The sequence below is a fragment of the Mesorhizobium sp. M1428 genome, assembly GCF_040317515.1.
GTDB lineage: Bacteria > Pseudomonadota > Alphaproteobacteria > Rhizobiales > Rhizobiaceae > Mesorhizobium.
Genome location: NZ_JAMYKT010000001.1, coordinates 563457 through 618217, shown reverse-complemented (window position 1 = coordinate 618217; position 54761 = coordinate 563457). Strand labels below are relative to the sequence as shown.

At 62.9% G+C, this 54761-nt stretch carries 58 protein-coding genes, 2 tRNA genes and 2 pseudogenes (2 of these 62 cut by a window edge); 22 read left to right on the top strand and 40 right to left on the bottom strand.

The genetic code is table 11. The annotated features are described in order from the left end of the window. The 12 genes from NKG60_RS03060 to NKG60_RS03005 all read right to left on the bottom strand — a co-directional run. Positions 1-79: the start of a protein-L-isoaspartate(D-aspartate) O-methyltransferase gene (locus tag NKG60_RS03060; protein WP_352490590.1), read on the bottom strand. The gene continues 587 nt to the left of window position 1, outside the view; the window shows 79 of its 666 coding nt (coding positions 1-79); its start codon is at positions 77-79; the stop codon falls past the left edge of the window. Then, entirely contained in the window at positions 76-834 is a 759-nt protein-coding gene (surE, locus tag NKG60_RS03055; protein ID WP_352869111.1) for a 5'/3'-nucleotidase SurE, read from the bottom strand. Before surE ends, NKG60_RS03060 begins: the two co-directional genes overlap by 4 nt. Continuing rightward, positions 834-2138 carry a serine--tRNA ligase gene (gene serS / locus NKG60_RS03050; RefSeq protein ID WP_352869113.1) on the bottom strand — a complete coding sequence of 435 codons (1305 nt, stop codon included), beginning with the start codon at positions 2136-2138 and terminating at the stop codon, positions 834-836. The genes surE and serS overlap by 1 nt, the downstream gene beginning before the upstream one ends. A gap of 476 nt (positions 2139-2614) precedes the next feature. Then, positions 2615-3478, bottom strand: a complete 864-nt coding sequence (gene tatC / locus NKG60_RS03045) for a twin-arginine translocase subunit TatC (protein ID WP_352869116.1) — start codon at positions 3476-3478, stop codon at positions 2615-2617. Beyond that, positions 3475-4158, bottom strand: a complete 684-nt coding sequence (tatB, locus tag NKG60_RS03040; protein WP_352666054.1) for a Sec-independent protein translocase protein TatB — start codon at positions 4156-4158, stop codon at positions 3475-3477. The genes tatC and tatB overlap by 4 nt, the downstream gene beginning before the upstream one ends. A gap of 29 nt (positions 4159-4187) precedes the next feature. Beyond that, the gene (locus tag NKG60_RS03035; RefSeq protein WP_352490594.1) at positions 4188-4409 is read right to left on the bottom strand and encodes a twin-arginine translocase TatA/TatE family subunit; all 222 of its coding nucleotides are present in this window, start codon (positions 4407-4409) and stop codon (positions 4188-4190) included. A gap of 178 nt (positions 4410-4587) precedes the next feature. Next, on the bottom strand, positions 4588-5367 hold the full coding sequence (gene scpB, locus NKG60_RS03030; RefSeq protein ID WP_352451389.1) for an SMC-Scp complex subunit ScpB: 780 nt from the start codon (positions 5365-5367) through the stop codon (positions 4588-4590). Further along, positions 5364-6164, bottom strand: a complete 801-nt coding sequence (locus NKG60_RS03025; RefSeq protein WP_023678931.1) for a segregation and condensation protein A — start codon at positions 6162-6164, stop codon at positions 5364-5366. The genes scpB and NKG60_RS03025 overlap by 4 nt, the downstream gene beginning before the upstream one ends. Before the next feature lie 58 nt (positions 6165-6222). Beyond that, the gene (gene nagZ / locus NKG60_RS03020; RefSeq protein ID WP_352666052.1) at positions 6223-7242 is read right to left on the bottom strand and encodes a beta-N-acetylhexosaminidase; all 1020 of its coding nucleotides are present in this window, start codon (positions 7240-7242) and stop codon (positions 6223-6225) included. A gap of 121 nt (positions 7243-7363) precedes the next feature. After that, positions 7364-11011, bottom strand: coding sequence for an SPOR domain-containing protein (locus tag NKG60_RS03015; protein WP_352974039.1), 3648 nt, complete (start codon positions 11009-11011; stop codon positions 7364-7366). 103 nt (positions 11012-11114) lie between these two features. Then, entirely contained in the window at positions 11115-12872 is a 1758-nt protein-coding gene (gene argS / locus NKG60_RS03010) for an arginine--tRNA ligase (protein WP_352974037.1), read from the bottom strand. A 61-nt stretch (positions 12873-12933) separates the two neighbouring features. Beyond that, on the bottom strand, positions 12934-14148 hold the full coding sequence (locus tag NKG60_RS03005) for a deoxyguanosinetriphosphate triphosphohydrolase (protein WP_352869124.1): 1215 nt from the start codon (positions 14146-14148) through the stop codon (positions 12934-12936). Positions 14149-14221: 73 nt separating this feature from the next. Here NKG60_RS03005 and erpA point away from each other — a divergent pair, with 73 nt between their 5' ends. The 4 genes from erpA (at position 14222) to NKG60_RS02985 (ending at position 16181) form a co-directional block, all read left to right on the top strand. Further along, positions 14222-14569 (top strand): iron-sulfur cluster insertion protein ErpA, encoded by a 348-nt coding sequence (erpA, locus tag NKG60_RS03000; RefSeq protein ID WP_254818314.1) that lies wholly within the window; start codon positions 14222-14224, stop codon positions 14567-14569. Between the two features lie 2 nt (positions 14570-14571). Beyond that, the gene (locus NKG60_RS02995) at positions 14572-14961 is read left to right on the top strand and encodes a VOC family protein (protein ID WP_352869128.1); all 390 of its coding nucleotides are present in this window, start codon (positions 14572-14574) and stop codon (positions 14959-14961) included. A gap of 30 nt (positions 14962-14991) precedes the next feature. After that, positions 14992-15786: an exodeoxyribonuclease III gene (gene xth / locus NKG60_RS02990; RefSeq protein WP_352454506.1), complete on the top strand. Its 795-nt coding sequence runs from the start codon at positions 14992-14994 to the stop codon at positions 15784-15786. Between the two features lie 77 nt (positions 15787-15863). Next, positions 15864-16181, top strand: a complete 318-nt coding sequence (locus NKG60_RS02985; protein WP_352869131.1) for a hypothetical protein — start codon at positions 15864-15866, stop codon at positions 16179-16181. 24 nt (positions 16182-16205) lie between these two features. Here the strand turns inward: NKG60_RS02985 and NKG60_RS02980 are convergent, their stop codons facing one another. From NKG60_RS02980 to NKG60_RS02970, 3 genes are all read right to left on the bottom strand, one after another. After that, positions 16206-17042, bottom strand: a complete 837-nt coding sequence (locus tag NKG60_RS02980; RefSeq protein ID WP_292663816.1) for a tetratricopeptide repeat protein — start codon at positions 17040-17042, stop codon at positions 16206-16208. Further along, positions 17029-18753, bottom strand: a complete 1725-nt coding sequence (gene ilvD / locus NKG60_RS02975; protein WP_352869134.1) for a dihydroxy-acid dehydratase — start codon at positions 18751-18753, stop codon at positions 17029-17031. The genes NKG60_RS02980 and ilvD overlap by 14 nt, the downstream gene beginning before the upstream one ends. Before the next feature lie 279 nt (positions 18754-19032). After that, positions 19033-20253, bottom strand: coding sequence for an OmpP1/FadL family transporter (locus tag NKG60_RS02970; protein ID WP_352869137.1), 1221 nt, complete (start codon positions 20251-20253; stop codon positions 19033-19035). A gap of 142 nt (positions 20254-20395) precedes the next feature. Between NKG60_RS02970 and NKG60_RS02965 the strand changes: the two genes are divergently transcribed. After that, positions 20396-20635 (top strand): hypothetical protein, encoded by a 240-nt coding sequence (locus tag NKG60_RS02965; RefSeq protein WP_352869140.1) that lies wholly within the window; start codon positions 20396-20398, stop codon positions 20633-20635. Here NKG60_RS02965 and NKG60_RS02960 read toward each other — a convergent pair whose 3' ends face one another. From NKG60_RS02960 to NKG60_RS02940, 5 genes are all read right to left on the bottom strand, one after another. Next, positions 20636-23419, bottom strand: a complete 2784-nt coding sequence (locus tag NKG60_RS02960; protein WP_352869143.1) for a valine--tRNA ligase — start codon at positions 23417-23419, stop codon at positions 20636-20638. A gap of 503 nt (positions 23420-23922) precedes the next feature. Continuing rightward, complete coding sequence (locus NKG60_RS02955; protein ID WP_352869146.1) at positions 23923-24771, bottom strand: PopZ family protein; 849 nt, start codon at positions 24769-24771, stop codon at positions 23923-23925. Between the two features lie 198 nt (positions 24772-24969). After that, positions 24970-26361 carry a TolC family outer membrane protein gene (locus NKG60_RS02950; protein ID WP_352666042.1) on the bottom strand — a complete coding sequence of 464 codons (1392 nt, stop codon included), beginning with the start codon at positions 26359-26361 and terminating at the stop codon, positions 24970-24972. A gap of 185 nt (positions 26362-26546) precedes the next feature. Next, positions 26547-27215, bottom strand: a complete 669-nt coding sequence (locus tag NKG60_RS02945; protein WP_352869152.1) for a protein-L-isoaspartate O-methyltransferase family protein — start codon at positions 27213-27215, stop codon at positions 26547-26549. An 88-nt stretch (positions 27216-27303) separates the two neighbouring features. Then, positions 27304-27377, bottom strand: a tRNA-Cys gene (locus NKG60_RS02940). Between the two features lie 215 nt (positions 27378-27592). Between NKG60_RS02940 and NKG60_RS02935 the strand changes: the two genes are divergently transcribed. Next, entirely contained in the window at positions 27593-27793 is a 201-nt protein-coding gene (locus NKG60_RS02935) for a hypothetical protein (RefSeq protein ID WP_352869155.1), read from the top strand. Positions 27794-27856: 63 nt separating this feature from the next. Here the strand turns inward: NKG60_RS02935 and NKG60_RS02930 are convergent, their stop codons facing one another. Then, on the bottom strand, positions 27857-28117 hold the full coding sequence (locus NKG60_RS02930; RefSeq protein ID WP_023676401.1) for a hypothetical protein: 261 nt from the start codon (positions 28115-28117) through the stop codon (positions 27857-27859). Between the two features lie 208 nt (positions 28118-28325). Between NKG60_RS02930 and NKG60_RS02925 the strand changes: the two genes are divergently transcribed. Next, positions 28326-28400 (top strand) — tRNA-Asn (locus tag NKG60_RS02925). 283 nt (positions 28401-28683) lie between these two features. Here NKG60_RS02925 and NKG60_RS02920 read toward each other — a convergent pair. Beyond that, positions 28684-28965 carry a hypothetical protein gene (locus tag NKG60_RS02920; RefSeq protein WP_352666039.1) on the bottom strand — a complete coding sequence of 94 codons (282 nt, stop codon included), beginning with the start codon at positions 28963-28965 and terminating at the stop codon, positions 28684-28686. A 722-nt stretch (positions 28966-29687) separates the two neighbouring features. Between NKG60_RS02920 and NKG60_RS02915 the strand changes: the two genes are divergently transcribed. After that, entirely contained in the window at positions 29688-30245 is a 558-nt protein-coding gene (locus tag NKG60_RS02915) for an OsmC family protein (RefSeq protein WP_292664767.1), read from the top strand. 59 nt (positions 30246-30304) lie between these two features. After that, on the top strand, positions 30305-31537 hold the full coding sequence (locus NKG60_RS02910; RefSeq protein WP_352869946.1) for an NAD(P)-binding domain-containing protein: 1233 nt from the start codon (positions 30305-30307) through the stop codon (positions 31535-31537). 50 nt (positions 31538-31587) lie between these two features. Here NKG60_RS02910 and NKG60_RS02905 read toward each other — a convergent pair whose 3' ends face one another. The 11 genes and pseudogenes from NKG60_RS02905 to NKG60_RS02855 all read right to left on the bottom strand — a co-directional run bounded on the left by NKG60_RS02905 (position 31588) and on the right by NKG60_RS02855 (position 37760). Then, entirely contained in the window at positions 31588-32037 is a 450-nt protein-coding gene (locus NKG60_RS02905; RefSeq protein ID WP_352666082.1) for a CoA-binding protein, read from the bottom strand. A gap of 5 nt (positions 32038-32042) precedes the next feature. After that, positions 32043-32414: a 2Fe-2S iron-sulfur cluster-binding protein gene (locus NKG60_RS02900; RefSeq protein WP_352974032.1), complete on the bottom strand. Its 372-nt coding sequence runs from the start codon at positions 32412-32414 to the stop codon at positions 32043-32045. Continuing rightward, positions 32411-33766 (bottom strand): selenium-binding family protein, encoded by a 1356-nt coding sequence (locus NKG60_RS02895; protein ID WP_352666036.1) that lies wholly within the window; start codon positions 33764-33766, stop codon positions 32411-32413. Before NKG60_RS02895 ends, NKG60_RS02900 begins: the two co-directional genes overlap by 4 nt. A 480-nt stretch (positions 33767-34246) precedes the next feature. Further along, positions 34247-34453: a type IV toxin-antitoxin system AbiEi family antitoxin domain-containing protein gene (locus NKG60_RS02890; protein ID WP_352865459.1), complete on the bottom strand. Its 207-nt coding sequence runs from the start codon at positions 34451-34453 to the stop codon at positions 34247-34249. Positions 34454-34661: 208 nt separating this feature from the next. Next, positions 34662-34841, bottom strand: a pseudogene (locus tag NKG60_RS02885) (TetR/AcrR family transcriptional regulator); the annotation flags it as partial. Positions 34842-34904: 63 nt separating this feature from the next. Beyond that, entirely contained in the window at positions 34905-35150 is a 246-nt protein-coding gene (locus tag NKG60_RS02880; protein WP_352468751.1) for a DUF982 domain-containing protein, read from the bottom strand. Positions 35151-35315: 165 nt separating this feature from the next. Further along, positions 35316-35558, bottom strand: coding sequence for a DUF982 domain-containing protein (locus NKG60_RS02875; RefSeq protein WP_352666034.1), 243 nt, complete (start codon positions 35556-35558; stop codon positions 35316-35318). Beyond that, positions 35479-35739: a hypothetical protein gene (locus NKG60_RS02870; protein ID WP_352666086.1), complete on the bottom strand. Its 261-nt coding sequence runs from the start codon at positions 35737-35739 to the stop codon at positions 35479-35481. The genes NKG60_RS02875 and NKG60_RS02870 overlap by 80 nt, the downstream gene beginning before the upstream one ends. Before the next feature lie 172 nt (positions 35740-35911). Beyond that, entirely contained in the window at positions 35912-36361 is a 450-nt protein-coding gene (locus NKG60_RS02865; protein ID WP_352666033.1) for a hypothetical protein, read from the bottom strand. A 220-nt stretch (positions 36362-36581) separates the two neighbouring features. Further along, positions 36582-36860: pseudogene (locus NKG60_RS02860) on the bottom strand (AtaL-like protein); the annotation flags it as partial. A 36-nt stretch (positions 36861-36896) separates the two neighbouring features. Continuing rightward, positions 36897-37760: an SDR family oxidoreductase gene (locus tag NKG60_RS02855; RefSeq protein ID WP_352974027.1), complete on the bottom strand. Its 864-nt coding sequence runs from the start codon at positions 37758-37760 to the stop codon at positions 36897-36899. Positions 37761-37864: 104 nt separating this feature from the next. On the opposite strand from NKG60_RS02855, the gene NKG60_RS02850 reads away from it, so the two are divergent. From NKG60_RS02850 to NKG60_RS02835, 4 genes are all read left to right on the top strand, one after another. Then, entirely contained in the window at positions 37865-38755 is an 891-nt protein-coding gene (locus NKG60_RS02850) for a LysR family transcriptional regulator (protein WP_352865455.1), read from the top strand. 231 nt (positions 38756-38986) lie between these two features. Beyond that, entirely contained in the window at positions 38987-39472 is a 486-nt protein-coding gene (locus tag NKG60_RS02845) for a (2Fe-2S)-binding protein (RefSeq protein ID WP_352865479.1), read from the top strand. Further along, positions 39469-40458 carry an FAD binding domain-containing protein gene (locus NKG60_RS02840; RefSeq protein WP_352865453.1) on the top strand — a complete coding sequence of 330 codons (990 nt, stop codon included), beginning with the start codon at positions 39469-39471 and terminating at the stop codon, positions 40456-40458. Before NKG60_RS02845 ends, NKG60_RS02840 begins: the two co-directional genes overlap by 4 nt. Continuing rightward, a complete protein-coding gene (locus NKG60_RS02835; RefSeq protein WP_352865451.1) occupies positions 40455-42677 on the top strand; it encodes a xanthine dehydrogenase family protein molybdopterin-binding subunit in 2223 nt (740 codons plus the stop codon). The genes NKG60_RS02840 and NKG60_RS02835 overlap by 4 nt, the downstream gene beginning before the upstream one ends. On the opposite strand, the gene NKG60_RS02830 is transcribed toward NKG60_RS02835, so the two are convergent. Further along, positions 42655-43857: an amidohydrolase gene (locus NKG60_RS02830; RefSeq protein ID WP_352974024.1), complete on the bottom strand. Its 1203-nt coding sequence runs from the start codon at positions 43855-43857 to the stop codon at positions 42655-42657. The two genes, NKG60_RS02835 and NKG60_RS02830, sit on opposite strands and share 23 nt — an antisense overlap. Positions 43858-43944: 87 nt before the next feature. Between NKG60_RS02830 and NKG60_RS02825 the strand changes: the two genes are divergently transcribed. Both NKG60_RS02825 and NKG60_RS02820 read left to right on the top strand, forming a co-directional pair. Further along, a complete protein-coding gene (locus NKG60_RS02825; RefSeq protein ID WP_352865447.1) occupies positions 43945-44775 on the top strand; it encodes an AraC family transcriptional regulator in 831 nt (276 codons plus the stop codon). 68 nt (positions 44776-44843) lie between these two features. Next, a complete protein-coding gene (locus tag NKG60_RS02820) occupies positions 44844-45275 on the top strand; it encodes a cupin domain-containing protein (RefSeq protein ID WP_352666025.1) in 432 nt (143 codons plus the stop codon). 55 nt (positions 45276-45330) lie between these two features. Here NKG60_RS02820 and NKG60_RS02815 read toward each other — a convergent pair whose 3' ends face one another. The 4 genes from NKG60_RS02815 to NKG60_RS02800 form a co-directional block, all read right to left on the bottom strand. Further along, a complete protein-coding gene (locus NKG60_RS02815; protein ID WP_352865445.1) occupies positions 45331-45777 on the bottom strand; it encodes a nuclear transport factor 2 family protein in 447 nt (148 codons plus the stop codon). 130 nt (positions 45778-45907) lie between these two features. After that, positions 45908-46327: a nuclear transport factor 2 family protein gene (locus NKG60_RS02810; RefSeq protein WP_352865442.1), complete on the bottom strand. Its 420-nt coding sequence runs from the start codon at positions 46325-46327 to the stop codon at positions 45908-45910. After that, on the bottom strand, positions 46293-47441 hold the full coding sequence (locus NKG60_RS02805) for an alpha/beta hydrolase (RefSeq protein WP_352865440.1): 1149 nt from the start codon (positions 47439-47441) through the stop codon (positions 46293-46295). Before NKG60_RS02805 ends, NKG60_RS02810 begins: the two co-directional genes overlap by 35 nt. A gap of 59 nt (positions 47442-47500) precedes the next feature. Beyond that, positions 47501-48004, bottom strand: coding sequence for a nuclear transport factor 2 family protein (locus NKG60_RS02800; RefSeq protein ID WP_352865438.1), 504 nt, complete (start codon positions 48002-48004; stop codon positions 47501-47503). Positions 48005-48132: 128 nt separating this feature from the next. Between NKG60_RS02800 and NKG60_RS02795 the strand changes: the two genes are divergently transcribed. Further along, positions 48133-49041, top strand: coding sequence for a LysR family transcriptional regulator (locus NKG60_RS02795; RefSeq protein WP_352865435.1), 909 nt, complete (start codon positions 48133-48135; stop codon positions 49039-49041). Between the two features lie 28 nt (positions 49042-49069). On the opposite strand, the gene NKG60_RS02790 is transcribed toward NKG60_RS02795, so the two are convergent. Continuing rightward, a complete protein-coding gene (locus tag NKG60_RS02790) occupies positions 49070-49525 on the bottom strand; it encodes a carboxymuconolactone decarboxylase family protein (RefSeq protein ID WP_292662971.1) in 456 nt (151 codons plus the stop codon). A gap of 239 nt (positions 49526-49764) precedes the next feature. Between NKG60_RS02790 and NKG60_RS02785 the strand changes: the two genes are divergently transcribed. Next, positions 49765-50523, top strand: coding sequence for a copper homeostasis protein CutC (locus NKG60_RS02785; RefSeq protein WP_352974020.1), 759 nt, complete (start codon positions 49765-49767; stop codon positions 50521-50523). 22 nt (positions 50524-50545) lie between these two features. After that, complete coding sequence (locus NKG60_RS02780; protein WP_352865429.1) at positions 50546-51043, top strand: GNAT family N-acetyltransferase; 498 nt, start codon at positions 50546-50548, stop codon at positions 51041-51043. A gap of 19 nt (positions 51044-51062) precedes the next feature. Here the strand turns inward: NKG60_RS02780 and NKG60_RS02775 are convergent, their stop codons facing one another. Next, the gene (locus NKG60_RS02775; protein WP_352865426.1) at positions 51063-52085 is read right to left on the bottom strand and encodes an acyltransferase family protein; all 1023 of its coding nucleotides are present in this window, start codon (positions 52083-52085) and stop codon (positions 51063-51065) included. 370 nt (positions 52086-52455) lie between these two features. Between NKG60_RS02775 and NKG60_RS02770 the strand changes: the two genes are divergently transcribed. The 4 genes in view from NKG60_RS02770 to NKG60_RS02755 are tightly spaced (at most 60 nt apart) and all read left to right on the top strand, a layout consistent with a single transcriptional unit that may run on beyond the window. Next, complete coding sequence (locus NKG60_RS02770) at positions 52456-53166, top strand: fumarylacetoacetate hydrolase family protein (protein ID WP_352865423.1); 711 nt, start codon at positions 52456-52458, stop codon at positions 53164-53166. After that, complete coding sequence (gene maiA / locus NKG60_RS02765) at positions 53163-53813, top strand: maleylacetoacetate isomerase (protein WP_352865420.1); 651 nt, start codon at positions 53163-53165, stop codon at positions 53811-53813. Before NKG60_RS02770 ends, maiA begins: the two co-directional genes overlap by 4 nt. Further along, complete coding sequence (locus NKG60_RS02760; protein WP_352865417.1) at positions 53803-54279, top strand: DUF4262 domain-containing protein; 477 nt, start codon at positions 53803-53805, stop codon at positions 54277-54279. The genes maiA and NKG60_RS02760 overlap by 11 nt, the downstream gene beginning before the upstream one ends. A 60-nt stretch (positions 54280-54339) precedes the next feature. Continuing rightward, positions 54340-54761 carry the 5' portion of a zinc-dependent alcohol dehydrogenase family protein gene (locus tag NKG60_RS02755; protein WP_352865414.1) on the top strand. Its footprint extends 619 nt past the window's final position, so 422 of the gene's 1041 nt are visible here — the first part of the coding sequence; the start codon lies at positions 54340-54342; its stop codon lies off the right edge, out of view.

Below are 54761 nucleotides of genomic sequence, written 5' to 3'. Positions count from 1 at the left end.
TGCCCCTGCCGCGCAGGCGAAGCAGGAAGGCAGCGAAACCTTCGCGCTCGTCGACCGTTGCAGCGTGGTTCAAGCTCATGCGAGCGCCTCGGCCAGTTGATCGCGGATTTCATGCGCGGTGAGATCGAGCTGCAGCGGCGTCACCGACACCAGCCGATTGCGCAAGGCATGGAGGTCGGTGCCTTGCTTGCCCTCGACCGGCTCGCGGCCGAAGCGCAGCCAGTAGTATGGCAGGCCGCGCCCATCGCGCCGCTCGTCGACCCACAGGCTGTGGACCAGCTTGCCCTGCGAAGTGACCACAGTTCCGGCGATCTCTTCCGGCGCACAATTCGGAAAATTGACGTTGAGCAGCACGCCGTCCGGCAACGGCATGGCGACGAGCTTTTCGAGCAGCGCCGGCGCCAGCGCTTCGGTGGTCTCGTAGGGAACGACGCGGTCCTCGCCGACATAGGAATAGGCCTGGCTGATGGCGATCGAGCGCACGCCGAGCAGCGCGCCTTCCATGGCTCCGGCGACGGTGCCCGAATAGGTGACGTCGTCGGCGATGTTGGCGCCAGAATTGACGCCGGACAGGATCAGGTCGGGCGCTTCGGGCAGGATCTTTTTCACGCCCATGATGACGCAGTCGGTCGGCGTGCCGCGCACGGCAAAGTGCTTTTCGCCGATTTTCCTGAGCCGCAGCGGCTCCGAGATCGACAGCGAATGCGCATAGCCGGACTGGTCCTGTTCCGGCGCCACCACCCAGACGTCGTCCGACAGCGTGCGGGCGATGCGTTCGAGTGATGCAAGGCCCTCGGCATGGATGCCGTCGTCGTTGGTCAGAAGGATGCGCATTATTTCGATTCGATCTTTTCCAGACCGCCCATGTAAGGGCGAAGCGCTTCAGGAATGGTTACGCTGCCGTCCTCGTTCTGGTAATTTTCGATGACGGCAATGAGAGCGCGGCCGACGGCGGTGCCCGAACCGTTCAGCGTGTGGACGAAGCGGTTGCCCTTGCCGTCCTTGTCCTTGTAGCGGGCGTCCATGCGCCGCGCCTGGAAATCGCCGCACACCGAGCACGACGATATCTCGCGATAGGCATTCTGGCCGGGCAGCCAGACCTCGATGTCGTAGGTCTTGCGCGCGCCAAAGCCCATGTCGCCGGTGCACAGCGTCATGGTGCGGAACGGCAGGCCGAGCCGCTTCAGCACCTCCTCGGCGCATTCGGTCATGCGCTCATGCTCGGCAACCGAAGTCTCCTGGTCGGTGATCGACACCAGCTCGACCTTGTAGAACTGGTGCTGCCGCAGCATGCCGCGCGTGTCACGCCCGGCCGACCCCGCCTCCGAGCGGAAGCACGGCGTCAGCGCCGTATAGCGCAGCGGCAGTTTTTCGTGCGGCGTGATTTCGTCGCGAACCAGATTGGTGAGCGGGATTTCGGCGGTTGGGATTAGGCCAAGCCTGCCGTCCCCATGCCGAACGAAGAATAAATCCTCCTCGAATTTCGGAAGTTGCCCGGTTCCGAAAAGCACCTCGTCGCGCACCATCAGCGGCGGCTGGATCTCCACATAGCCGTGCTCGGTGGTGTGCAGATCCAGCATGAACTGGCCGAGCGCGCGTTCCATCCGCGCCAGGCCGCTTTTGAGCACGGTGAAGCGCGAGCCGGAAAGCCGTGCTGCCCGCTCGAAATCCATCATGCCGAGCGTTTCGCCGATCTCGAAATGCTCCTTCACCCAGTTCGGCCGCGTCGGCAGCTTGCCGACGACGCGCTTGACGACGTTGTCGTGCTCGTCCTTGCCGACCGGCACGTCGTCGAACGGCACGTTGGGCAGCACCGCCAATGCATCGTTCAGGGCCTTGTCGAGCTCGCGCTCGCGCGCCTCGCCATTCTGGATGAAGGTCTTGATCTCGCCGACCTCGGCCTTCAGCCTTTCGGCAAGGGCGGCATCGCCCGAGCGCATGGCATTGCCGATCTCCTTCGAGGCGGCGTTGCGGCGTTCCTGCCTGGTCTGCAGCTCGGTCAGATGCTCGCGCCGGGCCTCATCCGCGGCGATCAGGTCGTCGACTGTAGACTGCGCCGCCTCAGCCGACCACGAGCGCTTCTTCAGCGCCTCGACAAGGGCCTTCGGGTTCTCGCGAATCCATTTGATGTCAAGCATGGTCTGTTCGTCCTCAGGGGGCATGTCGCCCAGAAGTGCGCAGTGGTTTTGGGACCACGACATGCCCAAAACAAAGACCAGAGGGCGTAAACCGCATCTTTCATTGATGCAAGATGTCAGGCCGAGTTCCTTCGCGCCCCCCTCTGTCCTGCCGGACATCTCCCCCACAAGGAGGGAGATTGGCAGCTTCGCCGGCGGCTTGCTTTTTCAGCGCCGGAGATTGGCGAAAGCGGCAAGGACAGCCGATCTCCCCACCTGTGGGGGAGATGTCCGGCAGGACAGAGGGGGGCGCAGTCCCGCCGACATTGACGTCCGACAACACCGCAGTTTTCGCCCTGGAAACAAAAAACCCGCCTCGGGAGGCGGGTTTTTGGGGCCAATTGGCACCATACCCAAATTAGTAGCATAGCTGCCGGCACAAAGCAAGAACAAAGTTGCTGCGGCCGGCAAAAAGATGCTGCCCGCCTCAACCGAACCTACGTCGAAGACGCATCCGCCGGCTTTTCGGCCACCTCTTCGGTGGCGTCCTGCTTTTCCCGGGCCACACGGTCGCGCTCCTTGCTGCGCTCGATCAGCCGGGCCGACCAGATCGAGACCTCGTAGAGCAGGATCGTCGGAATCGCTAGGCCGATCTGGCTCATCGGGTCGGGCGGCGTCAGCACCGCCGCCACCACGAAGGCGATGACGATCGCCCATTTGCGCTTTTCGGCCAGGGCCGTGGACGACAGCATGCCGACCCGCGTCATCAGGCTGGTCACCACCGGCAGCTGGAACACCAGGCCGAAGGAAAAGATCAGCGTCATGATCAGGCTGAGATATTCGGACACTTTCGGCAGCAGCGAAATCTGCACCTGGTCATTGGTGCCAGTCTGCTGCATGGCGAGGAAGAACCACATCACCATCGGCGTGAAGAAGAAATAGACCAGCGACGCGCCCATCAGGAACAGGATCGGAGAGGCGATCAGGAACGGCAGGAAGGCGTTGCGCTCGTTCTTGTAGAGGCCGGGCGCGATGAATTTGTAGATCTGCGTGGCGATCAGCGGAAAGGCGATGACCATGCCGCCGAACATGGCGAGCTTGACCTGGGTGAAGAAGAATTCCTGTGGCGCCGTATAGATCAGCTCGACCTTGTGCGGGTCGAGCCCGGCCCATTGGGTCGCCCATCTGAACGGGATGACCAGAAGGTTGAACAGCCGCTTGGCGAAAAAGAAGCAGACCAGAAAGGCGACGAAAAAACCGCCGATCGACCAGATCAGCCGCCGGCGCAACTCGATCAGGTGCTCCATCAGCGGAGCCGACGATTTTTCGATCTCGTCCTGTTCCTTGTCCGAAACGCTCACTTGGCGGCTCCCGCCGTTTTCCTGGCGGCCGGCTTCTTCGCTCCTGACGCCGGCTTCTTCGCTGCCGATTGAACTTTCGGCTCAGCTTTTGCGGCGGCCTTCGGCGCAGCGGTCTTTGCCGGCTTCGCCGGCGCGGCGGCCGCGGCTTTCGCGGGCGCCGGCTTCTTCCTTGCCGCAGGTGCTTTTTGCGGCACGGCCGCTGCAGCCGTTTGCGCCTGCACTGCCGGCGCCACGACGGACTCGTCCGTCATCGCCGGAAAGATCGGCGTGGCGGGCGTCGGCTCCGGCGGGCTGACGCCCGGCATCGTCGTTGCGCCGTTCTTCAGCGGCTCGGCTGCCTGCTCCGTCGAAGCGGTGGCATCGACGGCCGGCTTGGGTTTCATCACGGCATCGACGCCGGAACGGACGTCGGCGGCGGCCTGCTCGAATGGATTGAGCTGCTTCCTGATCTCGGCTGCCGGATTGAGGCTTCTCAGCGAATCGACCGACTTCTTGACGTCATCGAGTTCGGCTTCCTTCAGCGCATCATTGAACTGCCGCTGGAAATCGGACGCCATGGCGCGCAGCTTCGCCGTCGTGCGGCCGAAGGTGCGCAGCATGTTGGGCAAATCCTTGGGTCCGACGACCACGATCATGACGATCGCGATCACCAGCATCTCGGTCCAGCCGACTTCGAACATGGCTATACGTTCCGACTAAAGTTTTGGGCTCAGCTTTTGCTGGCCTTTTCCTTCGGCACCGAAACGGTTTCGTCGGCACGGTGTTCGACGGTACGCTTGTCCTCAGCAGTCTCGTCGTCGGCCATGCCCTTCTTGAAGCTCTTGATGCCCTTGGCCATGTCGCCCATCAGCTCGGGGATCTTGCCGCGGCCGAAGACCAGCAGCACGATCACCAGAACGATCATCCAGTGCCAAATCGAAAATGAACCCATAGCAAATCTCTCTCGAACGGTTTCCCAGACGCTGATCTATGCGCTTTCGGGTTCGGATTCAAACAGAACTGCGACAGAGTTCATGAATGAGTGGCCGAAGTCACGCACTTTCGGCACGGCGGCCCGCTACCAATCGGCGCAGTTCCATCCTGCCTGTGGCTTTAAGATGGCGCTCGGCTCAATCTTCCGTGACGCGCGGCGTCAAAAGGCCGAGTTCTTCGAGGTCGATGTCGGTCAGCGGATCCTCGTCGTCGGTGAGCGCATCGGGGTCGGCCGGCGGCAGCGGCACCGAGAAATTCGACGGCATGCGGCCGGACAGCAGCCCCGCACCCTTCAATTCCTCCATGCCGGGGAGATCGCGTATCTCCTCGAGCGCGAAATGGTCGAGGAAAATATCGGTCGTGCCGTAGGTGACGGGACGGCCGGGCGTGCGGCGCCGGCCGCGCATTCTCACCCATTCGGTCTCCATCAGCGTATCGAGTGTCCCCTTTGACGTCTCGACGCCGCGGATATCCTCGATCTCGGCGCGTGTTACCGGCTGGTGGTAGGCGATGATCGCCAGCACTTCGAGGGCAGCGCGGGACAGTTTGCGCTGCTGCACCGTGTCACGGCTCATCAGGAAGGCGAGGTCGCCGGCGGTGCGAAAAGCCCAGGCATCGCCGACGCGCACCAGATTGACGCCGCGCCGCGCATAGATCTGCTGCAGTTCGGCCATCGCCGCGGCAATGTTGATGCCGTCGGGCAGTCGCGAAGTGAGCTGTTTTTCGCTGACCGGCTCGGCGCTGGCGAATACGATCGCCTCTGCCATCCGTACGGCCTCCGCCATGTGCAGCCGCTCGCCAGGATTCCGCGACAAATTCTGCCCCTGATTTTGTGCCGGGTTCTCGGCGACCGCGCCTTGCTCGGCGTCGTCGTCGACCTTGAACGGAATGACCGAAGCGTTGGCGCGTTCGCTCATGGTGTCACCTCGACTATCTTGATGGCCTGGGCGCGGCCGCGCAGATAAAGCGGCGCGAACACCTGGTCCTGCCGCATCTCCATCTTGCCTTCGCGCACCAGTTCCAGCGTCGCGGCAAACGAGCTGGCAACCGCGGTGCGCCGCTCTTCCGGACCGGCCAGGTACTCGACCAGGAAACTGTCGAGCGCCGTCCAATCGCGCAGCGACCCGATCAGCCTGGTCAGCACGTCGCGCGCATCCTTGAGCGACCACACGCCGCGCCTGGCGATCGTCACATTGGTGATCGCCTGCTTCTGGCGCTGCTGGGCATAGGCGGTCAACAGGTCATAGAGCGAGGCCGAATAGGCATTGCGCTTCTCGACGATCACCATTTCCGGCATGCCGCGCGCAAAGACGTCGCGTCCGAGCCGGTTGCGGTTGACCAGCCGTGCCGCCGCGTCGCGCATCGCCTCCAGCCGCTTCAGCCGGAACTGCAGCACCGCCGCCAGTTCCTCGCCGCTTTCGCCTTCGTCGCCAGGCTGCTTGGGGATCAGGAGTTTCGACTTGAGAAACGCCAGCCACGCCGCCATCACCAGATAGTCGGCGGCAAGCTCCAGTCTCAGCGCCCTCACCTTCTCGACGAAGGCCAGGTACTGTTCGGCCAGCGCCAGGATCGAGATGCGCGACAGGTCGACCTTCTGATTGCGGGCAAGATGCAGCAGAAGATCAAGCGGACCTTCGAAACCGGCGACATCGACGACCAACGCCGGATCGCCGGTCAGCCGGGAATCGTCGTTCTCGGCCCACAAGCGGTCCATCGGTGCGGCCTTGCCGGCCTTCAGGTCCAATGTTTCCGCCACTTCGCTTCCTTTGATGCTAGGCCACCGCGTTGAAATAACTGGCAAATTCGGCCCGAACCTCGGTTTCATCAGCCCGATCACGGTTCCTGATATAGGTCAGCGCCCGCTCCGCGCGCTCAAACGACTTGCCCTCAAGCCCGGTCGTGCGCGATGCAATGCCGGCCATCTCCTCGAACACGCCGTTGCAGTGAAGGACCAGATCGCAGCCCGCCGCAAGGATAGCGGCCGCCTTTGACGGGAAATCCCCAGAAAGTGCCTTCATCGAGGTGTCGTCGCTCATCAACAGCCCGTCGAAGCCGATTTCGCCGCGGATGATCTTTTCGATGACCTTGCCGGATGTGGTGGCCGGGTTCTTCGGGTCGATCGCGCTATAGACGACATGCGCCGTCATCGCCATCGGCAAATGGTTGAGCTCCCTGAACGGGGCAAAATCATGCCGCTGCAGGTCGCCGATCGAGGCGTCGACGGTCGGCAGTTCGAAATGCGTATCGGCGAAGGCCCTTCCATGACCGGGAATATGCTTCATCACCGGCAGCACGCCGCCCGCCATCAGCCCTTCCGCCGCGGCGCGACCCAATTCGATGACGGCGCGCGGCTCCTTGCCATAGGCGCGCGCGCCGATGACGTCGCTGGCGCCCTCGATCGGCACGTCGAGCACCGGCAGGCAATCCGCCGTGATGCCGTAGCGCAGCAGATCGAAGGCATGCAGCCGCGCCATCAGCCAGGCGGCACGGGTGCCGGCATCATGGTCGTCGCGCCACAAGGCGCCAAGCGCGCCGGCGGCCGGATAGTTCGGCGCCAGCGGCGGCCGCAGGCGCTGCACCCGGCCGCCCTCCTGGTCGATGAACACCGGCGCATCCGCACGCCCGACGCAGTCGCGCATCGCGGCGACCAGATCGCGGATCTGCTCGGTCTCGCCGATGTTGCGCGCAAACAGGATGAAGCCCCACGGGCATTCGTTGCGGTAGAAACGGATCTCGTCGCGGGTCAGTGATTTCCCGGCGCAGCCGAGAATCATGGATTTTGATTCGGTCATGCGGAACAGTTTAGAGCTTCGCGCCGACAAAGGGAATCGCCCGCAATTGCCTCCAGAGCTTTCCGTTCACGCAAAAAAGCCGGCGCGGACGCCGGCTTTTTTTCGAGGGGCTTTGGTGCCGCTAGTGGGACACGAAGCAATTGCCGCCGGCAGCCTTGTAGCTGGTGCACAGTTTGATCGCCTCGTTGCGAGACTGCGCCGGAACGCGGACGCGGTAGAAGGTGCCCTTGCCGGCGATCTCGGCCTTGACGATGTTGGCGGTGCGGCCGGAAAGCACGCTGCCGTAGCGGCGCTGCAGATCCTGGTAAGTCGCCTGGGCGCTTTCGACTGTCGGCTGCGAAGCGATCTGTATCGACCACGAACCAGCGCCGGCCGCGGCCGGATCGATGGAAGCGACCTGATCGGGCTTGACCTCGCCGACCACGTCGACCGGCTGGTCGGACGGGCGCTGCGGCGCCACCGGAACCGTGTCCGGGGTGTTGGCGGACTGCTTGCTGGCTGACGGCTTGGCTTCGGCCTTTGTGTCGGGCTTGGGCGCCGGCTGCAGCTTGGTTGTTTCGGCCTGATCGCCACTCGCCTGGTCGCCGTTCGGCTGGTCGCCAATCTTCGGATCACTTGTCATTTGGTCGATCAGGGGCACGGTGCCGGTCTGCGCGGCGGCGTCGGCCTGGGCCGACGGAGCCACGTGCTGCGGCGCCGGATCGGCCGGCTCGGCAGCAGCCATTTGCGGGGCGGCAGGCGCCGGATCCTCGCGCGCCACCAGCGAACCGTCAGGTTTCACGACCATGGTTCGTACCTTGCGCGGCGCAACGGCGACGATCTCGGGGTTGGCACCCTTCTCGGCCTCCTGCAGAACCTGCGCGATGCGATCCTCGGACTTGGGCGCCGGTGCGGCGGCGGTTTCGGTAGCGCCAGCCGCATTGGCGCCAAGCGCATTGGGGTCAGGCGCGTTGGTGTCAGGCGGGTTGGTGCCAGACGCGTCGGTGTCGGACGCCACGGTGCCGGGCGCGTCGATATCGTCGGCGGCATCGGGGTCATTGGGCGAAAGATCGACGACACGGCTCTCCGGTTCGTTGGCCTTCAGGTCCACGGGCTCTTCGGTGTTGGTGACCAGCTTCTGCTGAACCGGCTCGGCGGGCTTGGCGCCCTTGACCACAGCGTCATAGACCTTGTTGTCCTGGTTCGGCACGACAGTGCCGCCTGGATTTTCCGGCTTGATCTTGATCGGCCTGTTGTCGGCCTTGACGATAACCGGCGCATCGCCGCCGCTCTTGCCGCCGAGGGTCAACGCAAAGGCACCAAGGCCTCCGGCGATCGCCACCGCGCCGACTACCGCTCCTATCAGCAGCCCGCGCCTGCGCGGCTGCCTTTCGGCCCCGCGTTCGGCAAGGCCCGGAACCGACATCTCGTCGTCCAGTTCGGGGTCGTAGTCGAGCTCATCGAAGGTGAAATCGTCGGCCTGCGAAACCGGCTGGCCACCGGGCAATGGGCCCAGATCGAAACCGTCCGCTGCATCGGCATAGGAAGCGGCCGCCGCGCTGACAGGGGCTTCCGCGGGCTTGGCGCCATAGGCGCGCGTCTCGCTACGATCTTGCTTATAGCCAGCCGCGAAGCCGGCATCGTATTCATCGTCATAGCCAGCACTGCGCACCGGGGCAGGCGCTATATCCGTGGCATTCATTTCGGTGAGAAGGCTGGCAAAATCGGCATCAAGATCGTCGTAGGCGGGCGCCACCGGCTCGTCATCGTCGAAGTTGAGCTCCGGAATGTCGAGATCGTCCGCCAGCGCCACGACGCGCTCGGGCACGTCGACCGTCTCGACATCGGGCATCTCGTCATAGGCGGAAGCCTGTTGATGCGAGGTTGGTGCGGCTTCCGTGTAGGCGGGCCGATCTTCATAGGACGGCCTCTCGTCGACCGGTGCGGCCGGATAGGACGGCGTTGCAGCCGGCTGCGGCGGTGGTGCCGGACGCGCCGAAGCCACCGGCTGGCTTGCAAAAGCAGGCTGAGGCTGTGCGACCGGTGTCACGCGGCTCCACGACCGGGCCGGCTCGGCCGGTGTGGCGCGTGTCGTCAGCCAGTTCAGCGCATCGAGCGGGTCTTCTTCGGCAGCAGCTGCCGCACTCTTGTCGGCCGAGTCATGATCCAGGCCGATGTTCCTGGCGAAGTCGGCATCGAGCGCATCGTTGTCTAAATCATCCGTGGTTCCGGCAGCGGCTTCGACACCGAAATCCTCGCCTTCAAGCTCATCAAGCAGGACACTGCCAAGATCGGCGTCATCGGCGGCACTGGACTGCTCCGGCTCAGCGGGCTCGTGCTCGTCGAGTTCCCAATCCAGCTCGTCGACAGCATGCATCGGTTCGTTAGCGACGTCTTTGACCGCCGCCATTGGCTGTTCAGCGGCCACTGCTGGCTTCTGAATTACCGGCGCGATGGGCTGCTGAACAGTCATCACGGGCTTCTGGGCAGGCTGCTGGGCAGACTGCTGGCTTGTCTGAGGTTCGTTGACCGCTTGTGCCGGCCGTGTGCTCATCGCGCCGAGCAGCGCGTTCAGTTCGTCTTCCAGGCTGCGTTCCTCGGCCACTGGAGCCGTCGGGACGACAGCGGCCGGCGCCGCTGGTTCGGCCGCAACCTGCGCCACGGGCTCTTCAGCGTCCTCGGCAGGCGCATCGTCGAAGCTCAGATCGAAATCGTCGTCGAACGCCGCTTCAGCGGCCGTGCCGGAAAGTCGAGCGGCCTCTGGCTCTTCGATCGACAGCTCTTCGATGAACTCTGGTTCTTCGATTTCGGCAGGCTCGTTCGGGCGAACGTCGAAATCCATGTCGACATCGGCCATGGCATCATCGAAATGGCCGGCAAGATCCTCGTCGGCCGAAACCGCTTCAACCGGCGATGCCGGAGCGGCGACGTTTTCCTCCGGCTCATGCTCGTCGAATATCAGCTCGTCTTCGAGCGAGCTTGCAACGGCATCGTCGAACTCGTCATCGAACGCAGGCGCGGTGGCGTGCACGACGGTGTCAACGGCGACCGCCTGCTCCATCGGCTCATGCTCTTCGAGCATCAGCTCGTCTTCGAGCGAACTTGCCACGGCGTTGTCGAACTCATCGTCCAAGGCGGGGTCGAAGGCGGGCTCGTCGACCGGCTCGATCGCCTGGGCTGCGGCCCTGGGTTCATCCTCGCCGGTCACCGCGATCTTGGCCGTTACATCGTCGTCGAGCCGAAAATCCTGGTCGACAGAGGTGGCAAGTTCGTCGTCACTCGACAGGTCGTCCTCGAACGGCGACACGTCTTCGAGCGAGCCGGCGACGGCGTTATCGAACTCGTCGTCGAACTCCGGCTCGACAGCGGGAGCGAACGCCCTTTCGGGGGCGGAGGCAATTTCGTCGGGTGCAACAGGAGCGGCCGTAACGGGGGCAGCATCGTCCGCCGCACTGTCGTCGAACGCGAAATCCTGTTCGAACGAGGCGGCAAGCGCGTCCTCCATCTCGTCGGCGGCGTCCGGTTCGAGTGTCGGCTCGCGAAGCTCGGCAGGGGGAGCATTGTCATTGGCGTCGGCGCCGAACTCGCCCATCAACTCCTTCTCGAGATCGATGTCGAAATCGGCCTCATCCACCGACGGTTCGGCGGCAGCGGCTTTCGGCTGGGCCGGCGTTTGCGGTTTGACCGGCTGGCGCGGGTCGAACCCCATGATCCTGGTCAGTTCCGCGAACGGATCATCGTTGGCGATGTCGTTTTGGTCGGCTGCTCTCAGCTGGGTTCTGTCTGCCATTATTGTTCCCGAACTCGCACTCATTCGGACGCCATGGACGTCGCGTAGGGTTGGCCCTTACCAGCGCAATGTGGGCAAAAGGTGACAGGTTTTTTACTCAAACCTAACGCATTTCGGTGGGCGCATTGGCTCCGATCAGCGTCAGGCCGGACGTCAAAACGTCCGAAACAGCCTGCACCAGCCCTAGTCTGGCATGCGTCAATTGTCGGTCGTTAACCTTAACAAAACGTAAGTCGGGATTATCGGTGCCCCGGTTCCAGTGTCCGTGGAAGCTGGAAGCGAGTTCGTAGAGGTAAAATGCCAGCCGGTGGGGCTCGAGCGCGAGCGCCGCGGCTTCGATCAGCCGCGGATATTCGGCGAGTTTCCTGATCAGGCCGATCTCCCCCTCATCTGTCAGCAAAGCCACTTCGGCGGCCAGCTGGTTGCGGTCGAACATCGCCTCGCCCAATTGCTCGCTTGCCTGCCGGAACACCGAATGGCAGCGCGCCGAGGCGTACTGCACGTAGAACACCGGATTGTCCTTCGACTGCTCGGTCACCTTGGCGAAGTCGAAGTCGAGCGGCGCGTCGTTCTTGCGGAAGAGCATCATGAAGCGGATCGGGTCGCGGCCGACCTCCTCGACCACTTCGCGCAAGGTCACGAACTCGCCCGACCGCTTCGACATGCGCACCGGCTCGCCGGCGCGAAACAGCCTCACCAGCTGGCAAAGCAGCACGGTAAGCTTGACCTCGTCGCCGGCAATCGCCCGGGCAAGCGCTTCTAGCCGTTTCACATAGCCGCCATGATCGGCGCCAAGCACATAGATCAGGTCGACGAAGCCGCGATCGACCTTGTCCTTGAGGTAGGCGACATCGGCGGCGAAATAGGTGAAGGTGCCGTCCGACTTGACCAGCGCCCGGTCCATGTCGTCGCCGACCGCGGTCGAGCGGAACAGCGTCTGCTCGCGGTCCTCCCAGTCGTCCGGCTTCTCGCCCTTGGGCGGCGGCAGCTTGCCCTTGTAGATGTGGCCCTTCAGCGTCAGGTCGCTGATCGCCGAGCGGATCTTCTTCGCATTGTTGGCGTGCAGCGTCCGCTCGGAGAAGAAGACGTCATGATGCACGTTGAGCAACGCCAGATCCTCGCGGATCATCGTCATCATCGCATCGATCGTCCTGTCCTTGACGATGGCAAGCGCCTCTTCGTCCGGCATCTGCAGCAGGGAGCGGCCGAATTCGCTGGCCAGCGCCTGACCAACGGGGATCAGATAGTCGCCTGGATAAAGCCCGGGCGGAATCTCGCCGATCTCATCGCCGAGTGCCTCGCGGTAGCGCAGCATGACCGAGCGTCCGAGCACGTCGATCTGCGAACCGGCATCGTTGATGACGTATTCCTTGGTCACGTCGTAACCGGCGAAGGCCATCAGATTGGCCAGCGCGTCGCCGACCACGGCACCCCGGCAATGGCCGACATGCATCGGCCCGGTCGGGTTGGCCGAGACATATTCGACATTGGTTTTCTTGCCGCCGCCAACCGTCGAGCGGCCGTAATTGCGGCCTTCGCCGAGCAGCGCCGTCAGATGCGCCTGCCAGAAGCCGTCCTTGAGCCTGAGATTGACGAAGCCCGGGCCGGCGATCTCGGCGGCCGCGATATCCTCGTCGGCGCGCAGCGCCTCGGCCAGCCTTTCGGCCAGCGCACGCGGGCTCTGGCCGGTCGGCTTGGCCAACACCATGGCAGCGTTGGTCGCGAGGTCGCCGTGGCTGGCATCGCGCGGCGGCTCGACGGCGATGCGCGACAGGTCCGGCGACACGCCATCCTTGTCTTTCAAATCAAGCGCTTCGACGGCCTTTATGATTCGCGCGTTGAAATCGGCGAAGATGTTCATTGCTATGGCTCTGACGGTTTTGCATGGATCCGGCGCGTTGGCCGGCAAAATCGAGCCCGCCCTAGCTCAAATCCGGCGTATGGTCAAACAAACGCCTGTGTTCCTTGAGCGCATAAGTGTCCGTCATGCCGGCCAGGAAATCGGCAACACTGCGCGCCTTGACGCGGTCCTCTGCCCGGTCGAGCCCTTCGCGCCAGCCATCCGGCATGGCGCGCGGATCGGCGAAATAGACGTCGAACAGGTCCCTAACGATCTGATCGGCATCGGCGCGCACCCGCATGACCTCCGCGTGTCGGTAGAGGTGCTTGTAAAGAAAGGCCTTCAGCTCCTTTTCCCATGCGGCCGTCTCGGCGGAGAAGCTCACCATCGTCTCGCCGGCCGCCCTTACCGCTTCGGCGCTGCCGGGCTTGATGCGCGCCAGATTGGCCGTCGTCGAGACGATCACGTCCTCGACCATGATGGTGATCTGCCGGCGCATCAGCTCGTGGCCGGTCCGTACGTCATCGAGCGCCGGATAGCGCTCACGAACGCCCTTGAGGATTGACCCCGGCAGCGAGACGCCCTCCAGCATATCCAGCGTCAACAGCCCTGCCCTCAAGCCGTCATCGATGTCGTGGGTGTTGTAGGCGATATCGTCGGCAATCGCCGCGCACTGCGCCTCGATACCGGCGAAGCGGTCGAGCTCGAGGTCGTGCAGTTCGGAATAGTCGCGGATCGCCTGCGGCACCGGCCCCTTCAGCCCTTTCCCCTTGGCATCGGTCAATGGCCCGTTATGCTTGACCAGCCCCTCCAGCGTTTCCCAGGTGAGGTTCAGCCCGTCGAACTCGGCATAGCGCCGCTCCAGCCGCGTCACCACGCGCAGCGACTGCGCATTGTGGTCGAAGCCGCCCCAGGCGGCCATCTTCTCGTTCAGCGCGTCCTCGCCGGTATGGCCGAAGGGCGTGTGGCCGAAGTCGTGCACCAGGGCCACCGCCTCGGCCAGGTCCTCGTCACCGCGCAACGCCCGCGCCAGAGCGCGTGCGATTTGCGCCACCTCGATCGAATGCGTCAGCCTTGTGCGGTAATGGTCGCCTTCGTGTGCGACGAACACTTGCGTCTTGTGCTTCAGCCGGCGGAACGCCGTCGAATGGATGATGCGGTCGCGGTCGCGCTGGAACGGCGTGCGCGTCGGGCTTTCCACCTCGTCGAACAGTCGCCCGCGCGACTTCGCCGGGTCGCTGGCATAGGCCGCGCGCGGCCGATAGCCGAATCCGATGTCGCCCAACTCGTTGGTCATAGCGTATGCCGCAGTTGACTTGCCCCGTCGCGCTTCATACCTATCATACAAAACCGAAAGCAAGGTGACGCCCATGGGCGCTGATGCCAAGACTGCCATGAAAGTCGAGATGACCGATGCCGCCGCCAGGCGGATCGCCAAGATTGTGGCGAGCGAAGCCGGTAAGACGGCCCTGCGCGTTTCGGTCGAGGGCGGCGGCTGTTCCGGCTTCTCCTACAAGTTCGACCTGGTCGACAGGCGCAATGACGACGACGTCGCCATCGAAAAGGACGGCGCCACCGTGCTGATCGACGACCTGTCGCTGGTCTATATGGGCGGCTCGGTGATCGATTTCGTCGACGACCTAATGGGCCAGTCGTTCCAGATCAGAAACCCCAATGCGGTCGCCTCCTGCGGCTGCGGCACCAGCTTCTCGATCTAGAAATGCCCGACATCGGCGCGGTCCGTCAGGTCGCGCTTTCCGCCGGGCGCGACCTCGACGCAACGCTGGCGTTCTGGCGCGAGGTGCTCGGCATGAGCCTGCACGCGCGTTTCGATCCGCCGGGCATCGCCTTCATCCTGGCCGGTGACGTGCGCCTGCTTTTCACCGACGGTCTGCCGGCCGGCACCGTCTATCTCGACATATCCGGCCTCCAAGAGTTCCACGCTTCGGCAAAGGCCGCCGGCGTTCCCTTCACCGCGCCGCCGGCGCTCGTCCATCGCGACACCGAAGGCCTGTTCGGCCAGGCCGGGGAAAGCGAATGGATGGCCTTCCTAAAGGACCCGGCAGGCAATACGATCGGCCTTGTCGAACGTCATCCACCGGATCGCTAGTCTCCGGACCACCAGCCTATCGAGGCCACCATGAAAATCGTCACCTGGAACATCAATGGCGTTCGCGCCCGCATCGGCAATTTGACCCATTGGCTGACGGAAAGCGCGCCCGACATCGCCTGCCTGCAGGAGATCAAGACGGTCGACGAGCAGTTTCCCCGGGCCGAGATCGAGGCGCTCGGCTACAATGTCGAGACCTACGGCCAAAAAGGCTTCAACGGCGTCGCCATCCTGTCGAAGCTGCGTTTCGACGAGGTCAATCGCGGCTTGCCGGGCGACGATGCCGACGAACAGGCGCGTTTTATCGAAGGCGTGTTCTCGACCGACAAGGGCGCCTTGCGCGTTGCCTCGATCTATCTGCCGAACGGCAACCCGATCGACGACGAGAAGAAGTTCTCCTATAAGCTTTCGTGGATGGCACGGCTGGAGCGCTGGGCCGAGGAGCGGCTTGCACTGGAAGAGCCGCTGGTGCTGGCCGGCGACTACAATGTCATCCCCGAGCCGATCGACGCCAAATATCCAGAAAACTGGCTAAGCGATGCACTGTTCCAGCCCGCGACGCGGCAGGCGTTCCGGCGGCTGAAGAATCTCGGCTTCACCGAAGCCGTGCGTGCTGTCACCGACGCCCCGGACGTCTTTACCTTCTGGGACTATCAGGCCGGCGCCTGGCAGAAGAACAACGGCATCCGCATCGACCATTTGCTTCTGTCGCCCGAAGCCGCGAACTGGTTTTCCTCGGCTTCGATCGAAAAGCAGGTGCGCGCCTGGGAAAAGCCCTCCGACCACGTGCCGGTGGCGATCGATCTGGCGCTGCAGCCGGCCTGACCGGAGCTGCTGTCCGGCGGCACATTGATAAGTTGACCTCTTATCGCCACAAATCGCGCGCTTGATGAGAAATCATCATGGTGGCTGGGGTTCCCATGACTACTCGATTTGTACTCTGCCCGATCGGCTGCGCGCTTGCGATGGCGGTGGCGACGCCTGCTTTTGCCGATGCAGAGTGCCTGGCTAACGGCAAATCATTCCAGATCGGCCGGGTCGCCTGCCTGACGCTTGCCGGCCAAAGCTACCTCGCCCGTTGCGAGATGGTGCTCAACAACACGTCCTGGACAAAGCAGCGGGATGGCTGCCCGGAGAACACGCTCGCCCCACATCTGCAGGGCACGCCGATCTCAACGCCGGCGCCCGGCGGCATGCCGGCGGAACCGACCGACAATTGATCTAAAAACGGAAATTCTGCCGACCTACTGGTCGCCGCCACCCTTGGTGAGGATGTCGTCGGCCAGCGAGATCGCGGTGCGGCGGTCGGCTTCGCCGGCGGCTGCAAACGCTTCCTCCTGCATGCCGCGGATCCATGGCTGGTCGGCAGGTGAGGCCCGTTCGAGCGCCGCGGTCATCATCGCCAGCCCCCGCACGATCTTGCCGCTTTGGAAAAGCAGGTTGCCGAGCGTCGCCTGCGCGCCCGCATGGCCCTTTTCGGCCGCCAGCTGGAACCAGCGGCCGGCCTGCTTGACGCTGGCCTTGACGCCGCCCTCACCCTTGAGGAACATTTGGCCCATCTCGAACTGGGCGTTCGGATTGCGATAGTTGGCGGCGGCACGCATGTAATATTCCTGGGCCGCCACCTCGTTCTCCTCGATGGGGCTGCCGGGAATGCCTTTCCTCAGATAGTCGCCAAGCGCCACCAGCGCGTCCGAAACATAGCTTTCCTCGGGCGAACCGGGCTCGACATCCTGGTCGACGATCTCGCTGAAGAACTTGAATGCCGCGTAGTCGTCTCGCGCCACGCCATCGCCTTCGGCATACATGCGCGCAAGCTTCCAGGTGGCGCCGATCTGGCCGTTCTCGGCGGCATATTTATAGGCTTCCGCGGCCTGCTCCTTATGGCCGTTCTTGTAGGCGGAAAAGCCGAACTGGAACACCGCCCACGGGCTCGACTGCGGCTTCACACCGGTCTTGTCGTCGAACACCTTGTCGTCGAAGGCCATGGCCTGGCCGACGGCGCCCAAGGTCGCGCCAAACGTGGCGAGCGCAACCAGTGCCGAAAGGACAGACGACCTCAACAACTCAGATGTCCGCATAGCAGTGTGTTTCTTTGGCACCGCCGGGATGGGTGACCGCGCCGTCGCGGGCAGATCCGACCGTCTGTGCGTATTTCCAGATCGCGCCCGACTGATAGTCGGTCGTGCGCGCCTTCCATCCTTTTGCCCTCGCCGCCAGTTCGGCTTTGGACAATGCAACCTCGATCGTGCCGTTCACCGCATCGATCGAGATCAAGTCGCCATCCCTAAGCAGCCCGATCGGGCCGCCCACTGCCGCTTCCGGCCCGACATGGCCGATGCAGAAACCGCGCGTCGCGCCCGAAAAACGCCCGTCGGTGATGAGCGCCACCTTGCCGCCCATGCCCTGGCCGTAGAGAGCCGCCGTCGTCGACAGCATTTCGCGCATGCCCGGGCCGCCGCGCGGACCCTCGTAACGGATGACGAGAACCTCGCCTTCGCTATAGTTGCGATGCGTAACCGCTTCGAAACATTCCTCTTCCGAATCGAAGCAGCGCGCCGGACCCGAGAATTTCAGCTCCGTCATGCCGGCGACCTTCACGATCGCGCCTTCGGGGGCAAGGTTACCCTTCAAGCCCACGACCCCGCCGGTCTGGGTAATCGGCCTGTTGGCGGGACGGACCACATCCTGGCTGTCATTCCAGGAAACATGTTCCATATTTTCGGCCAAAGTGCGGCCGGTCACCGTCAGGCAATCGCCATGAAGATAGCCATGGTCGAGCAGCGTCTTCATCAAGAGCGGAATGCCGCCGGCCTCGAACATGTCCTTGGCGACGTATTTGCCGCCCGGCTTGAGGTCGGCGATATAGGGTGTTTTCTCGAATATCCTGGCCACGTCGAAAAGATCGAACTTTATCCCGGCCTCGTGCGCGATCGCCGGCAGATGCAGCGCCGCGTTGGTCGAGCCGCCAGTGGCCGAGACCACGGTCGCGGCATTTTCCAACGCTTTTATAGTAACGATGTCGCGCGGGCGGATGTTCCTTGCGATCAGCTCCATGATCTTTTCGCCGGAAGCGAAATTGAAGCGGTCGCGCATCTCGTAGGGTGCCGGCGCGCCGCAGGAATAGGGCAGCGCCAGGCCGATCGCCTCAGCGACGGTGGCCATGGTATTGGCGGTGAACTGGGCGCCGCAGGAGCCGGCCGACGGACAGGCGGCTTGCTCGATCTCGAGCAGCTCGGCGTCGCCGATGGTGCCGACCGAATGCTGGCCGACCGCCTCGAACACGTCCTGCACGGTGATCTGCCGGCCACGGTAGCTGCCGGGCAGGATCGAGCCGCCATAGATGAAGATCGACGGCACGTTGAGGCGCACCATGGCCATCATCATGCCAGGCAGCGACTTGTCGCAACCGGCCAATCCAACCAGCGCATCGTAGCAATGGCCGCGCATGGTGAGCTCGACCGAGTCGGCGATGACCTCGCGCGACACCAGCGACGACTTCATACCCTGATGGCCCATGGCGATGCCGTCGGTAACGGTGATGGTGCAGAATTCGCGTGGCGTGCCGTTGGCGGATGCCACGCCCTTCTTGACGACTTGCGCCTGGCGCATCAGCGAGATGTTGCAGGGTGCGGCCTCGTTCCAGCAGCTGGCGACACCGACCAGAGGCTGCGCGATCTCGGCCGCCGACAGCCCCATCGCATAGAGGTAGGAGCGATGCGGCGCCCGCTCGGGACCAACGGTCACGTGGCGGCTCGGCAGCTTGGCCTTGGAGATCCCTCTGGCGTCCATACTCGTCCTTACCGCGGGCGGTGCGGCCTGCCTCTTCGCCTAGCCTTTTGGCGCGTGTCCCGAGACAAGTTTGAGGTGCGCCGGGTTTATGGCGGGAAATGGGCAATGTTCCCAGGCGGCCGGGTGGCGCGAGGGTTGTTCAGAAACTGTTGCCAAAACGTCACAATTACAGGAGCGAACATCATGGGGACAATTGTTGCGCCGGCCGAATGCCGGACGCCACGCACCCAACAAACGGCCGGGCAGTGCCCGGCCGTTTTGTCGTTTAAAAATTAATAGTTAGAACTTGATCTTGACGGAAGCCGAACCGGCGAGAAGCAGGTCGTTGCCGTAGCTATAGGTGACGGCATTTGCCACGTCGCCGACACCGCTGAAAGTCGATGACCCGCTCGTCAGCACACCGATCGAGCCGCCGAGCCTGACCTCGACCTGATCGTTCGGCGAATAGGAGACGCCGCTGGCCACGGCCCAGGTATCCGACTGATAGCCGGAGGTCGTCGAGGTGCCGCGATCCCAGGTCAGCGAAACCACGCCCGACAATTGATCGGTGAACTTGTGACCGATACCGCCCGTGACCGTCCAGCCGTCGCGATAAAGCAGGTCGAATGAAACGGGCGAGGGAGCACCGGTTACCGGACTGCGCACGCCATTGATGGCAATGACGCCAAGCTTGCTCCACTCCTGCCAGCGGATGGAACCAAAGGCCAGCCAGCCAGGGGCTATACCGCTCTGCAGCTTGAATTCCAGAGCTTGAGGTATCTCAGCCGACGCCGAGACCGGGTACACCCCGGTAGAGCCGGGAACCAGGTCCGCCGGAAAGGCGCCCCTGAAGCCGGTCGTGTCGACGGTTCCCGACAGCCCGTCATATTTGTAGCTCGAAGAGTACATCAGGCTGGCGCGCAGGGCGATCTCGGGGATCTCATAGGCTGCGCCCGCACGCCAACCCCATGCCTCGTCGGATAGCTTGAAGACGCCGAGGCCGGTATTGCCGAAGGCGAGCAGTGTCTGGCGGGAAAGAAACGCGTCTACCTGCTGGTATGAGACACCGCCGATGAATCGTATGGCGCCCTTGCCGACGTTCACCTTATAGGAGCAGGTAAGACCGAAATCGTTTGTGTCGACGGCGTATTTGACCGCTGTCGGCGAATAGGCGTTGTTGGCGCCGAACTTTGCATCCGCACCATACGGTTCCGTATAGGTCGCAAGACAGTCTACGGGCTCAAAGATGTTGGCTTTGATGCCGACATGCGGCACCGCATAGTCGCCGCCAACATCCACCGCCGACGTCGACAATCCCGAGCCATCCAGGCGCTGCACATTCTTCAGTTTGCGCTGTGGCGAAACATAGGTCACGCCCGCATCGAACGAATATGGCGCCGCGTCGAACAGCTGGTCGATGTTGACGCCGCCCCGGTCAAAGCCCCCGGCTTGCACCGTCCCAGCCAAAGCCAGCGAAAAAGCCCCCGCGCCCAGCAGCACTTTCAGACGCGAATAACACATGAATCTCCTCCCCGAAATATCCTTGCATCAAGCTAGAACCAATTCAGGTTAACGGCGCAACAACGAATTCGCCGTGCGTACATGTACACCTTGGCTGAACGCATTTCCGACAAGGTGTCGGCCTTCACGACAAGGCGGGAAAATGGCCGGCTCAAATACAAATCAACGAGAAAACTCCGGAAAACCGCCTAAATCACTACAAAACGGGGCATTTTGCATGCCCAGCCAGCCATTGTTACATTACGGCAACAATGGGGCAAAAACATTCAGTTTGCCTCAAGATTTACGCTGCGGAATGCCTGTTTTCGTGGCAGGCGGCCTATCTGGAAAGCAGATTCGTGACCGGCGAATCTATCGCGGCCAGCCGGCCCAATTTGTTTGATCAGCCGGCCTCGCGTACCCGCGTCAATGCCACCGAAAGCTTCTCTTGCGCCTCGCGATATTCGGCGAGTTTTTCACGCTCGGCCTCCACCACCTCTTCCGGCGCGTTGGCGACGAATTTCTCGTTGGACAGCTTCTTGTAGAGCCGCGCTATTTCCTCGGTCACCTTGGCAAGTTCCTTCTGCAGGCGCGCTGCCTCGGCGGCAAGGTCGATCAGGCTGCCGAGCGGCAGGCAAATGGTCGCTTCGTTAACGACGATCTGCGCGGAGCCCTTGGGTGGCGCCTCGGCGAGCGAGATGTCGCCGACCCGCGCGAGACGCTTGATAGCCGAGCCCTGACGCTCGAGCCTTTCGCGTGTCGCGTCGTTGGCGCCGATCACCACGAGCGGTGCGATCGCCGCTGGCGGCACGTTCATTTCCGAACGCACCGAGCGGATGCCGGAGACGAGATCGACCAGCCAGTTGATATCGGCGGCGGCCGCCTCGTCCTCGAAATCGGGCGACGGCCATGCCGCATGACAAAGCAGCGATGGCCGTTGCCTGCCCTCACCGGCGGTTTCGGCCCACAGTTCCTCGGTCATGAACGGCATCATCGGATGCAGCAGCTTGTAGATCTCGTCCAGCACGAAGGCGACGCATGCCCTGCTCTCGGCCTTGGCGGCCTCGTCGGTGCCCATGAACACCGGCTTCAGCAGTTCCAGGTACCAGTCGCAGAACTGGTTCCAGACGAACCGGTAGGCGGCACCCGCCGCCTCGTTGAATCGGTACGAGGTGATGCCGTCCGTTATGTCGCGCGCGGCTCGCGTCAGCTCGGTCAGGATCCAGCGGTTGACCGCCAGCTTGGCGTCCTGCAGCCAGAAATCGTCGTCGCGCGCCACTTCGTTCATCTCGGCGAAGCGCGTCGCGTTCCACAGCTTGGTGCCGAAATTGCGATAGCCGGCAATGCGGGCCGGATCGAGCTTCACGTCGCGCCCTTGCGCTGCCATCACCGTCAAGGTGAAGCGCAGCGCATCGGCGCCGTATTCGTCGATGAGCTCGAGCGGATCGATGACGTTGCCTTTCGACTTCGACATCTTCTGCCCGTTCTTGTCGCGAACCAGCGCATGGACATAGACGGTATGAAACGGCTCCTGATCCATGAAATGTAGGCCCATCATCATCATGCGGGCGACCCAGAAGAAGATGATGTCGAAACCGGTGACCAGCACGTCGGTCGGGTAATAGGTCTTCAGCTCCGGCGTCTGGTCCGGCCAGCCGAGCGTCGAGAACGGCCACAGCGCCGACGAGAACCATGTATCGAGCACGTCCTCGTCGCGGGTCAGGATCTCGCCAGGCTGGAAATTCTCGAGCTTGTCCTCGACCCAGGCCTTCCACGGCCCTTCCAGCGCCAGATAATATTCGACGGCGGCACCGAGCGCCTCTTCCTCGGTCTTTTCGACAAAGACATGCCCGTCCGGCCCATACCAGGCAGGGATCTGGTGGCCCCACCACAGTTGGCGCGAAATGCACCAGGGCTGGATGTTCTCCATCCAGTCGAAATAGGTCTTTTCCCAGTTTTTGGGCACGAAATTGGTACGGCTCTCGCGCACCGAGGCGATCGCCGGCTTGGCCAGTTCCGCCGCATTGACATACCATTGGTCGGTCAGAAACAGCTCGATCGGCACGCCGCCGCGGTCGCCATGCGGCACCGTGTGGCGATGCGGCTCGACCTTCTCGAGAAAGCCGCCCGCCTCCATCAGCTCGACGATCTTCTTGCGCGCATCGAAACGGTCGAGACCGTCGAGGCTGTCCCAGACAGCCTGGCGCTCCGGCGTCACTTCCAGTCCGGCCAGAAAGTCCTCATTGTCCTTGAGGCTCACCGCCGCATTGACGGTGAGGATGTTGACCGCCGGCAGCCGGTGGCGCTTGCCGACCTCGAAATCGTTGAAGTCATGCGCCGGCGTGATCTTGACCGCACCGCTGCCTTTTTCGGGATCGGAATACTCGTCCGCGACCACCGGGATCCTGCGGCCGACGATCGGCAGAACAAGGTTCTTGCCGACAAGATGCCGGAAACGTTCGTCGTCGGGGTGCACAGCAACAGCCGTATCGCCCAGCATCGTCTCCGGCCGGGTCGTCGCAACGGTGATGAAGGTCTTCGGATTTTCCGGATCGAATGTCGTGCCTTCGACCGGATAGCGGAAGTGCCAGAGGTTGCCGTTGACCTCCTGCTGCTCGACCTCGAGATCCGAGATGGCGGTCAACAGCTTCGGGTCCCAGTTCACAAGGCGCTTGTCCTTGTAGATCAGCCCTTCCTTGTAGAGCGTCACGAACACTTCGAGCACGGCCTTGGAGAGGCCCTCGTCCATGGTGAAGCGCTCCCGGCTCCAGTCGGCCGAGGCCCCGAGCCGCTTCAGCTGGTTGAGGATCGCGCCGCCGGACTCGTCCTTCCACTCCCAGACCTTGTCGATGAACTCATCGCGCGTCAGGTCGCGGCGGTGGATCTGCTTTTCCATCAGCTGGCGCTCGACCACCATCTGCGTGGCGATGCCGGCATGATCCATGCCCGGCTGCCACAAGACATTCTTGCCGCGCATGCGCTCGAAGCGCACCAGAATGTCCTGCAGCGTGTTGTTGAGCGCATGGCCCATATGCAGCGAGCCGGTGACGTTCGGCGGTGGGATGACGATGGTGAAGGCTTCAGCCCCCTCCTCGGCCCCGGCGCCGGCACGAAACGCGTCGGCCTCTTCCCAGATCCTGGCAATCTTCGGCTCGACGGCTTTGGCGTCGTAGGTCTTTTCGAGCATGGGAAAACGGTCCGCGCTGTCCGGAATTTGTGGTCCGGTGTAAATCGGAAGGTTGTTGCCAAGTCAACCGCAAGGGCGGCATGGCCAATACATAGCGCCGGCATGGTTCGGTGCAACTCGCGGAACTGAATGTTGCAAGGCAATCGCTTCAGGTTTGCGCTGCCCCTTGCCGTGCCTTCCAGCCTTGGTGGTTGGCGAAAGCCAAAGAGACATCCGATCTCCCCCCTTGCGGGGGAGATGTCCGGCAGGACAGAGGGGGGTGGGAAGGATCGCCAACCTCGACTTCGGTCTTCCCCAATCTCGGAAATTCAATTGCCTGACGGCGTGGCTGCGATCGTTGAGAGGCCGGAGGGACAGCACCCCCCTCTGCCCTGCCGGGCATCTCCCCCGCAAGGGGGGAGATTGGATGCTTCGCCGATGGCGCCTGTCCGCAGGCGGATGAGGGGCAGCGCCGACCTCGACAATTCGCCGGTCGAGCCGCCTGTCGGCGTTTTCTCGAATTGCTACTGCGCGCCGCGCGCGACGCGCTCGATTTCCTCGCGCACCAGCCGCTCGACCAGCGTCGGCAGGTTGTTGTCCAGCCAGTCCTGCAGCATGGGCCGCAGCATCTCCTCGGCCATCTCGTCGAAGGTCTTCTTGCTACGGCTGGCAAACGCGTCGGAAAGCTCGCCGAAGGCGGCGGCAACCTGCCGGCCCGTATGCTCCGAAAGGATCGCGGGACGTGCGGGCGGCGCCTCGCTGGCCGCCGGACGCGCAAATCCGATTTTCGAAGGTCCCGGGCTGCTTTCCGAAGGCTCCAGCCCAATCTCCGAAGGCTCCGGCGCAGGTCCAGCAGTCGCCTCGTCCTCGAAAACCTCGGCCTTCGGCTCGACGTCCGGCGTATGGGATGGCTCGGCGCGCTCCGGCTTGGCCATTGCGTCGCCGACCGCGGCGATCTCGCGCCGCCAATCGGCGATGATGGTGTCGGTTGTCTCGGCAGCCTTGGCCATCGCAGGCCGATCCGGCTTTGCGGGCGGTTCGGGAGCGGTGTTCACCTCAGCCAGCGTCACCGTTGCTTTTACCGGGCCGGGGCGGAGCGGCGTTTCCAGGCGCTCGATGACCGGCGCGACCGTTGGCTGCACCTCGGCCCGCATGGCCGGCTTGGCGATCTCCAGTCCGCCGCGCAGTTCGGAACGGAACGCATCCCCCTCCGCTGCCCGTCCCGCAGCCGGCGCCGGTTGCAGATCCTGGCGCAGTTCGTCCGTGTCGCCCGGCTGCTTGCGGCCGGTATCGCTGTCCTCGATGATCCTCCTGATGGAAGCCAGTATTTCTTCCATGGAAGGTTCGCGCTGTACGCTGCTTGCCGTCGCCATCGTCACATCCGCCGCCCTTGTGACTCGTTCTCAGATTTCCTGTCCGGCAATGCCGGATTCGAATCATGGCGACAGCGTAACCGACGGAACGGCTTACGAGAATCCCCAATCTGGCGACATCTCGGATTTCAACAGATTAGGGTCGGGAGTTGAAGCCCGCGCGTCGTTCGAGCGCGGGCTGAAAACACGGCCTGGCGATCAGCGGCCGTCCGGCGTGCGCAGGCCGATCCACTTGTCCTTGACGGCGTCGTAGTGCTCTTCCGGCCTGTACTTCGTCACGTTGAGCGCAAGGCGCTCTGCCGACAAATGGCCAACCGCCGAGAGGATGGCATAGCTTGCTACCACCACGTCGCGTTCGGCGCTGACAAGATTGATCTTGGCGGTGATGAGGGTCGCCTGCGCGTTGAGCACGTCGAGCGTGGTGCGCTGGCCGACATTGCGCTCTTCGATGACGCCGTTCAAGGCAAGCTGCGCGGCGGCGACCACCTGCCGGTTGGCCGTGACGCTTTGCTGCGCGGCGGTGTATTGCGACCATGCCGAGGTCACCGCTTGGCGCACGGTGTCGCGGCTGACATCGACCTCGATACGGGCCTGGCTGAGTGATTCCTTTGATTGGCGAACCAATGCCGAGGTCCGGCCGCCGGAATAGATCGGTATCGTCAATGTCGCGCCGATGTTCGCCGAATTGGTTACGCCATCCTGTGTCGAGGAGAGCGAGCCGGGCGCGGTGCCGCGAATGGCGCTCGAAACACCGGCCGACGCCGATAGTTGCGGCAGCAACGCGCCTTCGGCAGACTTCACCGAAAACGCCGCCGCGTCGACCAGATGCGCGGTAGCGAGGATGGCCGGATGCTCGGCCGATGCGATCGCGATCGCCGCATCGAGGCTCGACGGCAACAGCTTCGACACCGGCGAAGCCGGCCTGAGCCTGCCCGGCTCGTCGCCGACGATCTGGCGATAGGTCGCAGCGCTTGCCAGCGCCGTCGCGCGGGCGGCGCTCAACTGCGCCACCGCGGAGGCACGCTGGGCGTCGGCTTGCGCGACGTCGGTGCGGGTACCTTCGCCGACCTCAAAGCGCGAACGCGCCGCACGTGCCTGCTCGGTCAGGAATTGCAGGTTCTGTTCGGTCAGCACGGCGACCTGCCGGTCGCGGATAACGTCCATATAGGCACTTGCCGCATTGAAAAGAGTGTTCTCTTCGGCGTTGCGCAGGCTTTCGAACGAAGCGCGGACCCGCGATTCGGCGGCCGCCACATTGTTCCTGGTCTGAAAACCGTCAAACAGCGTCTGGTCGATCTCGACGCCGAAGTTGCCGGTGGTTATCGAGATGTTTCGGTGCAACCGGTTGCTGTGGCTGGCGGTATAATCAATACTTCCGGAACCAGTGATGGTCGGGCGCCAGCCGGACTTGGCGATTGCCACGCCCTCGTCGGTGACGCGCGCGCCGGCGCGCGAAGAATTGAGCGAGGAATTGTTCTGATAGGCCTTTGAAAGTGCCCCGAGAATGGTTTCGGCCGAGGCGGCCATTGGAGACAGCGCGGTCGCCGAAACGAGGACAGCGGTAAAAAGCAACTTGCGTACAGACGGCACGTTATATTCCCTCATTCGTTTTGCACGGGAACTGCGCCACGCTGGCTTCTCCTTCTGATCAGCCGGCGCCGCGTTTTTTATCGTTCCCCCGCTGAAAGCCCCAGAAACGCCCGGTTATGCAGATCAGCAACGATTGTTCAAACGCAAGCGATCATGACAACGCCTTCGCTGCAAGGCAAAATCACTCAGAATTCGAAGGCGGGAATGCGTTCAAATCCCGGTAGTGGCTTAATTGCCGCATTAAATGCGCGTCTTCCCGTTACAACCCCTCCAGTCTTAAAAAAAAGCCGGGCTACGCCCGAATTGCCCTGCCCTTCAACGGCGACGAGTCGGCCGCCTTCGGCAAGCTGGTCGAACAGCGCCGCCGGCACCTCGCCGACGCTGCCGCCGATCAGGATGACGTCGTAAGGCGCCTTGGCCGCATGGCCCTGCGGCAGCGCTCCCTGGACCACGGTGACATTGTCGCAACCAAGTGCCGCGAGCGTCGACGTGGCGGTCTCGGCCAGCGCCGCATCGCATTCCAGCGCGACCACGGACCTTGCCAGCCGCGACAGGATCGCCGCCGCATAGCCGGTGCCGCAACCGACATCGAGTGCCGAATCGCTTGGGCCGATATCGGCCAGCTGCATCAGCTTGGCCAATGGCGACGGCTCCATCAGATAGCGCGGACCATCGGCCGTATCGGCAATGCGGATGTCCTCATCGATATAGGCAAGATCGCGCTGGCCGGGGGCAACAAAGGCCTCGCGCGGCACGACAAGCATCGTCTCGAGCAGCGGCGCGCTGGTCACGTCGGTGGTGCGGATCTGGCCGTCGACCATCTTCACCCGGCGTTCGGCAAAATCAGCGCTCATGTTCCAACCATCCGCTTGCCGCGCGAAGGGCGCGGCTGTTTCGACCCGAACTGAAGCCCCTGGCGCTGACGCGCGGGAGCTCGGGCATTGGAGGCCTCGCCCGGAATCGAACCGGGGTGCAAGGATTTGCAGTCCTCTGCGTAACCACTCCGCCACGAGGCCTCATTGCTCCCGGCGTTCCACCCGGCTCCAATAGGTTGCGGCGAAAATGCCGTCAAGCGGCCACCATGCATTCCCAACGGTTCTTCCGACATCGAGGCACTGCTTATCAACGCCATGCCATGCTAGCAATAACATATTAGCTTATCGTTAAGCATGATTCTCGGCGAGAGGAACCCGATACCGGCGATCACGTTGGGCAGAAAGGAGGTTCCGCCATGGCTCAAGCAACTACGAAAGACGGCACACCGCGCGGATTGTCGCAGTCTGCAGAGCTTGTGCGCTATGCCATCGACCGCCTCGGCATAGAAGGCGCAAACAGCCTGCCGCCGCGCGACCGGGCGCGGCTGGCGTCGGCTACCGCCGTTCTCAAGGAACTTTGCGAACGCCTGGAAAGCTGTTTCGACGAGCCTCGGTAGTGGATAGGCGGAGCACGCCGCTCTCAAAACAATTGCCTGTTTCCGGCTTGTCAGCAGGCAACCTCAATCCGGCCGGCGCCGTCGCTCCCACCAGACGACGAAGCGGCGCCGGTGACGGCGCACCAATGCAAATTCATAGGAGAGCACCAGCAATCCGATCGGTACCATCCAGAAACCCAGGATCGGCAGGAAGCCGAGAATGCCGCCGATGATCAGCACAACACCGATCGCAATCCTGAGGCCGCGCGAGCGCGGCATGGTGAACTGGCGGCCGAAGACCGAGATTTTCCGGGCCGGTGGCTGTTCGTCGCTCATTGCCGTCATGTGAAATGTCGATCCGTTTGCATCAGCCGGAGAAAGCCGCAACGGCCTTTTCCGTTCCGTGACAGGCGTGAGACAGCTCATATGAGTGCGCTCGCCGCCCATTGCCAGAAAGCCTCGCGCCAAAAAGCCTCGAAAAAATGCGAAATGCTTCTTTGCAAAGCCGAAACGGGTTTGCTATAGGCTGCCCCACTCACGCAAGAGCCTCTGTTCCCCGGTAGCTCAGTGGTAGAGCAACCGGCTGTTAACCGGTTGGTCGCTGGTTCGAATCCGGCCCGGGGAGCCAGCGCTCATTGTATGCTAAGGCGCAATATGGCACGGCGGCGTGCGATTTTTCCCTACGCTTTGATCGCGCTAGTCCTGCTTCCAGAGTGGCAGAGCGTCGAGGACCGACGAATCCAAGCGTAGAATATCGGCCTCGCCCGCCCATGCCTATTCCTCGCAAGCCGCAATCTCAAGATCGGCGGCAGACATGCGGAAATACCGACGATCGGCGGCTTCGCCGATCATCGGCTTCGCGCCTCGAAGCTGATCTTGCCAGAGCTTGACCAAAACCGCTCTGGTCGTGATCAATGCGCCACGCCGTCGGATGCGTGTAGGAGTCTCCAAGTCAGGCCGACGCGGCCGTCGAACTGGGATGCGAAATGTTCGGCGGCGACGCCTTCCAGGCCATCATCGACAAGAGCCTCGATGCTTCGTCGCATCAGCGCGAGCTGCATCTCGCGGGCGTGGGCCAGGTCTGCCTCTCTCATGATTTCCGTGACATGGTAGGCGACAACGGGCTGGCCGAGGCAAGACATGAGCGTGCTCGCTTCTGACGTGACGGCCGTAACTGCGTCTTCGATCTTCATTCAGGCGCTCCTCATCAAACATGATGCTGGCGCCTCCCCATGAGACGACGGTGTTCCGTCGTTTCCTTTTACAATTTCGACAGTCGCGCACGAGTGAAGGGACGAGTGCGCGAACAGGAGAATTACCCTCTTGTTCCAGTCTCCTTGAGCAACCTCGCTACCCAAATCAGTATGCTGCAAAATTGAATTAAAGGCGACCCGATAGTTAATCGATGGTTAATGGCGGCGCTCGCATCTCAGGCGTTCGCGCATGAAACATCGGGCAGGTCCGCCTTGCGCCAGCATTCGGTTATAGAGGCGAACTTTGCCTCCGCCCGGACGCAGACATTGCAGTTGACCGCGCTGGAGGTCGTCGTCGCCCCAGCACCCGAAATTGATTTCGCAGCTTCTGAATGCCCGTTAACGGCGGCGAACCAGCAGTTCGCAACGCCAGGAAGATCACCCTGCGGAAATGCAGTCCGCTAGCTTGCCGGCGACCCTCAAGAACTGCATCACGATGCTTATGGCCGGCACCTGGGCTGCGAAACCAACCCCGACAGACACGCAGGGCACCCTTAGCCTGGAAAGGCACAACTCGGTACACGAGGGCGACTATATCTCTATGGAAACAACTTGAAGAAACGCTTCGCTACCCATAGCATGCCACCCCCTGGTGAAATCTGATCAGGAGGTCGGTGGGATCGGTCGGGTTTTTAAGCCAGTGCAAAGTAGGGAGGATAACTATGGCTTCCGAAGTACAGGCAAACAATGGCGTTAACGTCGAGGCGCTGCTCGGCGCACGCGAAGCGCTTACCAATGCCCCGGAGGCCGCGCAGTTCAAGTGGCGCGCGGCCTGCGAATGGAAGGATGGCACCCACAGCCACTCGACGGTCGAGAGTTTCTACGGTCTCGGCCAGGACCAGCATCGCAAGACCACGTTCGCATTCGATGCCGACCATCCGGAGGTCTTTGCTTCCCTGGATCAGGGCGCCACGCCTGTCGAATACGTGCTGGTCGGGCTGGCGAGCTGCCTGACCGCCGGCATCGCCGCTGTTGCCCAGAACCGGAACATTCAGTTGAAGTCGGTGAAGGCAACCATCGAAGGCGACATGGATATTGCGGGTATACTCGGCATCGACAGCGACGTCCGCAACGGCTTCAGCGGCATCACGGTGAAGTACAACATTGACGCCGACGCCAAGCGCGAGGACATCGAGGCTCTCGTCGCGCAGTCACAGAAGCGGTCGGCTGTCTATGACATTGTAACCAATCCGACGAACGTCACGGTCGTGGTGAATTGAAAGGCGCTTCGAGCCGTAGACTCTCCTGATGAGAGGGCGCGATTAGTTCCGTCACCACAGTGATCGTCGGCGCAGGGCACGCGGGGCTCGCGATGAGCCGCTGCCTCGCGGAGCGCTCTATCGACCATGTGCTGCTGGAGCGCGGCGAGATCGCCCATACCTGGCGCACCGAGCGATGGGATTCGCTGCGGCTGCTCACCCCGAACTGGCAGAGCCGGCTGCCGGGCTTCTGCTACGATGGCGACGACCCCGACGGCTACCGGACGATGCCTGAAGTGATCGACTTCCTCGGGAACTATGCCAAGGCGATCGCGGCTCCAGTCAGAACACACACGACCGTTACCTCGGTTCGCAGCGACGGTACGGGATATCTCGTGCGCACGGACCGCGGCGAGTGGCGCTGCCGAACTGTCGTGCTGGCGTCGGGCGCGTGCAACATCGCACGCCTGCCCGATTTGGCCGTCCGCGTGCCGCCGTCGGTCGCCATGCTGACGGCACAGTCCTACCGCAATCCGGCTCAGGTCGCCGACGGCGGCGTGATGGTGGTGGGCGCCTCGTCGAGCGGCACCCAGATCGCACAGGAGCTGCAGCGTTCGGGGCGTCAAGTGACCCTGTCGGTGGGCGAGCACATCCGAGCGCCGCGCGTCTATCGCGGCAAGGACCTGGAGTGGTGGATGGACGCCGCCGGCGTGCTCGACGAGCGCTACGACGAGGTAGACGACATCAGACGGGCACGACGGGTTCCTTCGCTGCAGCTTGCCGGCACCCCCGACCGCACCACCCTCGACCTCAATGCGCTGGTCGACCTCGGCGTCAGACTCGTTGGCCGTCTCGCTGGCATCACCGAAGACGGCAAGGCCCAGTTTGCGGGGTCGTTGCGCAACATGTGCGCGCTTTCCGATCTCAAGATGGCCCGGCTGCTCGACCTCATCGACGAATGGGCGCGCGCCAACGGCCTTGACGCTACGGTCGGGCCGCCGGATCGCCTGCCGCCGACCCGTGTCGAGGACAACCCGCCGCTCGGCCTCGACCTTACCGGAGGCGCGATCAGGACGATCATCTGGGCCACCGGCTACCGGCCAGACTACTCCTGGCTGGAGTTGCCGGTCCTCGACCGCAAAGGCCACGTCCGTCACGACGGCGGCGTTGCGGAACATCCGGGCATGTACCTGATGGGGATGCAATTTCTGCGCCGCCGCAAGTCTGCGCTGATCGACGGCGCCGGCGACGACGCGCGTGATCTCAGCGACCATCTGGCATCTTACCTCAGGCAAAAATCAATCAACGTCTAAGGCCAAGGAGGTCAGCTACCGCGACAACGCCGAATTCCGTGACCCTGCAATCATATTCCCAAGTGCAACTTCGGCTTCCAGAAGGGGCGGAACAACTCAATCTTGGGACAGCGGTTCATCACCACTTTCAAGCCCGCTTCCTCCGCCAACAGGGCGGCAGTGTCATCGCGCACCCCAATCTGACTCCACAGAACCTTGGCACCAATTGCGATGGCTTCCTGTGCAACTTCCAACAGATCTTCGGAGCGGCGAAAAACCTCAACCATATCCACAGGCCGGTCGATGGCCGCCAGTGACGCGTACACCTTGAGCCCTCGAATTTCATCCAGACCGGGAGTGGGATTGACCGGGATCATGTCATAGCCGGTTTCGTGCAGAACCCTGAGAACACCATAGGAAAACTTGGTCTTGTCGGGGCTGGCCCCCACCATCGCAATGGTTTTGACCGACTTTAGAATGTCTTGCAGATAAGCCTCCGAATAGGGCTCATCATGATTCATATGGGTCATTTCTTTGCTTCCAACGGGGTCGCAATATCGGCTTTCAATTCATGTGCGGCCAAGGGATCTAGGAAGGGGTTGCGATAGAGCTTGTCGTGGCTTTCAACGCCGACCTCCAGCGTGCAGTCGCTCATAGGGCGGGCAACGCAGAGGATTATATAGCCATTGTTGATCTGGCGGTTGTTCAGCGCCCGCTGGGCCTTTTGACTGACTTTGCCGCTGATTATCTTGGCCGCGCAGGTTATGTAGCCGCCATACTTGCACCCGTAGGGCAGGTCCACGCCCTGCTCGCGCAGGCTTTGCAAGAGGGGCTTGCGGTGATCGACGTCAAAGGCCGCACCGCCTTGGTTGGCGAGGGTGATGGTGAAGCTGGTCATACCCAGATGTCACTCGTGCAATCACCGCCGGGATAACGGGTTTCGTGGCAGCGGCTTGGTCCATTTGCTTCCTTGCCAAAATCGACGACAAATCGCGGATCAATTTCCATGCCGCCGTTTTCCGTATCGCAATTGACCATCAGCATGCATCCGCCATTGGTGCGGATTTCCGGATAGAACTGATTGTCCCAGGTCGAGAAGAGCGAGGTCGTCACATAAAGGCGCTTGCCGTCGAGGCTGAGCTGTATCATCTGAGGCCCACCAGTCACTTTCACGCCGTTGACCTCAGGCGCACGGCCGAGAAGTCCGCCCATCCACACTTGTCCGGTGAGCTTGGCGTTATGCGGGTCCGAGATGTCATATTGGCGGATGTCGCCATGCAACCAGTTGCAAAGATAGAGGTGTCTATCGTCCATACTGAGCAGAATGACGGAGATCACGCCCGGTATCGGGATCGGCCATTCGGGATGCGGCTCATTGCCAACATCGACAATTTTTTCCCATTGCCAGTCACCCGCCGCATCCTTCCACCAATGGATGATGTTTGCAGAAAGGGCCGCGCCAACAAAGCCGTGACTGCTGTCGGGATTGTGATGGAATCGCACTTCGAGTGGGAGCAAGCCATCCTCACCGAGATAGAATGTTTGCTTTGGCTCCTTCTTCTCAAAATCCCAGAAATGGATCTCTCGGCCATATTTCAGATGGCCAACCTCCTCCAGGTCAAAACCAGGCATGAAGGTATTGGGCGCGGCCCACTCCGAGCTGACCATTACGTTATGTCGCGGCTGGTACCAGAAATCATAACCAAACTTGATGCTGCCCATGGAGTTTTCCCAACGGCCGACAATCTCGAACTCCTTGTTGAGTTGCAAATAGCCGCCTGGGGCGTTGCCTTGAGCGTCGCCAAGCATGGAAATGATGATATCCGAGCCGAGGCAATGCACTGTGTGCGGCGCCGACAAGTTGGTCCTGGTTTTGATTTCAGCGCCGTCTATGACCTTGAACAGTGTCGGATTGCGGGGATCGGTTGCGCAATCGACAATATGCAGATTGGTCGAGCGCACACCCGGCACAATCAGATACTTGCGTTCCATGCTCGCATCGCCATGGCAGGACGAACAGGCATTCCAGCCCATGTGATGAAGCTCATCGCCAATACCCGGCATTTGCAAACGTGAAATCACTTGGCTGTAGGTCGAACTCTCCGGGTCGACATCAATGGTACACAAATAGTCCGGCTTCTGAATGCCCGTGCCAGTGTAGATGGCAATCGTATAGAGCAGCTTTTCGCGAGGTGCCCTCATCGCCTCTGCTGGAGAAGCATAGCCCGGTCCACAGCAATGATTGGTCATGGGTACTTCCCAATTTGAACAGATCACTGGCCAGCCCCAACTGGGGTCAAGCTGGATATTAGTGCATGCTTGGCATTAGCGCTATGGCCGGGGTGGCTGGTCAAGCGCGCGCACTGTGACGTACAACTGGGCGACAGAGCGTCCACGGGACTGTCCAACGCGAGCTGCTTATCCCGGCGGAACATTGGTGGGGCGATCGGAAATCGGTGCCTGGACCAAGCCCAAGTGAAGGCTCCCGGCTTCGTATGAGCCGCCAGTCCGCTTTCGGCATAGCGGCCACTTCATGACTGACGACGGATGACTGCTTCTGGCCCAAGACCCGACGGGTCAAGCGGCCTTCTGAAGGACGGCACGAGGGCGGCCGTAACCTGCGCCCAATCGACGCCTCCGCGAAGGCCGGATTGGGAGGTCATCGAAGCGGCGCGATCCTATGGCGCATTCGGCCCGGCCTGAAGGTCAGGCCGCCTTCAACGCAGTGGCTCAACACCGGCCATAGCCGACCTTCACGAGCAGCCCTTCCTCGCGCATCCGGGAGAGATAGCACCGTGGGATACCGATGTCGGTGAGATCGCGGGTCCGCACCTCGCCGCGCTCTCGCGCCAGAGCAACGGCGCGATCCCGGAGCGATGGCGGCCGCCCACCTGCAAGGCGTAGTGCTTCTGCGCGGTCACGATCACGTTTTCGCACTTGATGCGGCTGTTGCGCGTGTCGGTGGAGCGCTATGGCGAACTCGTATTTCGCTGCTTCGTCGGTCCCGGGGAGCCACCGCCTTTTGTACGCTAAGGCGCGCTAGAACCAGCCGCGGCGCGCCCAGACTGCAATGCTGGCCGGGGAACGAGCGACATCGTCGGGAACAAGTCCCGTCTCATAAATCAGCACAACAGGTCTGCCGGGGCTAACTAGCTGACACTTGGTTGATCCCGGCATCAACCCAGGAACGTGTCTGTTCCAGCACCTCATCGGAAAACGCTGGGTCGTCAATCGCCCGGGCGAGGATCACTGCCCCCACCATCGCCGCAAAGCTTCCGATCGCCGCGCGGCGCCTGTCTGCCGCATCCAGTTCCGGGAACGCCCTACCGGATGCTTACGGTCTTGACGTTGACCGGAGGGGAGAACCAATGGGTAGCCATGACACCTACTACTCAGGGGAGAGATACATCTTGGCCTCCTTAGCGGCAGCCTCAAATGCCTTTCGTATCACGTGAGGGTCAATCGGATCGCCCTCCACAGCCGACAGGCAGAGGGTCACCGCCTTGTGCCAGCAAGGTCCTCTCCGGGTCCACGTCTTTAGCTGCTCAAGGGCTGCCCTCGCATTGTTGCAGCCATGCCTATCACCGGACGCAGTCCTTACGAACACAGGAGGGACGAACCAATGGGTTGCCATGAGGGGAATCTAGAGCGGGACGAGCCTGCCGACCAACCCAGTTGTAGCCCGCAATAATGGAACAACGCAGGCGCTCAGTAGTTTAGAAATCGCAGCGGTCGATTCTTCGTGGATGCAGCCGCGTGCTGGGTCCGTCGCCTTTCTCACGAGCGGCGGGCCTCCACCTTATGGAGGGACTAACGTCCCCTGCTCCTTAGCGGCAGCCAGGAATGCCTTGCGGGCCTCCTCGGGTGCCATCTGGTCGGAAATCACGGCGATGCAAACGCGCACCGCGAGGTCCCACTGAAGGCCATGGTTGGTCCACTTCAGGAGTTCCTCAGCGGCTGCTTCAGCGTTGCTGACCTTGCGCGTCGAACCGCGACCCTCGGTCCTTACAGGGACCGGCGGGGAGAACCAATGGAGCGCCATGCAGCCACTCTTTGTCGGCCCGATCAAGTTCCTGCAGCAAATGCTTTTGCTCAGCCGGCAGCTCCTGTTCTACAGGCAGATTTAGCATGGCGCGAAGGTAATTGCGGATTACCTCTGAAGTGATCCACCGCCGCACAACTTCGGCAACAACTTCCTGTCTGGCTTTATCGATTTCGACCACGTTCAGGCCTACATGCTTAATAGGGCCGAACCCCCTCGCAAGCGGATTTGTTCCTTAGAGGGCGGGGAATGTTTGGTACAAAACCCAAGGGGTGATCGGATAACTGGCTCGCGCGAGGCCCCCGTACGTACCCCCCTCCGTTTCCCTTACGGCGCTGGTGGGCACAGCCTTGCTATGTACCCTTGGCAGCGTCCTCGATCAGGTCGGCTATTAAGGTGCGGACCCGTAGGTCGGACCTATCCCCTATGTTTCCCACATCTTTGGTCACCATCCCCGGCGAAGATACGGACACCGCCCCGCTCACCTTAACGTTGACCGTAAAGGTTCTTCTAGGCGCCTTCTCCAATTCTCGCTTCCTGTAGATCTGGAAACGAATCGACGGGGTTAAAGCTTTGACCTGCCGGCGTGGCGCGGTGTCTATGTCGACAGCCACCTCGCCTGCCACGTCAGCCTTGGCCGCCTCCAGCGATGCAATCACGACGTCGTTTAGCCAGGCCTTTGCTTGCTCGCTGAAGTCCGCCATGGGGGCATCTCGCTTCCCCATCTCCGCGCCGCCGACGGGCTTCTCCTGCTGACGGCGAGCTTCCTTCCCGCGCTCAAGGGCTTCTTTAAACTTTGCCATCCCTGTTGCTCCGATTTATCATCAGGCCACCCCCGTCAGATCGGCTATGGCGCCCTCCCATTCACTAGAACGCGCGTAGTCGGGGTACGTTGCGTTGGGGAGCCTTTGGGTTCGCCGCTATTCAGCGTCACGGGGCGCGGCCGATGGACAGCGAAGCAGGTTTCGAGGGTGCTGGAGAGGGTATCGGGCTGATTGTTTGACGGACTGGCTTTGCGAAGGCGATCTCCGCCCCTTCGCGCGGACCGGTCGCCTGGAAGAAGGTGACCTTGCTTTCCGGCTCGAGCGTGACGATCTCGCGCAGATCAGCACCGGCGAGCGTAGCTTCGCGCACGAAGTGGGTCGCGCTCTCCTCCACGACGTCGCAACGGGTGCAGAGGCCTGCGGGCAGGAACAGTCTGGCGTCGCGCGCCTTGAGTTCGAGGCCTTGCCATATCTGCGCACGGGTCAGCCTGGTCTCGCCGCCGGGATTCACCGGAACGGTAGCGCTCGAGTAGATCATGATGTGTCTCCTGGACAGAAGGTCGGTGATGGGGACTCAGCCGGCAATTGCGGCCGCATAGTCGCGATAGGAGCGCAACGGCCGGCCCAGCAGCGCGGTCAGCCGATCGACATCGCCGGCATCGGGGACCACGCCGTCCGTGAGGAAGCGCTCCGCCATCAGGCGCATGTCGAGCGCCATCCAGCTCGGCATGAACTGTCGCAGGTTCTGCTCGAACCCGGCGGTGTCGTCGCCCGGATACGCGATCTTGCGTCCCAGGACGTCTGTCCAGATGGCCGCGACATCCGCGCCGGTCAGCGTGTCGGGGCCGACCAGGTTGATGCGGTCGAACGGCAGCGGCGCGGCGGCCTGCTCGCGGCGGATGAGTTCGATCGCAGCGATCTCGCCGATGTCCCGCGCGTCGATCATGGCGACACCCTTGGCTCCGATCGGCATCGGATAGATGCCGTAGCCGGTCACCACGTCCTTGATCGTGATGTCGTTGTTCATGAAGTAGGCGGGCCGCAGGATGGTGGCGTTGAGCCCCATCTGCTCGATCATCCGCTCGACGCCGAACTTGCCCGCAAAATGCGGCACGTTGACGTAGAGGTCGCTGTGGATCACCGACAGGTAGACGATCCGCTCGATGCCGGCCTCGCGGGCAACGGCAAGCGTTACGAGAGCCTGGGTGTATTCGTCGGCCACCACCGCGTTCAGCAGGAAAAGGGTGGAGACGCCGGAGAACGCCTTGCGCAGGGAATCGACGTCGAGCAGGTCGCCCTGCACGACATCTACGCCAGCGGGGAAGTCGGCTTTGGATGGATCGCGAACCAAAGCGCGCACATTGGCGCCACGCTTCACGAGCTGTTCGACTACGTTGCGGCCGACATTGCCGGTCGCGCCGGTAACGAGAATGGTCATGGGGTTACTCCTGAGTTGAGCCGGATGGCATCCCAGAAAATTAGTGATCCACATTTGTGCCGGTAGGCGTTATATCTGGACACACCGTCTCACTGGTGGAACACATGGATCTACTTGCCCTTGCTGATTTCAATCTGGTCGCCCGCCATGGGGGCTTCGGCAAAGCCGCGCGTGCTGCCGGGCGCCCGAAGGCCACCTTGTCCCGACGCGTGGCGGAGCTGGAGGCGAGTCTCGACTTACGGCTGTTTGAGCGCGGCGCGCGCGCGTTGAAGCTGACGGAAGAAGGACGTGCGCTTTTCGAGCGCGCCGGCCGGTTGCTGTCCGAGCTCGAAGAGACCGCGGCGGCAATCGCCTCAGGCGGCGAAAGGCCGCGAGGCAGGTTGCGGATCAGCGCCCCAGTGCTGTTCTCACAGACCGCGATGGGGAAGATCGCTGCCGGCTTCGCCCTGAAATACCCGGAGGTAAGGCTCGAGGTCACGACGGAAGACCGCGCCGTCGACATGATCGAAGAGGGATTTGATCTGGTGATCCGGGTCAACCCGGATCCGGATGAGAGCCTCGTCGGGCGAGCCTTTCTGCGTGATCGACTGGTGGTCGTGGCAAGTCCTCACCTCGCCCGGCCGGCGGAGGGTCTGGCGACCCCGGCCGTCATGCGTTCGACAACCGATCGAAGGGCTTGGGACGTGAAGACGCCCGCTGGCCGGTCAACAATCGCGATCGAGCCGGTCCTTGCGCTGTCGTCACTCATCATGGTCCGGGATGCGGTGCGGGCGGGCGTCGGCGCGGCACGCCTGCCGGTGTCGCTGGTGAGCCATGATCTGGCGGACGGAACGCTGGTACATTGGGGGGATCTCGATCGACCCGACATCGCCCTGTGGACACTCTATCCCTCTCGGCGGCTGCTGAGCGCCCGCGTCTCCGCATTCATTGACCATCTGAAGCAGGCCTTTCCGATGGGAACGCCTGACGAGCTGGCCGCCTATATCGGCAAATGACGCCGGGAAGCTGGTTAACCCAGCTGAGGCCTTACTCCAGGGTTGGGGGATCGAGCGGTCATTGGTCGTGCAAGCCCTTCCACCGCAAATCATAAACGCGCGTTTTTTGCTTTCTGCGCACGACAGCGCCTTTTCCCTAAAATCGATCGCCCTATTTCGCTTCGACAGGTGGGCGGCTGCTTGCTGGACGAGTCCTTGCGGCGAGTACGGCATGTGCTTCGAGGTAACCCCATGGACTTCCACGATCGGCACCTATTGCGGTTGCGGGTGAACGGAGAGGACCACAGCCTTTCCGATCTCGATCCTCGCGTCACGCTGCTCGACCTGCTGCGCGAGCGGCTTCATCTGACCGGAACGAAGAAGGGATGCAATTTCGGCGAGTGCGGCGCCTGCACCGTGCATCTCGACGGACGGCGTGTGAATGCCTGCATGATACTCGCCGTGTCCGTGGAGGGACGCGAGGTCACGACGATCGAAGGCCTGGCAGACGGCGACGCGCTTCATCCCGTGCAGCAGGCGTTCATCGATCATGATGGTTTCCAGTGCGGATTCTGCACGCCCGGCCAGGTGATGTCGGCGGCGGCGTTGATAGAGGAGGGACATACCGGCTCCGATGCCGAGATCCGCGAGTGGATGAGCGGCAATCTGTGCCGCTGCTCGGCCTATCCGCAAATCGTCGAGGCGGTGCGCGCAGCGGCCGGGAGGGCGAGCCAATGACCCCGTTCGTCTATGCGCGTGCCGATAGCCTGGGCGAAACGATCGCGGCAGGTGCCGCGCCCGACAGCGCCTTTCTCGCCGGCGGCACCGAATTGCTCAACTGGCTGCGCCTTGGAATTGCGGGGCCGACGCGGATCATCGATATCTCCCGCCTCGACGGGCTGGATCAGATCGAGGCACTGCCCGGCGGCGGCTTGACGATCGGCGCCCTGACGCATCTCAACGATGTAGCGCAGCATGCGCTGGTCATGCGCGACTATCCGGTGTTGAGCCAGGCGATCCTCAACGCCGCGTCGCCGCAACTGAGAAATCTCGCAACGATAGGCGGCAATCTGCTGCAGAAGACGCGCTGTGCCTATTTCCGTGCCGAAGAGCAGCTGCCGTGCAACAAGCGTCAGCTCGGCTCCGGTTGCTCGGCATTGCATGGCATCAACGACAATCACGCAATATTCGGCTGGACCAAGGATTGCGTCGCCACCCAGCCGTCCGACCCGGCGGTGGCGCTGGCAGCACTCGATGCGGTCATCGTCACCGCGCACCGCAGCGGCGGCCGGCGCATTCCGGCAGCCGAATTCCACCTGCTTCCCGACACGCGGCCCGAGGCGGACAATGTGTTGCAGCAAGGCGAACTGATCACGGCAATCGAGCTGCCGGCGCCGGCGCCGCGATCGGCCTACCTCAAGGTGCGCGAGCGCGAATCCTACGAATATGCCATCGTCTCCGCCGCCGCGGTGCTGGAGATGGACGGTCAAACCATCCGTCGGGCTGCCCTGGCGCTGGGATCCGTCGCGCTACGGCCGTGGCGGCTGAGCGCCGCCGAGGAGCAGCTCGCCGGTGCCGAACTCGGCGATCGCGAGGCGTTGAGCACCGCCATCGAGCAATCCTTCGCCGAAGCGCGTCCCTTGTCGCAGAATGCCTACAAGATCGAACTGGCCAAGACCGCCGCTTTGCGGGCGATCGAAAAAGCAGCGAGGATGCCGTCATGATGATCAGCCAGCCTGTTGCCCGCCCTGACGGCGGCGTCAAGGTTACCGGCCGCGCCCGCTATGCGGCCGACTATTTTGCTCCCGATCTGCTCCATGCAGTGCTGGTGACCGCGCCAGTTCCCGCCGGCCGCGTGACGTCGATCGTCGTCGACGATGCGCTCGCCGAGGAAGGCGTCGTGCGTGTGCTCACGCATGAGGACATGCCCAAATTCGGCCGGTTCGCATCGCCGAGGGCCGAGCCCGATACGCAGATGCAGCAGGCCGAAGGTCCGCCGGCGGCGCAGAGCTTCATGCCCATGCAGAGCAACGAGATACGTCACGAGGGCCAGCCGCTTGCCATTGTGCTGGGCGAGACGCTGGAGGCGGCGGAAGCCGGCGCCCGCCGCGTCGCATTGCGCTACGAGTTCGCCGAGCCGGAATTGCCGGCACCGCCGGAGTGGACGGCAATCGACAAGGCTGCGGTCGTGCCGAGGGAGAGCGGCTTCCTGTTCCTGGAGCCGACGTTTACGAAGGGCGAGGTCGACCGCGGGCTTAGCGACGCGGCCGCCACGGTCGAAGCCGTCTACCTGCAGCCGTCGCGCCATCACAACGCCATGGAGCCCTCGGCGACGCTCGCTGAGTGGAACGACGGAGAGCTGACGCTGCACGACGCCACGCAGCACGTCTATGGTGTCCGCCAGGTGCTTGCCGCCCGTTTGAATGTCCCGGCCGAGAAGGTCCGCGTGATTTCCCGCCATACCGGCGGCGGCTTCGGCGGCAAGGGTTGGATCTGGCCGCATCAGGTGCTGGCCGCCGCCGCGGCGCGCATCATGCAGCGCCCGGTCCGGCTGGCGCTCAGCCGCGCCAATGCCTATTCCTGTCTCGGCTACCAGCCGCGCATGGCACAGAAGATCGTGCTGGCGGCGGACAGGTCGGGCAAGCTGACCGCCGTGCAACAGGACGTGGTCAACCTGACCACCGTGAGCGACGATTTCGTCGAGTTCGCCACTGAAGCCTCGAAGGGTCTCTACGCCACGCCGGCCATGCGTCTCAGCCAGCGCGTCGAGCGCGCGAACGTCGCCATGCCGACGGCGCTGCGCGCCCCGGTCGAGGGTCCCGGCACCTGGGCCCTCGAAAGCGCGATGGACGAGCTCGCCCACGGTCTCGGCATCGATCCGCTCGACCTGCGTCTGATCAACCATGCGGACACGGATCCGGCCACCGGCCAGCCCTGGTCATCGAAGAAGCTGCGCGAGGCTTATGAGGAAGGCGCCCGCCTGTTCGGCTGGCGCGAGCGCCCGCGCCAGCCACAACGCGACGGCGATTGGCTGATCGGCTACGGCATGGCGACCTGCAGCATGGGCTGTTTCCGCCACCCGACGCCTGCAGCCGAGGTCAGGCTGCACAGGGACGGCACGGTGCTCATCCGCACCGGCACCCAAGACATCGGAACCGGAACACTCACCATCTTTCCGCAGATCGCAGCCGACGTGCTGGGCCTGCCGATGGAGAAGATCGAATTGGAAATGGGCGATACAGAGCTGCCGGAGGCGGGACCGACTTATGGCTCATCATCGACCATGGGAGTGGGCTCGGCGGTGCTCGCAGCTGCCGAAGATGCGCGTTCGCAGCTTGCCCGTCTCGCCAATCTGCTGCCGGACGAGGTGGAGATGCAGGACGGCAAGATTCGCCGCAGAGGCGCTGCCGGCGGCCAGACGATCGCCGATGTTATGAGCCATACCGACATCGGCGAGATCATCGGCTCCGGCTCGTTCGATCCGGCGCAGCATGGCAAAGGCCTCGCCATGCGCACTTTCGGCGTGATTTTCGTGGAGGTCGGTGTCGATCCGGGGCTCGGCCTGCTCAGGCTTCGTCGCGCCGTTGGCAGCTACAGCGCCGGCCGCATCGTCAATCCCCGCACCGCACACAGCCAGATGACGGGCGGCATCATCTGGGGCTGGGGCATGGCGGCAATGGAGCAGAGCAGGCACGAACCAGTGCTTGGGCGGTTCCTGTCGAAGAACCTTTCCGGAGTCGCCATTCCGGTCAACGCCGACATTCCCGGCGATGTCATAATCCATTTCGTCGACGAGGTAGACGAGCATGCCAGCCCGATCGGCGGCAAAGGCATCGGCGAGCTCGGCGCCACCGGCGTTGCCGCCGCGGTTGCCAACGCCGTCTTCGACGCCACAGGCAAGCGGATCCGGGAGTTGCCGATCACGCCGGAAAAACTGCTGTAGGAGGACCGGCCTGCGGAAGCGTCTGCTCGACGAGGTTGACGTAATAGCGCATCACCGTCGGCACGATCTCGTCGTTGAAGATGTAGCGGTCGCCGTGCAGGCCTTCGCCCGGGCCGACCTCGCCGGCACCGATCCACGCATAACAGCCGCTCGCCTCGCGGATCATGAAAGCGAAATCCTCGCAGCCGAGACTGGGGCTGAACTCGGTCAAGACATTCTCCCGGCCGACGGCGGAGGCGGCGGCCTCGACGGCATGGGCCGTCGCGTCCGCGGTGTTGATCAGCGGCGGATAGCCCTTCCTGTAGTCGAGCCTGGCGTTGAGCGAATGCGCGGCGGCAATGCCTTGTGCGATCTCCCCGATCAGCCTCTCGCAGTGGTCGGAAAGTCCGGGCTCGAAGAAGCGGCAGGTGCCTTGCAGCCAGACCTTGCCCGGCACGATGTTGCCGACATTGCCGCCATGGATCTGCGTGAGGCTGACGACAAGCGCGCTTTGCGGGTCGACCGTGCGGCTGACGATGCGCTGGACGGCTTGCACGAAGGCGCCGGCGGCCAGGATCGGGTCGTCGCCGAGCTGCGGCATCGCGGCATGCGCGCCAAGACCCTCGAAGGTCAGTTCGAAATTATCGACGGCCGCCATTTGCGCACCAGCGCAGGCGGCGATCGTTCCCAGCCTGACGCCCGGCCAGTTGTGGACCGCATAGACCGCCTCGACTGGAAAGCGCTTGAACAGGCCATCCTCGATCATGCGCATGCTGCCACCCTCGTTCTCCTCGGCTGGCTGGAAGATGAAAGTGACGGCGCCGTCGAAGGTGCGCGCCTCGCTGAGCAGTTTGGCGGCGCCGAGCAGCATGGCAGTGTGGCCGTCATGGCCGCAGGCGTGCATCACGCCCTCTCGCCTAGAAGCATAGGCCAAGCCGGTTTTCTCCAGCACCGGAAGCGCGTCGAGCTCGGCGCGAAGGCCGATGGCGCGTGTGCCGCCACCGCTGCGCAGAACACCGACGACGCCGGTGCCGCCGATCCCTTCATGCACCTCGTCGACGCCGAAGGAGCGCAGTTTCTCTGCAACGAAACGCGCCGTTTCGTATTCATTGAATCCGAGCTCCGGATTGGCATGGATATGGTGCCGCCAGCCTATGACCTCTGGTGTCAGCGCGGCGATGGGGTCATTATGCAGCATCATGCCTCCTTTCACGCCGGCAAAGGCGGCGCGGTTTGATCCTGCCAGCCATAGAAGGCCGGACGAGAAGCGTCTTGAACCGGATTGACCATGGCAAGGACAAACCAAGCGGCAGAGACCGGGAAATACTGGCGCCATCCATGCTTCCCCGACCTTGGCCTGTTCGAGGCGCGCTTCACCCGGCACCGCTACGAACTGCACACGCACCCGACCTACGTGATCGCCCTGATCACCTCCGGCTGCGAGCGGATACGCATCGGCCGCCAAAGCGTTCTCGCTCCGGCAGGCACCATTGCCGTGGTCAATCCCGAGGAGTGGCATGACGGCGAACGCGGGGCGGACGAAGGCTGGGCTTACCGGACGTTTTATCCCTCGGTGCCACTGATGACCGCGCTTGCCCGCGAACTCGGCCGCGACGGCGCTCCGGTATTTTCGCGCGCGAGCATCGAAGACAGCAGTCTCGCCGCAGCATTGAAGGCAGCACACCAGGGCTCGACATCCCCGGACACAATGAGGGCCGAGACGTCCCTGCTCGTGGCATTGCGACGGCTGATCGTTCGGCATGGCGACTGGAGCGGGCGCCCCGAGGAGCTCGAAAGCTCCAGATCACAGCGAAGATTTTCGCTCTACCGCGATTTTGTCGAAAGCGAGCTTGGCTCGCAGCTCGACCTCAAGCGGCTTGCCGGCGTGGCTGGCGTGACCCGGTTCCAGGTCATCCGCGACTTCAACAAGACAATCGGCCTGACGCCGGCGGCCTACATCCGCGACCGGCGATTGCGCCGGGCGAGCGCGCTGATCGAACGGGGATTTGGCCTCGCCGACGCCGCTATCGCGGCAGGTTTCGCCGACCAGAGCCATCTTTCCCGTACATTCCGGGCCATGCATGGCATGACGCCGGGCATGTTTAGAAGAGCGGGATAGGCGCTCCTGAACAGACAGCTTGCGCGCCAATGCGTGCTGCGCAATGCTGACGCAGCTCGGGGGGAATCATGCGAAAAATCTTGGCATTGACGCTGCTGCTCGCGGCTGCACTGTTTGCAAATAGGGCCCAGGCGCTGGATGCCAGCGGCACGCCGGTCGTGGTGACCCCACTTGCCTCTCGCACCGAGACCGCGTCCGGCCAGCCGATTACGCTGCCGCAGAAGAACGTGCAGGTCCTGGTCTCGGCCTATCAGATCGCGCCGGGCGCGACCTTGCCGGTCCACAAGCATCCGTTTCCGCGCTATGCCTATGTCGAGGCCGGCACGCTTCAGGTCACCAACGTCGAGACCGGCAAGAGCAACACCTATCAAACAGGTGATTTCATCATCGAGATGATCGGGCAATGGCATCAGGCGACCAATGTCGGCGCCGATCCGGTCAAGCTGCTGGTCATCGACCAGGTCGAAGAAGGTACCAAGAACACCGTGTTGCGCCAGTAGCTGCCACGTCTGAAGACGGAGTCCGTGGCGGATCCAGCACAGCGCGTAACAGACGTCAGAACGCGAACCCCTCCGGCAAATTGTGATTCCAATAGCCTTCCTCGACAAGTTCACTTATGCGCCAGCCCTCGGACGTGCGTACGACGCGGTCGCGATACCACAGCCCTTGGAAGAAGACCTGCCTTTTGCCTTCGCCGAGGTCGACCTCCATCGGGCATGAACAATGCACGCGCGCGCTGGCCTCATCCTCTCGGAGATCCAGAAGGATTGTCGAAATGGCGTGCTGCGAGATCAATATCTTCGAAAGGGCGCCTTTTATGTAAGCAACATGCTCATCCACACTGCTCCTGATTCCACCTGTTACAGTGTCGTCAAGCACAGCATCAGGTGTGAATATTTTGCGATAGGCGTCCCAGTCGCGATCGTCTACCGCGTAGCAATAGCGAACAAGCAGCTGTTCGATCTCGAGCCGATCCGAAACCTCGTGCAATGAAAGGGTCATGTCCTGTCTCCGCGGTTGGCGGCACTAATGCCGCATGCGCCAAGCCTGCCCGACATTTCGATCAAATATTCACGTTGCCGATGCTCCGAGCAACCTCGCCGCGCGACTGGGCATGCGCAAACCCGAACACTCATTTGGCCTCCGCCTTTACCCGGTCGGCAGCGGCGGCCAGCACGGCGCGATCCCCCTCCTCGTACAACCGATGGATGGCAATGGCGTTGACGCGCCAACCTTCCGGCGTCCGCACCAGCCGGTGGAGATAGCTGCCACCGACCGTCCAGAACCGCCCGTCGATCCAGTGGGCGGCGCGGACATGGCTGCGTGCGACCGCGTCATTGCCCGCGCCTTCGACGGTGATGTTGGTGATGAGGTGCTGGGTGGCGTCGAAGCCCGGCAGCAGTCCTTGCCACTGCGCGATCAGCGCGTCGCGGCCGCCGGTCGTGACCTCGCCGCCGAAGAGGCTGGTATAGTCGGTCGTGACACGGGCCGCGAGATAGGATCTGACCCGGTTCCACTCACGCAGATCGGCATAGAGGCCGATCCCGGCCACTGCCTCGGCGATTGCGATCCTGTCTTCGACCGTCAGCGCATCTCCCGATGCGCTCGACGTGGGCGCCGAGACGGCGGAAACCGTCGCAGCGGAAAGCGCCGCGACCAGGACATGCCGACGGGTGACGAAGCTCATTGTTCCGCCCCCCCGCACTGCCCAGCGTCGCGCGGAAGTGCGCGGCGACGGCGTCGCTCGCGGCCTTCACCGGCGCGGCACGATCGTAGAAATCGAATTGGGTGACGTTGTCGAGCCACAGCTCCTGTTTGGAACTGGTCAGCCGCGCGTAAAACTTGTGCGCACCCTGCGGAATGGCTGCCGCCTCGCTATGCACCATCAGAAAGGGCTGGTGCAGGCGCGGGGCAGCCTGGATGGCGTCAAACCTCAGCCAGCCGCGCCAAAAGGCCGGATCGGCCTCGTTGCGCCAGGCCGGGATCATGCCGCGATCGGGTTCGGTGTAGTAAGGCACCTTGAACATGATTGCGCGCTCTTCGGTCAGGCTAGCGGCCGGCAGGAACGCCTGTCTGCCGGTGCGGCGATACGCTGCCTTGGCCGCGTCGCCTGCGGCCTCAAGCCTGGCGATGCCTTCCTTGCCGCCATAGGTCTGCTCGACCACTTCGGCATCCTGCAACCAGGGCGCAACGAGGGCGACCGACTTGATCGCAGCGTTTTCGGCCGCAGCGGTGACCATGTAACCGGAGCTGGCGCAAATGCCGAGCCCGCCGATGTGCTCCTTGTCGGCCTCGGGCCGGCTCGCGAGATAGGCGACGGCTGCTTCGATGTCGGCGGTCTTGGCGTTCGGGTCCTCGTACTGGCGACGTATGCCGCCGCTTTCGCCCCACCCACGAAAATCGAAGGTCAAGGCGACGAAGCCACGATCGGCCATCTCGCGGGCGTAGCGGGCTGGCATCTGTTCCTTCACCGTCATCCAGGCACCGGTCACCACCAGCGCGGGCCGAGGTTTCGCCGTGTCTATATCCTCTGGCAGATAGAGTTCGCCGACGAGCTGCTCACCATGCGAGGAGAATGTGACGCGCTCGACGCGCGGTGCGGCGACGGCATTGGAGGCGGCGAGCGCGGCGGTGATTGCTACGGCAAGTGTCAGGGTTTTAAGCATCGCAAGTCTCCTTTGGCTTGGAGTGAGAAGCGCGGCGCGTTGCGAGAAAGACCGTCGTCTCAGCGCTCGCCAGCCAGTCGGCCGGGCAGTGGCTTCAGCGGGTAATGCGCCCAGTAGAAGGCGTCCGACTGGTACATGTCGGTCAAAAAATTCTGTGCCTCGGCGATCTTGCCGTCCTTGATGCGGAACATCAGCGCGTAGAACTGGTCAATCTCGGGACCTGAGCCGACATTCGACCGGCCGCGATGGACGTCGACGACGAGGTTGCCCTGCGCCTGGAAGAAGATCGGTTCCGCCTTGAATTTGCCCTCGGCCAGGCCGCGGAAAAAGGCGACCACCTCGTCCGGCCCGCGCTTGTCCCCGGCGAGCGGATGATGACCGGGAATGCGCCACACGATGTCGGGCGCGAGGAAGGACCGCACGGCCTCGGGATTGCCGGTCGCGTAAGCTGCGTAATAGTCCTTGATGAGCTGGATGTTGCTGTCCTCCAGCGGCCCGGCGTCCGCCGGGGCGGCAGACACCGCCAGAAGAGCGCCGGTGGCGAGTAAAGCGAGCCTGGTCATCGGTCCTGTCTCCGTGCCCCGTTCGGGTCCTCGCAATAGCGAGATCCGTTCGTCGGACCCAACATGACGCCTTTTGTTCACCGGAAAAACCAGTAGAGTTCGACAGGGCTATTTGGAAAAACCTTACAATGCGCCTCGACCAGTTCAGCGGCATCGTCGCCTTCGTAAAAGTTGCGGAGGCCAGAAGCTTCACCCGCGCCGCGGCCGAGCTCGGCGTCGCTCCGGCCTCGTTGAGCGAGGCGGTCAAGGGGCTCGAGGAGCGTCTGGGGGTGCGGCTGCTCAACCGGACGACCCGCAGCGTTGGCTTGACAGAAGCTGGCGCCCAATACCTCGACCATGTGCGCCCGGCAGCCGAGGATATCCGGGCGGCTGGTGCGGCACTGCGCGAAGCCCGCGACCGTCCCGCCGGCACGCTGCGCCTCAGCCTGCCCTGGATCGCCGCGCCGCTGCTGATCGAACCGCTGATGCGGCCGTTCATGGATGCTTATCCGGAAGTGCGGCTTAGCCTGATCTTCGACGACAGCTTCGTCGACATCGCCGCCGAGGGCTTCGACGCCGGCCTGCGCATCGGCGAGCTTCTCGAGAAAGACATGATAGGCGCGCGCCTGGGCGGGCCCCTGCAGATGGTCGTGGTGGGCAGCCCCGACTATCTGGCGCGCAACGGCACACCGAAGCGGCCGGCCGACCTCGCTGCCCATCGCTGCATCGCATTCGCCCTCACCCGCACCCGCTCGATTTCGCCCTGGGAGTTCACCGTAGAGGGACGCGAAGTCGCATTCACGCCGGACGCATGTCTGGTCGTGAACACGCTTCCGCTGTGCATTACCGCCGCCGCGCAAGGGCTTGGCCTCGCCTTCGCGGTCGGGGGCCTCGCCGCGCAGCTTCTCGCCTCAGGCGCGCTGGTCAAGGTGCTGGAGCCTTTCTGTCCAGCTTACGAACCGCTTCATCTCTATTATCCGAGCCGCCGCCTGGTACCGCCGAAGCTGCGGGCCTTCATCGACTTCGTGCGCGCGAATTCGCACAAGCTGCGGATCTGATGTGGCTTTTGGAGAACCCGGCCCCGTTTCAGCCCCAGGCGCCGACCATCTGCCTGGTGGTTGCGTTGAGCCGGTTGAATGCGTTGATCAGGGCAATCTGGACGACCAGGGCGGCAAGCGCCTTTTCATCATAGTGCCGGGCGGCCTCGTCCCAGACCGCATCCGGCACCGGATCCGGGCGGTCGGCCAACCGGGTTGCCGCCTCGGTCAGCGCCAGCGCGGCGCGCTCGGCATCCGTGAAGTAAGGTGTTTCCCGCCAGGCGGACACGGTGAAGACGCGCTCGTCCTTTTCACCGGCCTTCTTCAATTCGCGCGCATGCATATCGACGCAGAGGCTGCATCCGTTGATCTGGCTGGCGCGCAAATGGACGAGCTTGCGCGTCACATAGGACAGGTCAGCCGTTTCCGTCGACTTGTCCAGCGCCAGCAGCGCCTGCAGGGCGCCGGGAATGAGCATCACGGGGTTTTTCAATCGTGCTTGCATGGTGGTCTCCTTAGGCGTGTTTTTGCCGGCCGGACATTTCAGCTGTCGGTCGGCGGCGCTGTTAACGCAATCAATAACTCATCAGTTATGAATCGACATATAACTTCCCGGTTATGGATGTGTCAAGCGGCAAAATTGAAGGAAGTGGCGCCATGTCGCGTGTTGAGCCAACAGTTCCGGCTTTCATGGCACCAGACCCGATGCTACCGCTGGCCAGCCAAATCATCGACGGATCGCCCATGACCGAACGCCCTCGCCTCCCGCTGATCGAGATCTGCGTCGAAGGCATAGACGGCCTGCTGGCCGCGCAAGCCGCTGGCGCCGACCGTGTCGAGCTCTGTGCCAGCCTGATCGAAGGCGGCATCACACCGAGCTTCGGCACGGTGCGCACGGCACTCGAGCTGGCGACGATCCCGTTTCACGTCATCGTGCGGCCGCGCGGCGGCGATTTTCTCTATAGCGAAGCCGAATATCGTTCGATGCTCGCCGATGTCCGCGCGCTTGCCGAGCTCGGCGTCGCCGGTGTCGTTATCGGCTGCCTTAATGCCGACAGCACGATCGACGAACAGCGCATGAGCGAACTGGTGAAGGCGGCGGGGCGATTGAACGTCACCTGCCACCGCGCATTCGACATGACCCGCGATCCGGCCGAGGCGCTCGAGGTGCTGATCCGCTGCAAGGTCGGCCGCGTGCTGACCAGCGGCCAGCGCGACACGGCACTGGAAGGCGCGGACCTGCTCGCCGATCTTGTCAGGCAGGCCGGCGACCGCATCATCATCCTCGGCTGCGGCGGGCTTGATCCCGAGAACATCGGCAAGGTGCGGAGGAAAACCGGGTTGAGCGAAATGCACTTCGCCGCGCTCAAGGACGTGCCGAGCGCCATGCGTTACCGCAACCCGAAAGTCGGCATGGGCGGCACCGACCTCGACCGCGAATACCGCAACACCGTGACCGACGAGGCGGTGGTGGCGGCGACCATCGCCGCTGCCCGGACATGATCCTGGAAGATCGAACAAAAACATGATCGAAACGCATTTGCCGATCGAGCAGGTCTCGCCGCAGGATGAGCCCGTCATCCTCGCGCTCAACAACGAGCATGCGGCGGAATTGTCGTGGCTCGAGCCTGAGCGCCTGTCCTTCCTGCTCGGCGAAGCGTTTTACACGCGCCGCATCGGCACGCTCGAAGCCTTCATCATGACCTTCGACCAGGACGCGAGCTACGACAGCCCGAACTTCCTGTGGTTTCGCGAGCGCTACCCGCGGTTCGTCTATGTCGATCGCGTCGTGGTCGCCGCCGCAGCGCGCGGGCGCGGCCATGCCCGCCGGCTCTACGAGGATTTGTTCGACCAGGCGTCACGCGCGGGCCAGGCGATCGTCACCTGCGAGGTCAATGCCGAGCCACCCAATCCGGCTTCAGACGCCTTCCATGCCGCACTCGGCTTTGTGGAAGTGGGCGACGCGGTAATCCACGGCGGCAAGAAGGCGGTACGGTATTATGCAAGGCGGATCGCCGGCTAAACTGCGGGCGCTGTTCGCCCTACCAATTGCGGTTCAGCCAGGAGCGGGCCGGCTTTTCGATGATGTAGTAGCTGCACAGCGCGCAAGCGAACACCGCCGCCAGCATCAGCCACGGCGAACTGCCTTTTATGTCGACGAATTGATAAAAGGGCTGCTGCCAAAGATAGAGCGAATACGACCACAGCCCAAGCATTGTCATCGGCAAGGAGGATAGAAACCCGGTCAGGTACCGGCTGCTGAAGTCGAGCGAGTTGACGGCGAGCGCCAGCAGCGGCACCGCGACCAGATAGTGGATGGGGGTTGGCACGGCAGCCATGAAAAGGAGCACAGCCACGACTGCGGCTGCCAGGGCGACATGCGGCCCCTTGAGCAGGGCCGGCAGCCTGTCATCGGCCTTGAGCAGGCATATCACCGCCGACAGCAGGATCGAGGCGATGTGCACGTCGGTGCGCCAATAGGTGCCCTCGTAGCCTATTGCGAGCACCCAGTAGGAAATGGCGCCGTTTGCCATGGCCAGCACCGACAATGCGCCGAGCAGCACGATGACCCGGGACCGCCCCGAGACGACGACGCTGATCAGCGCCAGGATGATATAGGCATGCTCTTCGACGCAGAGCGACCAGATATGGTCGAGCGCGCCGGCGCGGGTGACGAGAATTCCGGCATAGTTGTAGGTGAACGTCAACGCCGTCAGCGCCGCCTTCCACTTGAAGGCGATGAATGTGCCGGACAAGGCAACCATCGCGGCGACGACGAAAACCAGCAGTGCCGGGTAGATGCGGGAGAACCGGCGCTTGAAGAATTTCTTCAGCGGATAGTGTTCGACAAACAGGATCTCGGCCATCAGCCGGCCGCTGAGCACGAAGAAGAATTCGACGCCCAGGACGCCGAGATTGATGCCGGGAATGGGGAAGAAATGGCCGATCAGCACCAGCGCGATCGACAGGCCGCGCCAGCCGTCGAGATAGGCAAGCCTGGTTCTTGCCGAGCTGTCGGCGACAGGCCTGGACACGACAAGACGCGTCGCGGAAATATCCGTCATGCCGGTCCCTTCATTGAACCTGCGAAAAGGCGGGCTGGAGGCCGCATTCCTCCTGGTATATTGCAGTGCACCAGAGCTTTGTGCAAGTGCGAGATAACGACACGCCCGAAGTACGGGACGCACAGAAAGCGCCGTCGAGCCCCTTCCCAAAACCAACGGTCGGTAGTCTCAGGCGTTGGCGGCAGGCGCTGCGCGCCATGGCCAGCTTATTGCCAAATAGTACATTGCCATCCTGGCTGGCTAAGCAAAATGTACTCACGATTTCCGCGGCGCCGCGCGGCAGGCCTGCTCTTCCGCCATCCAATGCCTTGCCCGTTTGTCCAAATCGGCCGAATGTGCCGGGGACAGATCCACTGAACAGAGGCAGTGCATGACCGGCTTCGTCCTTCCCCTGCCCGCAACCCCGTCGGTGGCTGTGGTTGGCTCGTCGGAGCGTTTTGCGGTGCGCCGGATCTTCTGCGTCGGCCGCAACTACGCCGCCCATGCCCGCGAGCTCGGCAATGATGAGCGCGACCCGCCCTTCTTCTTCACCAAACCGGGCGACGCGGTGGTCGACGCGGCAGTTGGTTCGGGCACGACGATCCCCTACCCGCCGCTGACCCAAAACCTGCATCACGAAATCGAGCTGGTCGTCGCGATCGGCAGAGCCGGCTTTCGCGTCCCGCGCGAGCGCGCGCTGGACCATGTCTGGGGCTACGGCGTCGGCGTCGACCTGACCCGCCGCGACCTTCAGGACGAGGCGAAAAAGGCGGCAAGGCCGTGGGACTGGTCGAAAGCCTTCGACCGTTCCGCGCCCTGCGGCCCGCTGGTCCCGGCGCAAAAATCCGGTCATCCCGACAAGGGCCGCATTTGGCTCGCCGTCAACGGCGGGATCAGGCAGGATGGCGACCTCGCCGAACTGATCTGGCCGGTTCCCGACATCGTCTCGATTTGCAGCGAGGCGATAGAACTTAAGCCCGGCGACCTGATATTCACCGGCACGCCGGCCGGCGTCGGCGCCGTTGGGCCGGGCGAAAACATCACCGGTGGCGTCGACGGCATCGGCGAAATCGAACTGACCATCGGCCAACCGATCCGATGAGCGACATCGTCCTCCATAACTACTACCGCTCCTCGACCTCTTACCGGGTGCGGATCGCGCTGGAGATGAAGGGCCTGGCCTACGAGTACGTGCCGCATCATTTGCGCCATGGCGAACATCGGGAGCCCGCCTACCTCGCGGTCAATCCGCAAGGGCTGGTGCCGGCGCTGGTCCTCAGCGATGGCACGCTGCTGACGCAATCGCTGGCGATCATCGAATATCTCGACGAGACCACGCCTGAGCCGCCGCTGCTGCCCAAGGATGCGCCTGGCCGCGCTCGCGTCAGAATGCTGGCGCAGATGAGCGCCTGCGACATCCATCCGGTGAACAATCTGCGCGTGCTGACCTCACTGCGCACACTGTTCGGCGCCGGCGATCAGGATGTCGTCAACTGGTTCCGGCACTGGGTCAACGAAGGCTTCCAGCCGCTTGAAAAGATTCTGGCTTCTTCGCCCGAGACCAAGACATTCTGCCATGGCGACACGCCGGGGCTGGCCGACATCTGCCTGATCGCACAGGTCACTAGCAATGCCCGCTTCGGCGTCGACATGACGCCCTACCCGACGATCTCGCGCATTAATGCCGCCTGCATGGCGCTGCCGGCGTTCCAGAAGGCCGCGCCGGAGAACCAGATCGATGCCGAATAGAGAAGCCAAAGATCCAGATGAAGCGAAAACGCTCGCCGACATCGAAGAATATGGCTGCCACATTCTGTATGTGCTGGAAGAGGGCGAGCATCCGCCTTTCAGCTACTCGGTGGGGATAGAGCACAATTTCAATGCTCCTGAACTGGTCGTTGTCGGGCTGAAGCCAGAGCTTTCCCAGTCTGTCATCAACCAATACTGCAGACGGGTGAGCAACGGCGAGATTTTCCGCATCGGGCAGCGATCGTCTGGTTTCATAGGCGGCTTCGACTGTCAGTTCGGCTCGGTCCATGTGGAGCACTACCCTGAACATTTCGGTTGGGACATCTGGTTCTACGACGGCCTGGGCTTCCGGGTTATGCAGCTTATCTATCCTACGACCGAAGGCATCTGGCCGTGGGATACTGAAGCGAGCGAGTGGTTTCGAAAGCGGCAACCGCTTCTCGACACGCCGCCGGCATCAAGCTAACTCCGAACAGCCGCCTGACGAATGCGCCGTTATTGAATTGAAACGTGTGAAAGCCTTGTCATGAAAGCCGTCGTCTTCGAAAAGTTCGGTGAAACGCCGACGATCCAGACCGTTCCCGATCCGGAGCCGGCACCGGAAGGCGTCGTCATCAAGGTCGAGGCGACTGGCCTCTGCCGCAGCGACTGGCATGGCTGGATGGGCCACGACGACGGCATCCGCCTGCCGCATGTGCCGGGCCACGAGCTGGCCGGCGTCGTGGTGGCGGCCGGCAGCCAAGTGACCCGCTGGAAGGGCGGCGAGCGCGTCACCGTGCCGTTTGCCGTCGGCTGCGGCCGCTGCTTCGAATGCACCTCGGGCAACCACCAAGTCTGCGAGCATCAGTTCCAGCCCGGCTTCACCGCCTGGGGATCGTTCGCCGAATATGTCGCGATCGACCATGCCGACACCAATCTCGTGCGCTTGCCCGACGAGATGGAATTCGC

What these genes read in the sequence shown, in the direction of transcription:
- NKG60_RS02845 (WP_352865479.1), top strand. Translation starts at nt 38,987, where the DNA reads ATGGACTTCCACGATCGGCACCTATTGCGGTTGCGGGTGAACGGAGAG.
- NKG60_RS02905 (WP_352666082.1), bottom strand. Translation starts at nt 32,037, where the DNA reads ATGAATCATGATGAGCCCTATTCGGAGGCTTATCTGCAAGACATTCTA.
- NKG60_RS02985 (WP_352869131.1), top strand. Translation starts at nt 15,864, where the DNA reads ATGGTGGCTGGGGTTCCCATGACTACTCGATTTGTACTCTGCCCGATC.
- nagZ (WP_352666052.1), bottom strand. Translation starts at nt 7,242, where the DNA reads ATGACCGAATCAAAATCCATGATTCTCGGCTGCGCCGGGAAATCACTG.
- NKG60_RS02960 (WP_352869143.1), bottom strand. Translation starts at nt 23,419, where the DNA reads ATGCTCGAAAAGACCTACGACGCCAAAGCCGTCGAGCCGAAGATTGCC.
- xth (WP_352454506.1), top strand. Translation starts at nt 14,992, where the DNA reads ATGAAAATCGTCACCTGGAACATCAATGGCGTTCGCGCCCGCATCGGC.
- NKG60_RS02775 (WP_352865426.1), bottom strand. Translation starts at nt 52,085, where the DNA reads ATGACGGATATTTCCGCGACGCGTCTTGTCGTGTCCAGGCCTGTCGCC.
- NKG60_RS02875 (WP_352666034.1), bottom strand. Translation starts at nt 35,558, where the DNA reads ATGGCGCTCCATTGGTTCTCCCCGCCGGTCCCTGTAAGGACCGAGGGT.
- NKG60_RS02920 (WP_352666039.1), bottom strand. Translation starts at nt 28,965, where the DNA reads ATGAAGATCGAAGACGCAGTTACGGCCGTCACGTCAGAAGCGAGCACG.
- NKG60_RS02980 (WP_292663816.1), bottom strand. Translation starts at nt 17,042, where the DNA reads ATGCGGACATCTGAGTTGTTGAGGTCGTCTGTCCTTTCGGCACTGGTT.
- NKG60_RS02830 (WP_352974024.1), bottom strand. Translation starts at nt 43,857, where the DNA reads ATGATGCTGCATAATGACCCCATCGCCGCGCTGACACCAGAGGTCATA.
- NKG60_RS02780 (WP_352865429.1), top strand. Translation starts at nt 50,546, where the DNA reads ATGATCGAAACGCATTTGCCGATCGAGCAGGTCTCGCCGCAGGATGAG.
- NKG60_RS02970 (WP_352869137.1), bottom strand. Translation starts at nt 20,253, where the DNA reads ATGTGTTATTCGCGTCTGAAAGTGCTGCTGGGCGCGGGGGCTTTTTCG.
- ilvD (WP_352869134.1), bottom strand. Translation starts at nt 18,753, where the DNA reads ATGGACGCCAGAGGGATCTCCAAGGCCAAGCTGCCGAGCCGCCACGTG.
- NKG60_RS03025 (WP_023678931.1), bottom strand. Translation starts at nt 6,164, where the DNA reads ATGGACCGCTTGTGGGCCGAGAACGACGATTCCCGGCTGACCGGCGAT.
- NKG60_RS02935 (WP_352869155.1), top strand. Translation starts at nt 27,593, where the DNA reads ATGGCTCAAGCAACTACGAAAGACGGCACACCGCGCGGATTGTCGCAG.
- NKG60_RS02760 (WP_352865417.1), top strand. Translation starts at nt 53,803, where the DNA reads ATGCCGAATAGAGAAGCCAAAGATCCAGATGAAGCGAAAACGCTCGCC.
- NKG60_RS02930 (WP_023676401.1), bottom strand. Translation starts at nt 28,117, where the DNA reads ATGACGGCAATGAGCGACGAACAGCCACCGGCCCGGAAAATCTCGGTC.
- argS (WP_352974037.1), bottom strand. Translation starts at nt 12,872, where the DNA reads ATGAACATCTTCGCCGATTTCAACGCGCGAATCATAAAGGCCGTCGAA.
- NKG60_RS02840 (WP_352865453.1), top strand. Translation starts at nt 39,469, where the DNA reads ATGACCCCGTTCGTCTATGCGCGTGCCGATAGCCTGGGCGAAACGATC.
- NKG60_RS02835 (WP_352865451.1), top strand. Translation starts at nt 40,455, where the DNA reads ATGATGATCAGCCAGCCTGTTGCCCGCCCTGACGGCGGCGTCAAGGTT.
- NKG60_RS02805 (WP_352865440.1), bottom strand. Translation starts at nt 47,441, where the DNA reads ATGCTTAAAACCCTGACACTTGCCGTAGCAATCACCGCCGCGCTCGCC.
- NKG60_RS02900 (WP_352974032.1), bottom strand. Translation starts at nt 32,414, where the DNA reads ATGACCAGCTTCACCATCACCCTCGCCAACCAAGGCGGTGCGGCCTTT.
- NKG60_RS03015 (WP_352974039.1), bottom strand. Translation starts at nt 11,011, where the DNA reads ATGGCAGACAGAACCCAGCTGAGAGCAGCCGACCAAAACGACATCGCC.
- NKG60_RS02880 (WP_352468751.1), bottom strand. Translation starts at nt 35,150, where the DNA reads ATGGCAACCCATTGGTTCGTCCCTCCTGTGTTCGTAAGGACTGCGTCC.
- NKG60_RS02855 (WP_352974027.1), bottom strand. Translation starts at nt 37,760, where the DNA reads ATGACCATTCTCGTTACCGGCGCGACCGGCAATGTCGGCCGCAACGTA.
- NKG60_RS02965 (WP_352869140.1), top strand. Translation starts at nt 20,396, where the DNA reads ATGGCCGGCTCAAATACAAATCAACGAGAAAACTCCGGAAAACCGCCT.
- serS (WP_352869113.1), bottom strand. Translation starts at nt 2,138, where the DNA reads ATGCTTGACATCAAATGGATTCGCGAGAACCCGAAGGCCCTTGTCGAG.
- surE (WP_352869111.1), bottom strand. Translation starts at nt 834, where the DNA reads ATGCGCATCCTTCTGACCAACGACGACGGCATCCATGCCGAGGGCCTT.
- NKG60_RS02865 (WP_352666033.1), bottom strand. Translation starts at nt 36,361, where the DNA reads ATGGCAAAGTTTAAAGAAGCCCTTGAGCGCGGGAAGGAAGCTCGCCGT.
- NKG60_RS02820 (WP_352666025.1), top strand. Translation starts at nt 44,844, where the DNA reads ATGCGAAAAATCTTGGCATTGACGCTGCTGCTCGCGGCTGCACTGTTT.
- NKG60_RS02790 (WP_292662971.1), bottom strand. Translation starts at nt 49,525, where the DNA reads ATGCAAGCACGATTGAAAAACCCCGTGATGCTCATTCCCGGCGCCCTG.
- NKG60_RS02955 (WP_352869146.1), bottom strand. Translation starts at nt 24,771, where the DNA reads ATGGCGACGGCAAGCAGCGTACAGCGCGAACCTTCCATGGAAGAAATA.
- NKG60_RS03005 (WP_352869124.1), bottom strand. Translation starts at nt 14,148, where the DNA reads ATGACCAACGAGTTGGGCGACATCGGATTCGGCTATCGGCCGCGCGCG.
- NKG60_RS03035 (WP_352490594.1), bottom strand. Translation starts at nt 4,409, where the DNA reads ATGGGTTCATTTTCGATTTGGCACTGGATGATCGTTCTGGTGATCGTG.
- NKG60_RS02945 (WP_352869152.1), bottom strand. Translation starts at nt 27,215, where the DNA reads ATGAGCGCTGATTTTGCCGAACGCCGGGTGAAGATGGTCGACGGCCAG.
- NKG60_RS02995 (WP_352869128.1), top strand. Translation starts at nt 14,572, where the DNA reads ATGCCCGACATCGGCGCGGTCCGTCAGGTCGCGCTTTCCGCCGGGCGC.
- NKG60_RS02915 (WP_292664767.1), top strand. Translation starts at nt 29,688, where the DNA reads ATGGCTTCCGAAGTACAGGCAAACAATGGCGTTAACGTCGAGGCGCTG.
- NKG60_RS02850 (WP_352865455.1), top strand. Translation starts at nt 37,865, where the DNA reads ATGGATCTACTTGCCCTTGCTGATTTCAATCTGGTCGCCCGCCATGGG.
- NKG60_RS02795 (WP_352865435.1), top strand. Translation starts at nt 48,133, where the DNA reads ATGCGCCTCGACCAGTTCAGCGGCATCGTCGCCTTCGTAAAAGTTGCG.
- NKG60_RS02895 (WP_352666036.1), bottom strand. Translation starts at nt 33,766, where the DNA reads ATGACCAATCATTGCTGTGGACCGGGCTATGCTTCTCCAGCAGAGGCG.
- tatB (WP_352666054.1), bottom strand. Translation starts at nt 4,158, where the DNA reads ATGTTCGAAGTCGGCTGGACCGAGATGCTGGTGATCGCGATCGTCATG.
- NKG60_RS02825 (WP_352865447.1), top strand. Translation starts at nt 43,945, where the DNA reads ATGGCAAGGACAAACCAAGCGGCAGAGACCGGGAAATACTGGCGCCAT.
- NKG60_RS02815 (WP_352865445.1), bottom strand. Translation starts at nt 45,777, where the DNA reads ATGACCCTTTCATTGCACGAGGTTTCGGATCGGCTCGAGATCGAACAG.
- maiA (WP_352865420.1), top strand. Translation starts at nt 53,163, where the DNA reads ATGAGCGACATCGTCCTCCATAACTACTACCGCTCCTCGACCTCTTAC.
- NKG60_RS02800 (WP_352865438.1), bottom strand. Translation starts at nt 48,004, where the DNA reads ATGACCAGGCTCGCTTTACTCGCCACCGGCGCTCTTCTGGCGGTGTCT.
- erpA (WP_254818314.1), top strand. Translation starts at nt 14,222, where the DNA reads ATGGGCGCTGATGCCAAGACTGCCATGAAAGTCGAGATGACCGATGCC.
- NKG60_RS02770 (WP_352865423.1), top strand. Translation starts at nt 52,456, where the DNA reads ATGACCGGCTTCGTCCTTCCCCTGCCCGCAACCCCGTCGGTGGCTGTG.
- scpB (WP_352451389.1), bottom strand. Translation starts at nt 5,367, where the DNA reads ATGAGCGAACGCGCCAACGCTTCGGTCATTCCGTTCAAGGTCGACGAC.
- NKG60_RS02785 (WP_352974020.1), top strand. Translation starts at nt 49,765, where the DNA reads ATGACCGAACGCCCTCGCCTCCCGCTGATCGAGATCTGCGTCGAAGGC.